53 protein-coding genes (2 of these 53 cut by a window edge) are annotated in these 56,680 nt (G+C 61.3%); 29 read left to right on the top strand and 24 right to left on the bottom strand.

Annotated features, from left to right (window positions below):
* Positions 1–1,175, top strand: the final stretch of a protein-coding gene (gene cydC, locus AACZ26_RS00545) for a thiol reductant ABC exporter subunit CydC (protein ID WP_339618336.1). Its footprint begins 2,182 nt before the window's first position; the window shows 1,175 of its 3,357 coding nt (coding positions 2,183–3,357); its start codon lies beyond the left edge, outside the window; its stop codon occupies positions 1,173–1,175.
* Positions 1,176–1,227: 52 nt separating this feature from the next.
* Positions 1,228–1,779 (top strand): hypothetical protein, encoded by a 552-nt coding sequence (locus AACZ26_RS00550; RefSeq protein ID WP_339618337.1) that lies wholly within the window; start codon positions 1,228–1,230, stop codon positions 1,777–1,779.
* On the opposite strand, the gene AACZ26_RS00555 is transcribed toward AACZ26_RS00550, so the two are convergent.
* Both AACZ26_RS00555 and AACZ26_RS00560 read right to left on the bottom strand, forming a co-directional pair.
* A complete protein-coding gene (locus AACZ26_RS00555; protein ID WP_339618339.1) occupies positions 1,776–2,087 on the bottom strand; it encodes a hypothetical protein in 312 nt (103 codons plus the stop codon). The genes AACZ26_RS00550 and AACZ26_RS00555 overlap by 4 nt on opposite strands.
* Positions 2,029–3,048 carry a hypothetical protein gene (locus AACZ26_RS00560; RefSeq protein WP_339618340.1) on the bottom strand — a complete coding sequence of 340 codons (1,020 nt, stop codon included), beginning with the start codon at positions 3,046–3,048 and terminating at the stop codon, positions 2,029–2,031. Before AACZ26_RS00560 ends, AACZ26_RS00555 begins: the two co-directional genes overlap by 59 nt.
* An 83-nt stretch (positions 3,049–3,131) precedes the next feature.
* Here AACZ26_RS00560 and AACZ26_RS00565 point away from each other — a divergent pair, with 83 nt between their 5' ends.
* Positions 3,132–3,290 carry a hypothetical protein gene (locus tag AACZ26_RS00565; protein WP_339618341.1) on the top strand — a complete coding sequence of 53 codons (159 nt, stop codon included), beginning with the start codon at positions 3,132–3,134 and terminating at the stop codon, positions 3,288–3,290.
* Here the strand turns inward: AACZ26_RS00565 and AACZ26_RS00570 are convergent.
* Positions 3,287–4,126: an acyl-CoA dehydrogenase family protein gene (locus AACZ26_RS00570; protein ID WP_339618342.1), complete on the bottom strand. Its 840-nt coding sequence runs from the start codon at positions 4,124–4,126 to the stop codon at positions 3,287–3,289. The genes AACZ26_RS00565 and AACZ26_RS00570 overlap by 4 nt on opposite strands.
* Before the next feature lie 107 nt (positions 4,127–4,233).
* Here AACZ26_RS00570 and AACZ26_RS00575 point away from each other — a divergent pair, with 107 nt between their 5' ends.
* Both AACZ26_RS00575 and AACZ26_RS00580 read left to right on the top strand, forming a co-directional pair.
* Positions 4,234–5,235, top strand: a complete 1,002-nt coding sequence (locus AACZ26_RS00575; RefSeq protein ID WP_339618344.1) for a hypothetical protein — start codon at positions 4,234–4,236, stop codon at positions 5,233–5,235.
* Positions 5,236–5,265: 30 nt separating this feature from the next.
* Entirely contained in the window at positions 5,266–5,457 is a 192-nt protein-coding gene (locus AACZ26_RS00580; protein ID WP_129072795.1) for a hypothetical protein, read from the top strand.
* Positions 5,458–5,721: 264 nt separating this feature from the next.
* Here AACZ26_RS00580 and AACZ26_RS00585 read toward each other — a convergent pair whose 3' ends face one another.
* The 7 genes from AACZ26_RS00585 to AACZ26_RS00615 all read right to left on the bottom strand — a co-directional run bounded on the left by AACZ26_RS00585 (position 5,722) and on the right by AACZ26_RS00615 (position 16,444).
* Positions 5,722–6,825 carry an acyl-CoA dehydrogenase family protein gene (locus tag AACZ26_RS00585; protein ID WP_339618345.1) on the bottom strand — a complete coding sequence of 368 codons (1,104 nt, stop codon included), beginning with the start codon at positions 6,823–6,825 and terminating at the stop codon, positions 5,722–5,724.
* A gap of 9 nt (positions 6,826–6,834) precedes the next feature.
* Positions 6,835–7,776 carry a nucleotidyl transferase AbiEii/AbiGii toxin family protein gene (locus AACZ26_RS00590; protein ID WP_339618346.1) on the bottom strand — a complete coding sequence of 314 codons (942 nt, stop codon included), beginning with the start codon at positions 7,774–7,776 and terminating at the stop codon, positions 6,835–6,837.
* On the bottom strand, positions 7,773–8,306 hold the full coding sequence (locus AACZ26_RS00595; RefSeq protein ID WP_339618347.1) for a type IV toxin-antitoxin system AbiEi family antitoxin domain-containing protein: 534 nt from the start codon (positions 8,304–8,306) through the stop codon (positions 7,773–7,775). The genes AACZ26_RS00590 and AACZ26_RS00595 overlap by 4 nt, the downstream gene beginning before the upstream one ends.
* Before the next feature lie 77 nt (positions 8,307–8,383).
* Complete coding sequence (locus tag AACZ26_RS00600) at positions 8,384–11,569, bottom strand: type I restriction endonuclease subunit R (RefSeq protein ID WP_339618348.1); 3,186 nt, start codon at positions 11,567–11,569, stop codon at positions 8,384–8,386.
* Positions 11,569–11,844 (bottom strand): hypothetical protein, encoded by a 276-nt coding sequence (locus tag AACZ26_RS00605; RefSeq protein WP_339618349.1) that lies wholly within the window; start codon positions 11,842–11,844, stop codon positions 11,569–11,571. Before AACZ26_RS00605 ends, AACZ26_RS00600 begins: the two co-directional genes overlap by 1 nt.
* 842 nt (positions 11,845–12,686) lie before the next feature.
* On the bottom strand, positions 12,687–14,309 hold the full coding sequence (locus AACZ26_RS00610; protein WP_339618350.1) for a class I SAM-dependent DNA methyltransferase: 1,623 nt from the start codon (positions 14,307–14,309) through the stop codon (positions 12,687–12,689).
* Positions 14,309–16,444 carry a hypothetical protein gene (locus AACZ26_RS00615; RefSeq protein ID WP_339618351.1) on the bottom strand — a complete coding sequence of 712 codons (2,136 nt, stop codon included), beginning with the start codon at positions 16,442–16,444 and terminating at the stop codon, positions 14,309–14,311. Before AACZ26_RS00615 ends, AACZ26_RS00610 begins: the two co-directional genes overlap by 1 nt.
* A gap of 163 nt (positions 16,445–16,607) precedes the next feature.
* Here AACZ26_RS00615 and AACZ26_RS00620 point away from each other — a divergent pair, with 163 nt between their 5' ends.
* The 4 genes from AACZ26_RS00620 (at position 16,608) to AACZ26_RS00635 (ending at position 19,177) form a co-directional block, all read left to right on the top strand.
* Positions 16,608–16,892, top strand: coding sequence for a DUF3892 domain-containing protein (locus tag AACZ26_RS00620; protein WP_339618352.1), 285 nt, complete (start codon positions 16,608–16,610; stop codon positions 16,890–16,892).
* Between the two features lie 24 nt (positions 16,893–16,916).
* Positions 16,917–17,441 (top strand): hypothetical protein, encoded by a 525-nt coding sequence (locus AACZ26_RS00625; RefSeq protein ID WP_339618353.1) that lies wholly within the window; start codon positions 16,917–16,919, stop codon positions 17,439–17,441.
* Between the two features lie 50 nt (positions 17,442–17,491).
* Positions 17,492–18,532, top strand: coding sequence for a TM2 domain-containing protein (locus AACZ26_RS00630; RefSeq protein ID WP_339618354.1), 1,041 nt, complete (start codon positions 17,492–17,494; stop codon positions 18,530–18,532).
* A 120-nt stretch (positions 18,533–18,652) separates the two neighbouring features.
* On the top strand, positions 18,653–19,177 hold the full coding sequence (locus AACZ26_RS00635; RefSeq protein ID WP_339618355.1) for a hypothetical protein: 525 nt from the start codon (positions 18,653–18,655) through the stop codon (positions 19,175–19,177).
* Between the two features lie 7 nt (positions 19,178–19,184).
* On the opposite strand, the gene AACZ26_RS00640 is transcribed toward AACZ26_RS00635, so the two are convergent.
* The 4 genes from AACZ26_RS00640 to AACZ26_RS00655 all read right to left on the bottom strand — a co-directional run bounded on the left by AACZ26_RS00640 (position 19,185) and on the right by AACZ26_RS00655 (position 26,447).
* Positions 19,185–19,574 (bottom strand): VOC family protein, encoded by a 390-nt coding sequence (locus AACZ26_RS00640; RefSeq protein WP_339618356.1) that lies wholly within the window; start codon positions 19,572–19,574, stop codon positions 19,185–19,187.
* A 149-nt stretch (positions 19,575–19,723) separates the two neighbouring features.
* Positions 19,724–23,011, bottom strand: coding sequence for a metallophosphoesterase (locus tag AACZ26_RS00645; RefSeq protein WP_339618357.1), 3,288 nt, complete (start codon positions 23,009–23,011; stop codon positions 19,724–19,726).
* A gap of 53 nt (positions 23,012–23,064) precedes the next feature.
* Positions 23,065–25,068, bottom strand: coding sequence for a fibronectin type III domain-containing protein (locus AACZ26_RS00650; protein WP_339618358.1), 2,004 nt, complete (start codon positions 25,066–25,068; stop codon positions 23,065–23,067).
* Between the two features lie 191 nt (positions 25,069–25,259).
* Positions 25,260–26,447, bottom strand: a complete 1,188-nt coding sequence (locus AACZ26_RS00655; protein WP_339618359.1) for a low temperature requirement protein A — start codon at positions 26,445–26,447, stop codon at positions 25,260–25,262.
* A gap of 93 nt (positions 26,448–26,540) precedes the next feature.
* Here AACZ26_RS00655 and AACZ26_RS00660 point away from each other — a divergent pair, with 93 nt between their 5' ends.
* Positions 26,541–26,981, top strand: coding sequence for a nitroreductase/quinone reductase family protein (locus AACZ26_RS00660; RefSeq protein WP_339618360.1), 441 nt, complete (start codon positions 26,541–26,543; stop codon positions 26,979–26,981).
* A 9-nt stretch (positions 26,982–26,990) separates the two neighbouring features.
* Here AACZ26_RS00660 and ddaH read toward each other — a convergent pair whose 3' ends face one another.
* Positions 26,991–27,827: a dimethylargininase gene (gene ddaH / locus AACZ26_RS00665; RefSeq protein ID WP_339618361.1), complete on the bottom strand. Its 837-nt coding sequence runs from the start codon at positions 27,825–27,827 to the stop codon at positions 26,991–26,993.
* 103 nt (positions 27,828–27,930) lie between these two features.
* Here ddaH and AACZ26_RS00670 point away from each other — a divergent pair, with 103 nt between their 5' ends.
* From AACZ26_RS00670 to AACZ26_RS00725, 12 genes are all read left to right on the top strand, one after another.
* Complete coding sequence (locus tag AACZ26_RS00670; RefSeq protein WP_100387666.1) at positions 27,931–28,368, top strand: Lrp/AsnC family transcriptional regulator; 438 nt, start codon at positions 27,931–27,933, stop codon at positions 28,366–28,368.
* Between the two features lie 153 nt (positions 28,369–28,521).
* Positions 28,522–29,811 (top strand): ABC transporter ATP-binding protein, encoded by a 1,290-nt coding sequence (locus AACZ26_RS00675; protein ID WP_339618363.1) that lies wholly within the window; start codon positions 28,522–28,524, stop codon positions 29,809–29,811.
* 12 nt (positions 29,812–29,823) lie between these two features.
* Positions 29,824–31,005, top strand: a complete 1,182-nt coding sequence (locus AACZ26_RS00680) for a spermidine/putrescine ABC transporter substrate-binding protein (protein ID WP_339618364.1) — start codon at positions 29,824–29,826, stop codon at positions 31,003–31,005.
* A gap of 26 nt (positions 31,006–31,031) precedes the next feature.
* A complete protein-coding gene (locus tag AACZ26_RS00685; protein WP_339618366.1) occupies positions 31,032–31,979 on the top strand; it encodes an ABC transporter permease in 948 nt (315 codons plus the stop codon).
* Positions 31,976–32,818, top strand: coding sequence for an ABC transporter permease (locus AACZ26_RS00690; RefSeq protein ID WP_339618367.1), 843 nt, complete (start codon positions 31,976–31,978; stop codon positions 32,816–32,818). Before AACZ26_RS00685 ends, AACZ26_RS00690 begins: the two co-directional genes overlap by 4 nt.
* 68 nt (positions 32,819–32,886) lie before the next feature.
* Positions 32,887–34,557 (top strand): amidohydrolase, encoded by a 1,671-nt coding sequence (locus tag AACZ26_RS00695; RefSeq protein ID WP_339618368.1) that lies wholly within the window; start codon positions 32,887–32,889, stop codon positions 34,555–34,557.
* Between the two features lie 34 nt (positions 34,558–34,591).
* The gene (locus tag AACZ26_RS00700; RefSeq protein WP_339618369.1) at positions 34,592–36,019 is read left to right on the top strand and encodes an FAD-dependent oxidoreductase; all 1,428 of its coding nucleotides are present in this window, start codon (positions 34,592–34,594) and stop codon (positions 36,017–36,019) included.
* Positions 36,020–36,097: 78 nt separating this feature from the next.
* Positions 36,098–36,736 carry a TetR/AcrR family transcriptional regulator gene (locus AACZ26_RS00705; protein ID WP_339618370.1) on the top strand — a complete coding sequence of 213 codons (639 nt, stop codon included), beginning with the start codon at positions 36,098–36,100 and terminating at the stop codon, positions 36,734–36,736.
* Positions 36,736–37,437, top strand: coding sequence for a hypothetical protein (locus AACZ26_RS00710; RefSeq protein WP_339618372.1), 702 nt, complete (start codon positions 36,736–36,738; stop codon positions 37,435–37,437). Before AACZ26_RS00705 ends, AACZ26_RS00710 begins: the two co-directional genes overlap by 1 nt.
* The gene (locus AACZ26_RS00715; protein WP_339618374.1) at positions 37,434–39,293 is read left to right on the top strand and encodes a YhgE/Pip domain-containing protein; all 1,860 of its coding nucleotides are present in this window, start codon (positions 37,434–37,436) and stop codon (positions 39,291–39,293) included. Before AACZ26_RS00710 ends, AACZ26_RS00715 begins: the two co-directional genes overlap by 4 nt.
* A 4-nt stretch (positions 39,294–39,297) precedes the next feature.
* Positions 39,298–39,654, top strand: a complete 357-nt coding sequence (locus AACZ26_RS00720; protein WP_339618375.1) for a cupin domain-containing protein — start codon at positions 39,298–39,300, stop codon at positions 39,652–39,654.
* A 45-nt stretch (positions 39,655–39,699) separates the two neighbouring features.
* Positions 39,700–40,062, top strand: coding sequence for a hypothetical protein (locus tag AACZ26_RS00725; RefSeq protein WP_339618376.1), 363 nt, complete (start codon positions 39,700–39,702; stop codon positions 40,060–40,062).
* Positions 40,063–40,083: 21 nt separating this feature from the next.
* Here AACZ26_RS00725 and AACZ26_RS00730 read toward each other — a convergent pair whose 3' ends face one another.
* Both AACZ26_RS00730 and AACZ26_RS00735 read right to left on the bottom strand, forming a co-directional pair.
* Positions 40,084–41,271 (bottom strand): MFS transporter, encoded by a 1,188-nt coding sequence (locus AACZ26_RS00730; RefSeq protein WP_339618378.1) that lies wholly within the window; start codon positions 41,269–41,271, stop codon positions 40,084–40,086.
* A 75-nt stretch (positions 41,272–41,346) separates the two neighbouring features.
* Positions 41,347–41,712 (bottom strand): cupin domain-containing protein, encoded by a 366-nt coding sequence (locus AACZ26_RS00735; protein ID WP_339618380.1) that lies wholly within the window; start codon positions 41,710–41,712, stop codon positions 41,347–41,349.
* A gap of 62 nt (positions 41,713–41,774) precedes the next feature.
* Between AACZ26_RS00735 and AACZ26_RS00740 the strand changes: the two genes are divergently transcribed.
* From AACZ26_RS00740 to AACZ26_RS00755, 4 genes are all read left to right on the top strand, one after another.
* The gene (locus AACZ26_RS00740) at positions 41,775–42,281 is read left to right on the top strand and encodes a GNAT family N-acetyltransferase (protein ID WP_339618381.1); all 507 of its coding nucleotides are present in this window, start codon (positions 41,775–41,777) and stop codon (positions 42,279–42,281) included.
* 112 nt (positions 42,282–42,393) lie between these two features.
* On the top strand, positions 42,394–43,305 hold the full coding sequence (locus tag AACZ26_RS00745) for an ATP-binding cassette domain-containing protein (protein ID WP_339618382.1): 912 nt from the start codon (positions 42,394–42,396) through the stop codon (positions 43,303–43,305).
* Entirely contained in the window at positions 43,302–44,186 is an 885-nt protein-coding gene (locus AACZ26_RS00750) for an ABC transporter permease subunit (RefSeq protein WP_339618383.1), read from the top strand. The genes AACZ26_RS00745 and AACZ26_RS00750 overlap by 4 nt, the downstream gene beginning before the upstream one ends.
* Positions 44,187–44,319: 133 nt before the next feature.
* The gene (locus AACZ26_RS00755) at positions 44,320–44,715 is read left to right on the top strand and encodes a GntR family transcriptional regulator (protein WP_339618384.1); all 396 of its coding nucleotides are present in this window, start codon (positions 44,320–44,322) and stop codon (positions 44,713–44,715) included.
* A 7-nt stretch (positions 44,716–44,722) separates the two neighbouring features.
* On the opposite strand, the gene AACZ26_RS00760 is transcribed toward AACZ26_RS00755, so the two are convergent.
* Together AACZ26_RS00760 and AACZ26_RS00765 are read right to left on the bottom strand one after the other, a co-directional pair.
* Positions 44,723–45,343 (bottom strand): response regulator transcription factor, encoded by a 621-nt coding sequence (locus tag AACZ26_RS00760; RefSeq protein ID WP_339618385.1) that lies wholly within the window; start codon positions 45,341–45,343, stop codon positions 44,723–44,725.
* Entirely contained in the window at positions 45,340–46,596 is a 1,257-nt protein-coding gene (locus AACZ26_RS00765; protein ID WP_339618386.1) for a sensor histidine kinase, read from the bottom strand. Before AACZ26_RS00765 ends, AACZ26_RS00760 begins: the two co-directional genes overlap by 4 nt.
* A 162-nt stretch (positions 46,597–46,758) precedes the next feature.
* Here AACZ26_RS00765 and AACZ26_RS00770 point away from each other — a divergent pair, with 162 nt between their 5' ends.
* Together AACZ26_RS00770 and AACZ26_RS00775 are read left to right on the top strand one after the other, a co-directional pair.
* Positions 46,759–47,832 (top strand): ABC transporter permease, encoded by a 1,074-nt coding sequence (locus tag AACZ26_RS00770; RefSeq protein ID WP_339618387.1) that lies wholly within the window; start codon positions 46,759–46,761, stop codon positions 47,830–47,832.
* A complete protein-coding gene (locus AACZ26_RS00775) occupies positions 47,829–48,527 on the top strand; it encodes an ABC transporter ATP-binding protein (protein WP_339618388.1) in 699 nt (232 codons plus the stop codon). Before AACZ26_RS00770 ends, AACZ26_RS00775 begins: the two co-directional genes overlap by 4 nt.
* Here the strand turns inward: AACZ26_RS00775 and AACZ26_RS00780 are convergent.
* The gene (locus AACZ26_RS00780) at positions 48,495–49,307 is read right to left on the bottom strand and encodes an aldo/keto reductase (protein WP_339618389.1); all 813 of its coding nucleotides are present in this window, start codon (positions 49,305–49,307) and stop codon (positions 48,495–48,497) included. The two genes, AACZ26_RS00775 and AACZ26_RS00780, sit on opposite strands and share 33 nt — an antisense overlap.
* An 88-nt stretch (positions 49,308–49,395) precedes the next feature.
* The gene (locus AACZ26_RS00785; protein ID WP_339618390.1) at positions 49,396–52,866 is read right to left on the bottom strand and encodes a bifunctional proline dehydrogenase/L-glutamate gamma-semialdehyde dehydrogenase; all 3,471 of its coding nucleotides are present in this window, start codon (positions 52,864–52,866) and stop codon (positions 49,396–49,398) included.
* A gap of 127 nt (positions 52,867–52,993) precedes the next feature.
* On the opposite strand from AACZ26_RS00785, the gene AACZ26_RS00790 reads away from it, so the two are divergent.
* Positions 52,994–53,887 (top strand): LysR family transcriptional regulator, encoded by an 894-nt coding sequence (locus AACZ26_RS00790; protein ID WP_339618392.1) that lies wholly within the window; start codon positions 52,994–52,996, stop codon positions 53,885–53,887.
* Positions 53,888–53,911: 24 nt separating this feature from the next.
* Here the strand turns inward: AACZ26_RS00790 and AACZ26_RS00795 are convergent, their stop codons facing one another.
* From AACZ26_RS00795 to AACZ26_RS00805, 3 genes are all read right to left on the bottom strand, one after another.
* A complete protein-coding gene (locus AACZ26_RS00795; protein ID WP_339620608.1) occupies positions 53,912–54,904 on the bottom strand; it encodes a LacI family DNA-binding transcriptional regulator in 993 nt (330 codons plus the stop codon).
* 67 nt (positions 54,905–54,971) lie between these two features.
* Entirely contained in the window at positions 54,972–56,396 is a 1,425-nt protein-coding gene (locus AACZ26_RS00800; RefSeq protein WP_339618394.1) for a family 1 glycosylhydrolase, read from the bottom strand.
* Positions 56,396–56,680, bottom strand: the 3' end of a protein-coding gene (locus AACZ26_RS00805) for a carbohydrate ABC transporter permease (protein ID WP_339618396.1). 627 nt of this gene lie beyond the right edge of the window; only the last 285 of its 912 coding nucleotides appear in the window; its start codon lies off the right edge, out of view; the stop codon is at positions 56,396–56,398. Before AACZ26_RS00805 ends, AACZ26_RS00800 begins: the two co-directional genes overlap by 1 nt.

Consider the following 56,680-nt stretch of genomic DNA (forward strand, 5'->3'; position numbering starts at 1 on the left):
GATCGGCCGCGCAAGGTATCGCCGAAGTGCAATCGCGAGTCGTTCGTGCCTTTGCGGCGCTCACCGGCGCGGCCACCGATCTGCGTGCCAACGGAGTCGGGGAACGGATGCTCGGCCGCCTCGATCGCATCGACGCTGAAGCCGGCGCACTCTCCCGCCGCAGCGCCCGCGCTCTCGGCATCGGCAACGCCGTCGTCGTACTCGCCTGCTCCGTGACCGCCGTAGCCATGTTGCCCATCGCGGCCCCGGCCGTTGTCGCTGGAACGCTCCCCATCGGCATCGTTGCCGTACTCGTGCTCATCCCCATCGGCCTCGTCGACTCGCTCATCGCTTTCGTCGACTCCGTGCAGCAGTGGCCAGCGCTCAGCGCCGCGCTCGCCAAAGTGCGCGGAGTGACGGCCGGCGCGGATGCGGCTGCCGCTGCGGATGGGGCTGCCGCGGCTGCCGACAGTCGTCGCGACGCCGGCGCAGGCGCCGCGAGCGCAGACCAACCACTGGGTGACGTGACCATTCTTGAACTGCGGGAGCTCGGCATCCGCTGGCCGTCGAGCCCGACGCTCGCGTTCTCGGGCGCGACCGCTCGGGTTGAGCGCGGCGAGTGGCTTGTGGTTGAGGGGCCATCGGGGGCGGGTAAGTCGACGCTGTTGGCCGCGCTGCTCGGCTATCTTCCGGCGGCTGCTGGCTCCTGGAGCCTCAATGGGGTGGATGCTCGCAAGCTGTCGCCTGAGCAATTGCGCGCGGCGGTCACATGGTGCCCGCAGGAGTCGCACCTCTTCGATTCGACGATTCGCGGCAATCTGCTGTTGGGTCGCGCCTACGATGATCAACCGTCCGAGCAGGAGCTCGTTGCCGTCATGCGCCAGGTCGGTCTTGGTCCGCTTTTCGATTCACTCGATCACGGTCTCGACACTCGTGTGGGTTCGGCGGGCGAAAGCCTCTCGGGCGGTGAGCGTCAGCGCCTCGCGGTTGCCCGCACTCTCCTCACCCGTGCGGATGTCGTACTGCTCGATGAGCCGACCGCCCACTTGGATGCCGCGAGCGCCGAGCACCTCATCACCGACCTGCGCACGGCTCTCGCCGACAAGGTCGTGGTGCTTGTCAGCCATCACGATGATGAGCGTCGCGACGACGACGTCAGCTTGCGGCTCGGGGCGCGCGAGGTTGCTGCGGTGTAACCTCGAGTGAGGACGAGTCACATTTCAAGGTGGCTCAAGGGGATGTGGACCAGTGACGACAGCAGCGCCAGAACAGCACATCGATACCGTTTCGGCCCCGGCGAGCATGCACCCGCGCCGAAACCTCAAGGACATCGCCGCCGTTCTCGGCTGCGTCGCGGTGGCATTGGCCCTGGGCACTGCGCTCGTGGTGCTGGGAAGTCCCTCTTACGGCTCGATTGGTTCAGAGCTGCTGCACGCTTTCGCCCGCGCAACCGCACTGGGCCTCCCGGTAGCAGCCCTGTTCGGCGTGCCAACGTGGTTGTGGCTGAGCGCACGAGTTCCCGCTCGAGCGCTCCCCATCGCACTATTCATCGCGCTGAGTCCACTCTTCGGAATCGTGCCCGGTCTCGCCGTCTTCGTGACGGGGCTCATCACCCACCTAGACACTCCCGTGTTCCTGGGCATGTTCATGATCGCGGCGGGAGCGTGGACCGCACCTATCGCGACCGCGCTCTACTACCTAGTTCTGGGTAAGCGACCGCGTATCGCGATCTCGCTCGGCGGTGTCGCTGTTGTTCTTGCGCTGTTGGGCTGGGTGAGCATCTCAGTCGCCGGCGGCTAGCTCCCGAAAAGGTCGCTCGCGACCGTTTTGTACACCGATTCCGGGTTCGAGGGGTGGTAGATGCCGGCGAGCACATCGCGTTGCAGGCGCGCGAGTTCGCTCGTGCTGCGGAAGGCTCCTCCCCCGGCTGAACGCATGACCTGGTCGACGACGTGGCGTGCGGTTTCGATGCTGTGCAGCTGGGGTTCGATCGCGTCGAGGGCGAGCGCGGCTCGACCTGAGAGAGCCCACGACTGTTCACGGCCTAAATCACCAATTGCACGCCTTAGCCGGATTGCCCTGCAAGATGGCAGGAATAATACCTGCACGCCAGTTGTCCCAACTTCGTCGATAACTCTCAAGATCAATATTAATCGTGCCGGGCAGCCCAGCGACGTGGCAGTCCCACTGCTGAGCCATAGTTTTGTATTGCATTGAGCTTGGGTGGTGTTCTCGAAGGTCGGCTAAGCCAGCTGAGTAAACGAAGCCTGGATTAATCGGCTGAGTCCATCGCGCTAACGCGGTTACAGTCAAGCGAACCTCCCACCCCCCATTACGCCAACGCTCCCACTTCACCTGTGAAATCATGCCTCGTGCGTACGCTGGGTCTGCCACTACCGGATAGACAACCCCAGGGCGGTCATGGTCCACGAATTGAGTCAAAGTCGAGCCGGAAACTTCGTACTGTGTAGGCACGTCCAGCCCGTTGGCATCTTTAGCCCATGCCGGAGCGAAACCACCAACGAGTTCACCCGCCGCGTCGAGCACGAATATTTGCCCGTTCAGTTCATAGATGCTGCCCCCATGAGGGAGGCCCAACTCGAAGTCGAACCTACTGGGCGCTGACGAGTTGTCGATGATGGTGCCGATCTGGACACTGCCATCAGAATTAACCGCAGAAATTGTGGTGACACCTTCATTGCTCGTATGGGCGATCGCGCCAGGGGCGAGCTCAACTGTTTCGACGGCAGTGAGTTCGGGGCGACCAATAGTGAGAATCTGATCTCGGTCACCGACGGAAATGGGCGCAACGATCGAGCTAGGAATAACGACGTCGGTGCCGTTCACCCTCGCTTCGATCGCATTGACTGCATCTACATCGGTTTCGACATTGGCGGCGTCTCCGACAAAGTCGGTGTCAACGAGAGAGTCGTGGTCTACTACCGCAGTAAGGATCGAACGAATACTTGCTTTCTCCGACAGCTCCGTTTGGGCGAGAGCTGGCGACGAGATGTTGAGAGCCATCAGGATCGAGGCTGCAAGGGCAAGGGACCGGGCTATGCGCATCACGACTCTTTCTTTATATGGGTTTTGCTCAGAATGTTATCGAGTCGAGAGAAGTTGTAGGTACTCTTTCCACAGGGAGGTCAGAAATGAAAAGAAAGAAGCGATCGATGATCGTGCTCGTGCTGATTCTGGTCGTGATAACTATCGCGGCATATCTAGCGATCACTTCGGGGATCTTCGCAGTCGTACTCGACCCCGACGACGAGACGCTGACGTCGACGCGCGAGAGTATTCTGCGCGCCTAGTTCCCGAACAGGTCGCTCGCGACGGTCTTGTACACCGATTCCGGGTTCGAGGGGTGGTAGATGCCGGCGAGCACATCGCGTTGCAGGCGCGCGAGTTCGCTCGTGCTGCGGAAGGCTCCTCCCCCGGCTGAACGCATGACCTGGTCGACGACGTGGCGTGCGGTTTCGATGCTGCGGTGCTTCACACCGGTCAGTTTGCGGAACCAGCCAGCCCCGTGATCCACGAGCCCATCAACGTCATCGACAATGCTGTGCAGCTGGGGTTCGATCGCATCGAGCGCGAGCGCGGCATCCGCCATGCGCCAGCGCAGATCCGGATGCTCGGAATACGCCTCTCCGCTGATCGCCGAGCTGCGCTGCTGCAGTGCTTCGACCCCGAGTTCGAGGGCGCGGTCGGCGAGGCCCGCATAGACGGAGGCGATGAGCGGCAAGAAGTTGGCGAACACCGCGAAGATGAACGGATCGGCGTTGGGCCCGACGGGCAGCACGCGGGCGACCCTGTTCGCGGGAACGAAGGCGCCATCCAACACTGTCGTGTGGCTTTGGGTGGCGCGCATGCCGAGGGTGTCCCAGTCGCCGAGCGAGCGCCAGCCGGGTTCATCGCGAGAGACGAAACCATGCACGAGGGTTTCGCTGCCATCGCCCTCGGTGTGCTTGCCGGGGAGAGCGAGGTGAAGATCTTGGTGCCCGTGAACGCGTAACCGCCCTCGACGGTTTCGGCGGTGGTGAGCGAGTCCCGCATGACGAGATCGTTGCCGGGTTCGCTCAGAGCCTCCGCGACGCCGGTCCATACGAGGTGCGCATTGCCACCATTCTTGGAGCGTTCTTCGGAACATGGATCAACCATAGACACCTTCTTCTACCCTTGTTATGCTGAATGAATATATATCAATTTTCTGTGTGTGGTTACCGAACTGCGCACAGAACGATCGAAGGAGAAATTGTGCGTTTTCTACCTAAGAGCGCCCTGAGCATGGCGGCGTCCATCGTTGTCGGCATCGCTGCTGTAGGCGTGGCTCCCGGCCCGGCTTTTGCGCAGGTCGTCAACGATCCGATAGCGGCAGTAAAGAATGTGGCGGAGCAAACTAGCGCGGCCGAAATGGATGTGCTGCGCGATGCCGTCACTTCCCCAATGGAGGCCACAGCGTCTGGGCAGAGGACAGCTCTCGCGCAGAATGGCGTCGCAATCACGTTGCCTGCGCTGAGCTCCGATAGCATCCGCTTGGGTGCGGAGGGAAATCCTCAAGTCGGCCTAACTCTCCCCTTTGCCTCCGAGAGTAGCGAGGCAACCGTTGACCCTTCAGGCGCTGTCTCATTCGACAACGAGAATGGTTCCCAAACCGTGGTGGTGGGGAAATCAGCGGGCGCGGTGCAGGTTGCAACAGTTATTTCTAATAAGAACGCACCTCAGCGGTACGAATACACTTTTGACGTCGAGGGCGAGGCGCAACTGATAGCCGACCCACAGACCGGTGCGGTGATAGTTACCGACCAATCTGGAGTTCCCATCGCGCAGGTAGCCGCGCCATGGGCCGTCGACGCTGAGGGGAGGGATGTGGCAACATCCTACGAAATCTCCGGGGGGACACTCACCCAGGTCGTTGATCTAGACGCCCAGCCTGTCACATACCCTGTCGTCGCGGACCCCCAAACGCTGTACTTCTGGTGGGGACAGGCCATGAAGTTTTCAAAGTCGGAGACCAAACAGGTTGCCAATGCAGCTAACGCTGGTTACGCGTCGCTACTAAGCGCATTCTGTGGCCTAATTGCTAGCGGGCCCGGTGCGGTGACCTGCGGCGTGGTCTCAGGTGCTCTAATCCTTGCCTTCGGGAACCAGTTCAAGTCCGCCGCAGCTGCTGGAAAGTGCATCCAAATCAACATGCCATACGCTGGTGTGGTTATCGGCGGGCCCCTAACATGGTCGCTGCACACAGTGACCTGCTAACAGTCCAATACACAAGAAAGTAGGCAAGAAATGCGCACTTGGTCTTATATCGTCGCAAGCTGGTTAGCCGGTGCGGTCGTACTCGGATTGGCTATTCATCTGCTCGGTGCGACCACATACATGGCGATCCTCACCGGTGTCGGCTTCTTCACCGTTGCGATGCTCGCTACCGCAATTCGTCGTCGGCGGTCGGCGGAACCTCGCCGCCACGGCGAAAACTAGCACCCGTTCAGGAACCTATATCTATCGGTGCCCGCAGCTTAGAGACCTTGTTCCGACCACAGATGCTGCGGGCATCGATTTCCACAATGCAGCCAACATCGTGGCCCCCACTTCGCAGGCGGATTCTCCGCGGCGATCTTTTGTGCAGAATGCATCGGCTTGTGCCATGCGCCTGCATACCTTTGGTCGAAGTTTCCCGCCACCACATCAGGCCATACTCGCCCGCGGTAAGTGAAGTTCTTGAACCATCAAACGCGTGCCCACCTAACTCCCGAACAGGTCGCTCGCGACCGTTTTGTACACCGATTCCGGGTTCGAGGGGTGGTAGATACCGGCGAGCACATCGCGTTGCAGGCGGGCGAGTTCGCTTGTGCTCCGGAAGGCTCCTCCCCCGGCTGAGCGCATGACTTGGTCGACGACGTGGCGTGCGGTTTCGGTGCTGCGTTGTTTGACGCCGGTCAGTTTGCGGAACCAGCCAGCCCCGTGATCCACGAGACCATCGACGTCATCGGCGATGCTGTGCAGTTGGGGTTCGATCGCATCGAGCGCGAGCGCGGCATCCGCCATGCGCCAGCGCAGGTCCGGATGCTCGGAGTACGCCTCACCGCTGATGGCCGAGCGGCGTTTCTGTAGTGTTTCGACACCGAGTTCGAGGGCACGGTCGGCAATTCCGGCATAGACGGAGGCGATGAGCGGCAGGAAGTTCGCGAATACGGCGAAGACGAAGGGGTCTGTGGTGTCCCCGACGGCTAGTTTCCGGGTGACTTTGTTGGCGGGCATGAACGCTTTGTCGAGCACGGTGGTGTGGCTTTGGGTGGCGCGCATGCCGAGGGTGTCCCAGTCGTTGAGGGAACGCCAGCCGGGGGTGTCGCGGGTGATGAAACCGTGGATGAGGGTTTCGGTGCCGTCGTCGGCCGTGTGTTTGCCGAAGAGGGCGAGCTGGGTCCATGCCGGTGACAGTGAGGTGAAAATTTTCGTACCAGTAAAGAGGTGCCCGCCTTCGACGGTTTCGACGGTGGTGAGGGAGTCCCCCATGACGAGGTCGTTGCCGGGTTCACTCAAGCCGAAGGCGAAAACTTCGCCGGCTTCGGCATCCGCCAACAACCAGTCGAGGCTCGAGTCGCCACGCTCGCGCAGAGCCCCCGCGACACCGATCCAGACGAGGTGCATGTTGATGGCGAGCGCCGTGGCCGGGGCGTACGCGGCAAGCAGGCGTTGGTCATCCGACAGCTCACGCAAACTGCGCGGCTTCAAGTACCCGACAGCACGCAGCTCTTGCAGGTCTTCGGTAAAGAAGATGTTCTCGCGATCGTAACGCTCGGCGCGCGACCGGATGCGATCAAGCAGTGCTGGGGTGAGTACCGTCATGGGTCAACGCTATCGCGCGGCGCTTCGCGCTATCTCTGCGACCCACTCGTTGAGCTCGCCCAGCGCTTCATCAAGGCCGATTTCGATCCCGGCTTGATCGGCAGGTTTTCGCCAGCCGTCAGCCCAACTTTGCCAGGCAGTTAGTTCCGGCGGCCAAGTTCGCGGCACCAGCCCTAGCTCTTCGGCTTCCAGTGCGCGCGCCCGAAACACGTCTTCTGCGGCTACCCTCACAGCGCCTAGCTCACTGCCCTCTGGGAAGAAAGCTCCGCGCAGCAACAGCAAATCTACGACGTCACGCACGCGGTCGTTAAAGAATGGTTTGCCGTCGCCTTCCGGAGCGGGGGCATCCGGGTCAGTGCAGGCATGAAGTTTTTGTGCAACCTGGTAGGCCATGGTGATTCCGGCGATTTCATCAGGCGCACCAAGCCCGAGCGCGCTCAGGTCAGGCGCAGCGAAGCGCTCATCCTCGTCGCCAATCCTTCCTTCGGAGAAAGACACCTCCACTTTGATTTTGCGAAAAACTTGACCGCGAATCTTGAGCTGAATGTATAAGCGCCGCGGCTTGTTGGTGGTACGGGCGTTCTCGACCACCTCAATCTCCGTTCGCGCTAGCTCGAACGGTTCCCATGGTTGCGCGAGCGCCGAATCCAGCGCAGTCTCAAAATCTGCAATGGCACCCCTGTAAACAGTGTCGACATCTCTTGTTGCTCGCGCCCCGACTTCCAAGCGATGCTCCAGGTACGCGCCGCCTTTGATCAGGAAGTCCGGGCGTCCGTCAGAGCCCAAGGCTCGTTGCAACGCTGCCATCACAATCACCGAACCGGTGAGCCAGCCAAGACGGTCAAAGGCTTGGTCCGTTTTCTTCGCGGCTGCGTTGAGAAAGGAATTGAGAGCTGTCGTGTTCTTGGGCGGAGCCTCCCGCGGCGGCAGACCGTCGAAAGCATGCGTCACAGGTTGCTCTCCAGCTCGCTCAGCTCCAGAGCAGTCAACTGCCCCCTCGCACGCGCGGCCCCAATCGCCTGATGCAGAAGATGTCTGGGCACTTTTGTAGCGATGCCTTGCTCGATCGCCGTGAGCACAGTGACTACTGGAATTCCTTCCCACCAGCTTCGCTCGCGGGGCGATATGTGATCGCTATGTAGCTGCACGCCAGAGATGTTCCTGCGGACGCGATGCTTTCCCACATTCACATGGATGATCTCTGGATTGATGTCGCAGAGGTCGTGCACGAGCAGCGCCGTGTCATGGGAAAGGATCGCGTCAGGTGCCCCGGTTGCCAGCACTGCGCGCATGTAATCGTCGCGCGCTGTTTGCGGTAGTTCTGGAAACCGGTAGAGGCCCTGAGAGATCCGTTCCAGCTTCTCTCTCGAAGCAAGCTTCGCTAGCTCCACCGCCGAATAGCCCAGGTCTCGTGCATCCCGAGTAGTGACGAATCCGTACTGGCTAGCGGCGATTGGCCACAGCTCTGTTCGCAATGTCATGATTCCTCCGTGCCAAAACTATACCTTTTTTGGTATAGTTTTGGCAATTTTTCGCGTAGCCTGCCCTTGGAGCAACCCTAGGCGCCCGCCTCACGCTCAACCGCATACCGCGGCGCCATTGATTCCATCTGCTCCATGACGAGCTTGATGGCGTCGGGCTGCTTGTCTGGCGGATAGTCATTGAGCACGAGCAACCGCTTGATGGATGAGCGGAGCTTGGCCCGCACATCGTCGCGTACGGTCCAGTCGGTGCGCACATCGCGGCGCATGACCTCGACGAGGCCGCGGGCGATGTCAGCGAGTTTGCCGTCGCCCTGCACTTCGACGGCCGATTCATTTTGCGAAACCGCATCGTAGAAGGCGAGCTCGTCCGACGACAGCGACGGAGTGAACGTTTCCCCACGTTTGCCTTCGTGAGCAACCTCCCGAGCCAGGGCCACGAGCTCAGCGATCACTTCAGCTGAGGTGAGTTGCTGGTTGGTGTACTTGTTCATCAGCTCGGTGATGCGTTCCGAAAAGGCACGCTGGCGGATGATGTTGTTGCGCGTGACGGCAGCCGATTCTTCCGTCAGCAGGGTGCGCAGCGCTTCGATCGCGAGTTGGGGGTTGCGGGCTTGCTGCGTCCGCTCGACGAACTCGGGGGTGAGGTCGCTGAGCGAAGGCTTGGGCATGCCTGCCGCACTGTAGATGTCGTAGACCTCACCGGCATCCGTCGCTTGGGCAATGAGGTTACCAAGGAGACGCTGGATGTCTTCGGGGATGGGTTCGCCACGAGACTTGCGGTCGAGGGCGTCGAACTTCGCCATCAGCACGCGCACTTCTTCGTAGAACGTGATCTCGGGGTGCAGTCCGACCAAGGTGGTGCGGCCGCTGGCGAGCGCCCAGGCGCGGCCGAGTTGTCCGGAGAAGCGGCGGTAGCGGGCGGCGAGTGTTTCTTCGCCGAGCGCGGCCTCGTTGCCGGGGGTCGCAGCATCCCGCAAATAGTTCGCGGCACCACTTGCGGCGTTCAGGTAGGCCTTGTTGCCGCCCTTGTCGAGAATGGCTTTCCAGTCGTAGCCGGCCAAGATTTCGCGGAGCTTGTCAACGAGGTCGAGGGCAACATCCACTGCTTCGTCGACGGAGCGCCCGATGGGTTTGTTCTCTTGGTCGCTGGTCGTGTACTCCTCGAGAGCTGCTTTGAGGTTGTCGACCAGGGGCGCGTAGGCGACGAGTAGGCCGTCTTCTTTTCCGCGGAAGGTGCGGTTGACGCGCGCAAGGGTCTGCATGAGTAGCGCGCCTTTGAGGGGGCGGTCGAGGTAGAGGGTGTGGAGGGGTGGCGCGTCAAAGCCGGTGAGCATCATGTTCTGCACGATCACGATTTCGAGTTCGTCATCCACATCTTTGAGGCGCGTTTTGATGGCGTCGTTTTGGGATGTACGGCGCACGTGTTCAACGATGGGCGACGGGTCAGATGGCGTACCCGAGTAGACGACTTTGATCTTGCCCGTGGTGAGGTCGTCGCTGTGCCAGTCGGGGCGTAGGGCGATGATTTGGTCGTAGAGGCGGGCGCAGATCTCGCGGGTGGCTCCGACGATGAGGGCTTTGCCGGGAGCTTCGATGTAGGGGCGCATGCGTGTGCTGCGTTCTTCCCAGTGTCGAACGATGTCTTCGGCGAGGGCTTCGAGCCGTTCGGGGGCTCCGTAGATGGCGTTGACGACGGCGACGGATGCTTCGATGCGGGCCCGTTCGGTGTCGTCGAGGGCGAGGGTGACGTCGTCTGCTGCAGCATCGAGGTCTTCTTGGGTGATGCCGTCGGCGAGTCCGACTTTGATGAGGCGGGGTTCGAAGTAGACGGGCACGGTGGCTTTGTCGTCGACGGCGCGGGTGAGGTCGTAGATGTCGATGTAGTCGCCGAAGACGTCGCGGGTGTTGCGGTCGTCGAAGGAGATGGGGGTGCCGGTGAAGGCGATGAGGGTGGCGTTGGGGAGGGCGTCGCGTAGGTGGCGGGCGTAGCCGTCGAGGTCGTCGTAGTGGCTGCGGTGGGCTTCGTCGACGATGACGATGACGTTGCGGCGGTCGGAGAGGAGGGGGTGTTCGGTTCCGGTGGCGCGTTCGGTGTCGGTGCGTCCGAATTTTTGGAGGGTGGTGAAGTAGATGCCGCCGGTGGTGCGGTTGCCAATTTCGTCGCGCAGTTGGGTGCGGCTTTTGATTTGTTGGGGCTTTTCGGCGAGCAGCATGCTCTGGTTGAACGTTTGGAAGAGTTGGCCGTCGAGTTCGGTGCGGTCGGTGATGACGACGATGGTGGGGTTTTTGAGTTTGGCGTGGCGGGAGACGAGGTTGGCGTAGAGCTCCATTTCCATGGATTTGCCGGAGCCTTGGGTGTGCCAGACGACGCCCGCTTTTCCGTTAGATTCGACGGCCAATACGGTGCTGCCGATTGCTTTGGAGACGGCAAAGTATTGGTGGGGTTTCGCGATGCGTTTGGTGAGGCCGTCGCTGTTCTCGTCGAAGGCTGTGTAATTGCGCAGGAGTTGCAGGAAGCGGTCTTGGTTGTAGAGCCCGTCGATGGCGTCTTCGAGGCTGGTGATGGTTTCACCGTCGATGGTGCGGTTGGGGTTGACGGGTTTGCCGTCGTCGTCGACGTTCCAGGGGGCGAAGTGGTTGAGGGGTGTGAAGGGGGTGCCGTATTTGGCGTCGATTCCGTCGCTGGCGAGGGTGAAGACGCAGTAGCGGAATGCGAGGCGAAATTCGCGGAGGTAGGTGTGCAGTTGGGCGTGGGCGGAGGCGACATCCGCCGTTTTGGTGCCGGCTTTTTTTAGCTCGATGATGCTGACGGGCATGCCGTTGCAGTAGAGCACGAGGTCGAAGCGTCGTTTGTAGTCGCCCTGAGTGAGGGTGACTTGGTTGACGGCGAGCCAGTCGTTCTGGTCGGGGTCGGCGGAGAGCAGGCTGATGGTGGGGTTGTGTTCGGTGCCGTCGGTGTTGATGTAACTGAGGCGGAATCCGTCGACAAGGTATTGGTGGATGCGAAGGTTTTCGGCGATCGCATCTTTCGACTTCGGCGACGCAATCTCGGCAACCGCTTGCGCAAGGTATTGGGCAGGCACGGTCGGGTTGAACTTCTGCAGTGCGGCAAGCAGGCGGGGGCGGATGAGGAGCTCATCCCAACTGTCACGCTCACCCGAGCCGGGTGCGATTTTTTCGCCCGCAAGAGGAAGCCACCCCAACTCCCCGAGCGCGTCAAGTGTGAGCTGTTCCCAGTCTGCTTCTGACATTCCGACCATCACCCGACCTCTTCGATCTGCTTCTCGGCATCCTTCACGCGGAGCCTGCCCGACATGAGTTCGGGGAGGAGTGTGTCGCGCAACCTCGCGAGTGTTCTGTTTTCTTCATCCAGCGAGTGAAGATTTTGACGTATGGGCGTAGCAAGATCTTCGAAAGCAACACGCTTTTGGGGCGGCAGTAGAGGAACTGGCGCGGCCTTGAACTGTTCAGCGCGCACCGCTGGGTATGCACTTCCCTCGGCAACGTTCTCAAGATGTGTCGTGAATCCGTGCAATCGCGTCACCTCATAGAGGTATGCAAAACCAACACCTCTCGGTGAAAGCACTGCCAACCCGGTTGAAGCTACTAGTTTCGAATCCTCTGAAAGGTTGAGGGAATGCGAGCGCCTGTTTGGCCTGACCGTCGACCAAAGCGTGTCACCCGGCCTTACGCGTCGCCGCGCTCGACTCGGGGCGTCTTCCCAAGGGGTCAATTCGGGAAACGAGTGCGCTCCCACCCCAACTGAGGCGATATCGATGTACCTCAAAAATTGGCCAGCGATTGGTTTTACGACTTGAGCGTTTACCTCAGCGATTGTCTCGAGGGGAGCAAAGTCGACGCCGCTTGCCAGCTCAAGCTGAAATCGCGCACTGAGATAGTCGTCGGCTATTTCTGAAAGTTGCATGTTAGCGGCGATCTTTTCGTCAAGAGCGCCCAATACCTGCGCGATCGCCCGGCGTTCCGGAATGCTTGGTGGCAAGAATTCAATCTGGTTGAGAATTGTTTGGTTCAGAAGTGGTTGACCAGAGCCCGAGCTTCGGCCATTCAGCCCCAAAGCCTGAAGGGCGTAGTACCAGTACCTCGGGTCATCATCTTGTTTTGGTTGGCACGCGATCGCATTGTCGGTTACCCAGCTGGGACCTGCCGAGTAGTGGAGACTCCCACAATAAGAACCAACTCGGCCGATAACTATTGTCGGTTCTTCGAAGTTCGCGGTGCTCGTCTTCCCGATTGCTCCATTCGAACCAAAGACGAACACCCCACCAGACTCTGATCTGGAAGGTGAGGTTTTTCCGTTTCGAAATCGAAGAAAGTCTCCGAGCGTGGCGTGGGGAGCATCAACTCCTGATCGCACGTTCACGAGATCCTCCCCAACTGTTCTTGGACTGCACTCGCTAAGGCACGGGAGTCCTCAAACTGGCTCAACAGCTGAGTTCGAAGCCGCTCAACTTTCAATAGAGCATCTTCGCCATCACTCTCTGAATCGGCCGCGCCAACGTATCGCCCCGGCGCAAGTGCGTAGTCCGTTGCTCTAATCTCGGACAGCGTCGCGGAGTAGCTGAACCCGGCCTCGTCCTCATACGTGAGTCCGGCATCCGTCGCCGACTTGGTGCCGCGCCAGGCTCGGAAAGTGTTCGCGATCTGGGCAATGTCGTCGTCGCTGAAGGCGCGCTCGGCACGGTCAACCATGTGGCCGAGATTGCGGGCATCAATGAACAACACCTGACCGGTGCGGTCGATGCTCCCGCCCGCTCCCGCGGTCTTGTCTTTCGCGAAGAACCACGTGCACACCGGAATGCCCGTGCTGCGGAACAACTGCGTCGGCAGAGCAACCATGCACGACACCAGATCGGCCTCGACGAGTTGCGCACGAATGTCGCCCTCGCCACCCGAGTTCGACGACATCGAACCATTCGCCATCACCACACCCGCACTGCCGCCCGGGGCGAGCTTCGAAATGATGTGCTGAATCCACGCATAGTTCGCGTTACCCGCCGGCGGAACACCATAACGCCAGCGCGGATCATCCTCACTGCGCGCCCAATCCTTGATATTGAATGGCGGATTCGCCATCACAAAATCGGCCTGCATCTCCGGATGCTGATCACGCGCAAACGTGTCACCCCACCGACTCGCCAAATTGCCATTCAGGCCATGAATAGCGAGGTTCATCTTCGCCAAACGCCACGTGCGCTCATTCAGCTCCTGGCCATAAACAGAGATGTCGCTTCCCTCTTTATTGTGCGACTCCAAAAACTTCTCCGCCTGCACAAACATGCCACCCGAACCACAACACGGGTCATACACGCGGCCATGCGTCGGCTCCAAAATTTCCACCAGAACCCGCACCACACCAGCCGGCGTATAAAACTCACCACCACGCTTACCTTCGGCAGCCGCGAATTTCTCCAGGAAGTACTCGTACACCTCACCCAAAAGGTCGCGGGCGCGAGTCGAACCCTGCCCGGTGAAACGAGCCGAGTTGAACAGGTCAACCAGTTCTCCCAAACGGCGCTGGTCGATGTTGTCGCGGTTGTAGAGACGCGGCAAGGTCGCGGCGAGCGCCGGGTTCGACGCCATAATCGCCTCCATCGCCTCATCGATCAACAGACCGATCGACTTCACCGGCTCGCCCGGAGCCGCGGCGATACCCTTCGCGTTCTCCGACAAGAAACCCCAACGAGCATTCTCGGGAACCCAGAACACCCCATGACCGGTGTACTCATCGACATCATCGATCAGTTGCGCGATCTGGTCTTCGCCGAGGCCATCAGCCTCAAGCTCCGTCGCGATCTGTGCACGACGCTCCTCGAACGCGTCCGAAACATACTTCAAGAACACCAACCCCAGGATGATGTCCTTATATTGCGAGGCATCCATCGAACCGCGCAGCTTGTCGGCTGCCTTCCAAAGCGTGTCTTTCAGCTCCTTCATGGTCGAGGGGGCTGTATCCGGTTTCGTTTTCGTGCGAGGGGGCATTAGTCAGATCCTTCCGATGGGGCAATTATGGCGGCATCACTGCCGGTAGTTGTGGTGTTCTGGGTAGTCAGGGTGCCGGCGACAACGCCACCAGCAATCGTTTCTTCGAGGGCGGTGAGCATGCGCATCCGTTCGGCCGCAGCCTCGCGCTCGGCAGCAACACTTCGTAGCGTCGCCGCCAGACCCGCACGCTCGGTGTGCACGACACGGCGCACCACCCAACGCTTCCAATCGCGAGACGACTGCTGCGGGATGTCCGTCGCCAGCAACTCGGCGACAAGACCCGCCGAGTCCGTCTCCTTGATGCGCAGAATGCGTGCTGGGTAGAGAACCACCGACGCACCCTCAACATCGACCAAGGCTTGGGGCTGTGTGCCCGCGCGGAACACGACGTCGCCGGGCAAGGTCAGGCCCGCGCTGGGGTAGGCATTCGCTAGCAAGAGGCGGTCGATGCGGCGAGCGCCGATAGCGTGAGCGCCGGCAATCTCTTCCGCGCCGATCACGGCAAAGCCGGTCTCACCGTTGATGTTCTCTGGGCTCACCCGCGCCCCAGAGATGCGGCGAACATGGCGGGCGGCGGCAAGTGCACCGAGGGAGGCGGGCGGCAGCACCAGGGGCGCATCGTTGACCTCCACCGCATCGAGACCGGCGGGAGCTGCGTCACCGAGAGTCGCCACAATCGAGTCGAGTCGAGCCGGGAAATCTGAGCCCGCACGCCGATCTCGCTCGGCGGCGACGGGGCGAGCCGAGGTCACGACATGTTTGGTATCGGAAACAAGAGAGCCGGTGCGCGTGAGAAGTTCGGCGGTACGCACCGGGCGCGTGAAACGGAATGCGTGAGCACGAATGGCAGAACCATCGCCCATCGCGGCCACCAGATCACTGACGAGATCTGCACGGGTCGTCGGGGTGAGAGTTTCATCACCCAAGTCGGCGACAAGGTTCCACTTCTCAGCGCGAGCCACACTCGCGTGCGCTGGACCGAACACCCACAACGCCAGCGCCTGGCGCGGACTACTTGTGACAAGCCCGCGCGGCAGGCGAACGATGGCACGGAGCGAACCTAAACGTAGAAGCTGCGAACGGAGAGCATCCGCATCAGCGGGGAGCCGACCATCCGTCAGCACAGAAGCCGGCGCCACGATGACTGCCCGCTGAGTGTCATCGAGCTGAAGAGCCACATTCTCAATGGCCGACAGGATCTGCACTGCAGACATGACCGGTGACTCCACAGTCGGGAATTGCGCCACATGAACGGCAGCGCTGCTCGCGGTGAACTCGCCTGTGCTCGACACTGTTAAAGGGGTGTGCGCGAAACGGTGAGCCATCAGCCGACGCCGAAGAAGTCGCGCCCCCGGTGCATTGGTATTCGCGGTGGACGCGACCGGGTCGGTGCCCTCTTCGAGTGAACGAAGCACCGCGATAAGGAGATCGCCGCAGACACCCGTGGGATCGACGAATGCGGGACGACCCTGGTCGGCATCCGGATTGTTGCGCTCGAGTTCGCCCGCGAGCTCACTCACCAAAGCAATCGCTTCGGGTTCGAGGGCGGTGCGCGTGAGGGCGCGGCGTCCGTCACGAAAACGTTCACCGAGAAGCGATTCGAACGCGACCGAGACGTCGTAGGCACCGTCTACCAGCACATCAACGAATCGCGCCATCGGAGCCAACTCGTCGCCAAGGGTCTCGACCTCGCTGAGAATGCTCACGTCATCCGGATCAACGCCGTCGGCCAGGTCGAGAAGCTCAGCCGCCGACAACACACCAATGGAGCGATCGGCGGCCGCCCGCAGCGCAACGAGAGCGGTGAGCGCGTGGAACGACTCGTCATCGCCTCGACTCGTCGCATCGAAACGAGCGAAAGCAGCGGCGTCAGCAACCACATCAGGGTTGTTGCCCCGGTTGGTCGCCTCAAGCCACGCCGCGACTTCGAGAGCGTCGAAGACGTCACGGCCGTGGTCCTGAGCGACGGACGCAGGGAACGGCAGGTCGGATGCCGCAGCACGAGTACGCCACATCGACACCACCGGGCGCTGCACCTGCGCCAGCCGGGCAATCCCCGAAAGGGAAATGAACAAGCGAGGTTCGGTGGCCTTCATCATTCCTCCTTCGGTTGAGGTGCACGTCTGTGACACATGATGAGCCTAGCTCGACCTTGCGACATCGGAGCGCTTTTGCTGATAACCCTGCTTATCAGCATGTTCGGCAAGCGGGGAGCGGATCAACGCCAACATTCAACGAGTCGAGGCAATCCCGCCCCGCCCCTCTAATTTCGCCACCGACTCCCGAGGAGTTTCCATGCTTTACATCCGCCAGGTACGCGTTGCCTCACCAGGCACCTCTAACCAGCACATCACCCACGTTCGGTACTCAAACTCACCGACCGGCCCACTCACCGCAGTAGCCCGGGATGTGGTGGCGAGCGTCATCGACACTGGCCACGACTTCTCTACCCACAACGACCTCACCGGCGCAGAAGCTCGCGTTGTTACGCGGGACGCCGGCGGAGGTCGCCGATACATCACCACGGAAGCCGACGGCAAAGAGACCAACAACCTGCTCGAACTACCGCGCTACGTCTAGGCCCTACCCACTAGGAGAAAACCCATGAGCATCGAATCGACGAACGCCCCGGCTGAAACATCGGGGAAAGCGACTACCGCCGACCAGCCACCCGCCACCCCCACATCCTCGAATCGGGCAGTAGCTTTCGGGGCCGTTGGCCTCGGAATCGGCCTCGTTCTCGGACTCGTCATCGGCCTCGCCGTAATTCCCGCCATTGGGAGCGCCATCGGGAGCGTCGCCGGCGGAGTCGTTGACGCTGCACAACCGAGTCCGATCATCGCCGCCACCGAAGCCTGCGAAGTGGAAGACAGCCAGTACATCGTCGTCGGCGACGAAGGCACAAGCGTGTCGATGGACAGCACCGGCGAAGAGTCAAAAGGCGCCCCCTACTCCGACATTCTCTGCGTGCTCGACGAGCTCGACACCCCCGACAGTGTGCTGAACCGCATCAACAGCACCCGGGCCCTCGACGGTCGACAGTCAGCCGAGTGGACGAACTTCTCCGCCTCCTGGGGTTACCACCCCAATAGCGGCGCCAACATCATCATCGACTTCACGCGCGACTAACCAGTCGCGCAACCACCCCTCACCATCCGCACCACCATCGAAGGAGCATCATGACCACTGACACACAGCACCCCGCTGCCGAAACCCCGCCACCCGCCCCCGTTGCCCCGGCCGTGCCGGACGCCGCAGCTGCCCCCGAATCCGAGAAGTCGTTTCTCGTCACTTTCGTTCTCTCGCTGCTGCTCGGCTTCATTGCGGTCGACCGCTTTTACCTCGGGAAGGTCGGCACCGGCATCCTGAAGCTCATCACCTTTGGTGGGTTCGGCATCTGGTACCTGATCGACCTCATCCTCGTGCTCACCGGAGCGCAGAAAGACAAGCAGGGCCTCGGTCTTGCCGGGTACGCGCAACAGAAAAAGGTCGCGTGGATCGTGATGGGTGCCATCATTGTGCTCTCACTCGTCAGCAGTGCGCTCAGCGGCGGCAGCGACGACGCTCCTGCCATCGATGCGCCGAGCACGAGCACCGAGCAATCAGCGGGCACCGAACCCGACGCTGAGCCTGCCGCCGAAGAACCTGTTGAGCAAACAAACACCGCTCAGAGCTGGGCGGATGACAGCTTCGGCACCTTCGACACCATCACCGAATCTGGTGCCGGCGACAACCTCGTCAGCCTGCCCGAAGGAGTCACCGCAGCGATGGTCACTGCAACGCACGACGGTGGCATGAACTTCATCGTCAATGCGCTCGACGCCAGCAACGAAGCCACGGGCGACCTGCTCGTCAACACCATCGGCTCCTACACGGGCACCACCGTCTACGGCTTCAACGCCCTCAGCGATGCCACCTCGTTGCAGATCACGGCCGATGGCAACTGGACACTCACCATCGCGCCGCTCTCGACCGCTCCCGCCCTCGCGGCATCCGGAACTGGAGACGGAGTCTTCCTGTTCGACGGTTCAGCCGGAAAGCTCACCGCCACCCACGACGGAACGATGAACTTCATCGTGCAGGAAGAAACCGACAAGGCCTTCTCGTTCGGGCTACTCATCAACGACATCGGCGCCTACTCCGGCACCGTGCCGCTCAGCTCAGGACCCTCCGTGATCAGCGTGCGGGCCGACGGCAGCTGGACGCTCGCGGCCGAGTAGAGCTCCACAACTAACGCCAGAGGGGTGGGGCCACACGGCCTCACCCTCGTCTGAATTTCGTTCGATGTCAGACCCCTGAGAAATAATCCATTTATCCGGCTCGCCCATGAAAGGAAAACAATGAATCTGCTTGGAGAAGTAGTTCGCGAACGCTGGAGAGCACTTGCCCCCACCAATTTCGCCACACTTGAGAACCAAGAAGAGTTCTTCTCCGAACTCGGTGCAGCGCTTCAGACAGAAGTGAAACAAGCCCTCAGCCAGTCAGTCGCTCTGGCCAGCCAGACAGGCGATGAAGCTGCTCGTGCCGGGCACTACGCCGCGCTACAGCGACAAGCCGAAGAAATTGCGCTGGATGGAGTTCCCTGGCCCGCAGACGAATTAGCCTCCACCCGAGAGGAATGGGATTCGACTAGCCCACACGATGCCCGTGTCGTGGGATGGGCTTGGGAAAATATGGGCGAGTCGGTCTTCCAAGACGAGCTCGAAGATCTCCACGCGAAGTGGCTGCTCCCGATCGAATTTCTCGAACGACTAGCGGCAGCCGCGAACCCCCAAGATTTTTGGGACGCCAACCAGCAGGTCGTCGAGGCCTGCCGTGCGGCTCGTTGGAAACGGGACATCGCCGCCGAGCGATCTGAAGGCTAAACCGAGGCTACGCCGCAATAACCGACAGCACGTTACCCGCAGGGTCCGTGAACCACGCAATCTCAGGGCCGTGCCCGCGCATGATGCCCTTGGCGTCGGTCGCCAACGCACCCATGAGACTCGAGTCGTCGTAAATCTTGGTGGTGACACCACGCTCGTTGAGCGCATCCACTGCAGCCTCAACATCGTCAACCGCAAAGTTCAGGATGGTGAAGCTTGCCGGTTCGTGCGTCTCTTTCGGGTAGATGGTCACGTCGGCGCCGCCGGGCAGCGTGATGCGCAACGTGCCCATCCCACCATCGGCTACAGCTAGCCCGAGGGTGTCGGAGTAGAACGCCCGGGCCGCGTCGAGGTTATTGACACTGAAACCGCAAAAGGCATGGGTGGGAGAAAACATGACGCTCCTTACTGGTGCATCGACGCTACGCCCTCTCGGCCCTGAACGCTAGAGAGCGAACGACAGCGCGATCGAAGGCTCCTCGACAAACGCAGAGAACTCCGGGGCAGACGGCCCTCGGCCGCACTACCCCGGAGTTCGGAGTCCTGCTATTTACTGCGCTGAAGCACAATCAGGCCTGTCGGGAATCGATCGCGAGCAGAAACATACACTGCCCCGCGAGACGAATCGACGGAAACCCCGTAGACCTTATTCCCATAATTAGTGCCCGGGAAATTGGCCACAGTACTCAAATCACCAGCGTTGAGCACGAGAACACCACTGTCTTCAAAGGTGTCACTCTCGTGGCCAAGATACAGCCGTTGCGCAATGGGATCGATCGCGAGTGAACGGAAATCAGGTGCCGTCGCAGCCATCGAGCGCAGCAGCGGATACCCTTCAGCGCTCGCGTCGTAGACACGCACGCCGTCCAGCCCAGTTCGCACATTGCTGCTGACGTACAACTGGCCCGTGGTGGCGTCGAATGCGATGCCATGAGACTGCCAATCAACCCCCACCGTTTCGACTGTTTCGATCTGTGCGCCCGAAACGGCATCCATCACCTGAAACCCAGAGCCACGAGTCGCCCCAAAGACCCTGCCACCGGCGAGGTCAACGTCGAGACCACGTACGTTGGCCGTGAAGGCGAACGGTCCACGCTTGATGGTGTCTGTAGCGATGTCGAGCACAAGCCACGACGCCCCATAGGCCACATACAGCTCGCCCTTAGCGGTATCGATTGCGATGTCGCGAACTCCCTGATCTTCAGCACCAGCGATAGCGTGAGTTGCCACGACAGTGTCCGAGACAGGATCGATTTCCAAGATCCGCGCCGGCCGCTGCTCATTACCCACGAACAAGTGACCTGTTGCCGGGTCAACTACAGAACCAACGGGTTTGACATCCAAATCCGCATCATCTGATTGGCTCGCTATCGCGGTCAGCGACGTCGGAGTGTATTCGCCACCGCTCGGCGGATCGGTCGGGTCCGTCGGATCCGTCGGATCAGTCGGATCGGTCGGATCAGTCGGATCAGTCGGGTCCGTGGGGTCGTACCCTTCAGGCCACGTTGCCCCGACACGGTGACTGATCGTCACAGCGACAGATACGAGCTCTGAACCCGGAGGGTTGAGGCGGTAGTCACGGTTGGAGACAAAGACTCTCTGGTGCTCCTCGTCAACCGAAATACCGTAGCCGTCCTTGCCAAACTGTGCGCCAGGGAAGTCCCCCAACATCACACCAGTTTTGGCATCGTGAACGCTGAAGCCTCCGCTCGTTTCTGTCGTGCCGGTGTACCCGACATACAACAGGCCGTGAGTGGAGTCGGCGTCAACCTGGCGCGGGCTTGGTCGTGTCGGGATCTCCCACACCGAAGCAAAGCCCTTGTCGACGTTGAATGTTTCAACATTCTTGACATTCGTGAGTTCCTCGAAATAGGCGGCTGTGACGAACCCGTTGGCCGGATCTGCAGCCACGTAGTACGCACCGAGTGTGCCGTTGATCACACCGAGCGACTCGCCGGTTTCAGCATCCATCACCTCGATTCCGCGCGATGGAACAGCACCGTAGACGTACCCACGCTCAGGGTCGACATCGAGCGAACGGTTCGATTCGATGAACGTGTATGGCCCACGAACGACCTCACCGAAGCTTCCCTCAGCGATGGAGACCACAACCCAGTTGCGGTTCTGCTGCCCCACATAGAGAAGTTCATTTTCGTCATCGATGCCGATATCCCGGATGTTCTCCGGCAACGTCATTTGGCGAAGAACCTCATCAGTGTTGGGATCAATCTCGAAGATCGTTCGGCCGTTCTGGTCACCCAAGAACAGCGTTTCGCGGTTCTGCGAGAATGCCGAACCCGCGGGAAGGGCCGCTTTCGATTTGTCAACAGACGAGAGGTTGCCTGCGACGGTGAAGTCAACGTCAGCTTGCGGGTCCGTGGGATCAGTGTCTGGATCAGGGTCAGGGTTGGGAGTGCAGCCCAAGCATGGCCCGGTATCACCGGGATCGATTACTTGAGGCTTCGCATCGTCGGTAACAGCTTTGCCGCTGTCGTTCTTGACGATTGTCACGCCGTCGTAGTACTCACCATCGGCAGTGCGGGCCTCGTAGCGCAACGAGTCACCGTCAACGTCGATGAGTTGATACAGCTGAATGCCCCCACCGAGCCTGCGCAAGTGAGCGTCGTTCTCGGTCCACAATCTCGGGCCAGTGTTGGAGTACATCTTCGACCCCACAACAGAAACCGCATACACCGGTCCGTCATAGTTGAGCTCACTATCCCAGCCGGAAGGATTGCCCTCCTCTGCGGCATTGGAGTTTCCTCGACCGTAGTTGTGATCGTGACCCTGAAGAACGAGATCCACGTTGTACGATTCGAAAATGGGAAGCCACGAGTCGCGGATTGCGCGGTTATTGCGCCCCTCATCCAGTGAGAAAACGGGGTGGTGGAAGTACACCACCGTCCACTTGTTCGGATTGTTCTTGAGCGTCTCTTCGAGCCACGCTGTCTGAACAGCCAGCGTTGCGGCATCCGAAAGATTGCTATTGAGCGAGATGAAACGAACCCCTTGGTAGTCCGTGAAATATACGGTGCCGTTCAGGAGCGCTTCCACCTCCTCGCTGCCGGTCGGCCCGTTCTGCGGATAGGCGAACTGCGCTGACCACTGGCGAGAGAGTTCTTCGCCCTCATACTCGTGGTTTCCTGCCGCGGCTAGAAAGTTTTGAGTACCGAACTGGTAACCAGCGGCATCAAACACTTCACCCCATTGAGAGTCGTCATTCGCATCGTCAATCAGGTCACCAGCCTGGAGCACAATTTTTGCATCGGGGCGATCGCGGAAGGCATTGCGAATCACGCGGGAGGCATCAGACTTGATCCCATTTTGCACGTCACCGAGGTAGATGAACGAGAAAGGATCTGCGACATCGGAGGCTGTAGTGAAGTGCTGCCACTCGCTGAAATTCGTGCCGTCACCCACCCGGTACATGTATTGGGTTGAAGGTGAGAGCCCAGTGAAGTTCACCGTGTGGAAGGCTTCGGAATACCCCTTGTCGGTCGGCACTACGGTGCGCTCTGTGGCGGGTACAACACTGTAGTCAGTTGGATACGGAGTCGCCGTTGCGATGCGAATCTGCCCTTGCGCCTGATCGGCAGTAACGGCTTCTGAGGTGCGCCACGATACCGCCTGCGAGTTGAAGAGATCGCCGGAGGGTGTGAGCACGACCCGATCCGGAACTCGGCTCGGACCGTACCTTTCCAGTGCGGATGCCGATGCAGCGTGAGCCGGGGCGGATGAGACTGCGGGCACAAACAGACCCGCAGCAATTGCCGCAGTCGCAACTACGGCAACGAGTCGTCGAGTTGGCTGCGATCGGGAGGGGCGTGACGTCATTCGCGGTGAACCTTTCACAGAGCTATGCCGGGAGGGAGAGAGTTGCCGAATATTCATGAGGAGGCTCCGTCTACGCGACGGCGCCGGCGAGAAAACACAACGCCAGCCACACCGAGCAAGAGCACTGCACCTCCGACCATGAGAGACGTAGAGAGGCCGCCCATTCCGGTGAATGCGAGGTTGCGCACCCCGGTGCTTTCTGAGCCTGCTGCAAGAATGCGGATCGGTGCTTCAGCGAGCGCTCCCGACTCCAGCCCACGAACGACGATTCGGTGGTTTCCTGCTGGAATCCCAGCGGGAATGCGGAGAGTGGAAGAAACGACGCCAGACGTATCTGCTTTCTTGTAGCCGAGAACAACGGGGTCAGAGTGGATGGAGATCTCGACATCTTCATTTGGCTTGAAACCAGCCACCTTGAGCGAAAACTCTCCACCGGCAGCAACACCGGTCACGGAAAGTTCAAGCTTTTCCGGGGTGTATTCGCCGGGTTCCGTCGGCGGGTCCGTGGGCGGATCAGTCGGTGTTGGGGTGGGGTCGGGAGTCGGATCCGGCGTGGGAGTCGGGGTCGGCGTCGGAGTCACATCACCGGGAACAGTGGGACTCGGAATCGACGGCGTACCGATGTCTCCACGAGTCGAACCAGGACCCGAAACTCGCGGTGTGAGATCGTCTGTCACGAGCTTCTCACCGGTGTCGCTCTTCGTAATGGTGAATCCGTCAAAGAGGTCACCGGTGACCGTGCGGCTCTCCACGTGCAACTCATCCTGCGAAACATCCACAATCTGGAACATCTGAGTGTCGCGGTTCATGCTGCGCATGTTCGCACCGTTGGAAATCCAGTTATTTGTAGCTGGGTCATCCGGAACATACATTTTGGGCCCCGCAACAGATACCAAATAGACAGGGCCTGTCTGGCTAGCATCCGCGGAGGCACCCTCCGGCAGATTTGTCTCGTTTGCGAAGAGGTTTCCGCGACCATAGGCATGGTCGTGCCCCTGAAGAACGAGGTCGACATTGTGCTTCTCAAATACCGGCAACCAGGCATCGCGCAACGTCTTGTTATCGCGCCCCGAGGTCACCGAGAAAACAGGCTGGTGGAAAGATACAACGCTCCACTTGTTGGGGTTTTCTTCCAGAACCTTGTCCAGCCACTCCGTTTGCACCGCAAGGTTGCTGCCACCGATCGTCGACGCATTCAGCGAGATGAATCGAACTCCTTGAAAGTCCGTGTAGTAGACGGTCTCGCTGAAGGCCTCCACTTGTGCCGGGGTTTCTGCGGGCCCGTTTTCCGGGTATGCAAACTGCGACTGCCAATACTTGCTGAGCTCCGGCCCCGGGTAATACTCATGGTTTCCCGGCGTTGCCATTACGTTCAGATAGGAGTTGGCAAATCCAGCAGCACCAAACCATTCTCCCCATTCGGCATCCGCAATATTGGTGTCGATAAGGTCACCGAGGTGCACGACAGCTTTGGCGTACGGTCGCGCCTCGTACGCTGCGCGGAAAGTGCGCGACGCGTAGGACTTCACATCGTTCTGTGCGTCTCCCTGCACGATGAATGAGAAGGGAACACCGGCGTCACCTGCTGACGCAAATTCAAACCACTCGCTCCAGGTTTCGCCGTCACCAACCCGGTAGAGGTATGAGGTGTTGGGGTCCAGTGCATCGAGCTCTGCCGTGTGCTGCTTGATCGAGTACCCGAGGTCGGTGACGAATTCAACCGTGCTTGTGGCAGAGATTGTGCGCCACGTCGCAATGGGCCCGTCGGTCATCTCAGCCAATTGCACTTGGGGAGAGACAACCGCTGTCGACGTTCGCCAGGACACGTTTTGTGTAGTGCTCGGTGTTTCGGTTGGAGTGAGAATCACCCGGTCAGGCTCCGCGGTCGGCGCGTGAACGAGCGCCGGGTTTACTGGAGGCGGCGCGAGCCCTCCGGCGGCGGCGGCAATTCCTCCGCCCACCGCCATCATTGCAATGGATGCCACGACTGCGCTGGCAACGAGAACATTGCGTTTCTTTGGCGCCATTCGGGCGCGCGAAAAAACATCAACTTTCATGATGTGAGATACCCCTACTTGTGGTTCTCCGCGTTCGGTCGCGGCGAGTTTTTAGCCGAAAGTGCCAGAGGGTTTCAGCACCTTCAGCAACCTATCGCGCAGCATTGGCCCGATTAACAGAATCAATATTCTGTTCATTTACTGGACGCCAAAGATAGACCACCTGATGTACGGTCTCAGACTGGCTCCCTCTATCCCTCCGCAGATTCAAGAGCATTGGCGTGCATCCGCCCGCTCAGCAGCGCAACGAATAACAGCACAACCGTCACCGCAGCGATCGCGACAGCGACCCCGATCGTTCCCAAAGAGCCGGCCGCGAACGGGAGCGCCAGGATTGCTACCGCAGCAATCACGGTGGCGGTTCGCGGAATCGAAACCCGTTCCACCATGGGTGCGTGCAAGATCCACAGCAGCAGAATCACCAGGGCGACCGGAAGCGCCAAGGAGTAGCCGACAACAAGCTCGCTCGACTCCAGATCACTCGTTACGGAGCGCACCGCTATCTCAATTCCGGCACCCACAGCGGCGAGTGCGGCATACAAGAAGTAGTGTCCGTAGTTCCAGAACAGGTAGCGGTCGCGCCGGTTCTCGAGACCCTCGGCTGCGGGTTCTGAGAAGTACAGCCACCACAGGGAGAAGAGCAGCACGAGGCCCGCAACAGAAGCGGTGACGAGCGAAGGCGAGAGCCCCTCTTGAAGCGCTTCTTGAACAGCAATCGTCGCGGCCAAGACACTCTCGCCCAAAACGAGAATCGTGAACTTTCCATAGCGTTCCGCGATGTGATGCGGATGCCACGAGAGCCGCTTCGCTCGGTCGGCCCAGAGCGGCACGGCGAGCTCCGCAACGACGAGAACGAGGAATGACGGCATCGCCAACTCGGCAGGCAGCAGCAACCGCAGCAGCCAGCCAACCTGCACCACCCCAATGCCGAGGGCGTAGCGCCCGGCGGTTGCCCGAGTATCGGGGTCGTCCTTGACGGCCCGCAAGAGGGTCGCAATCAGACCGAGGCGCAGGATCAGGTACCCGGCAGTCACGGCGGCAAAGTTGCCGTCGTCGAATGCCATTGGCACTCCTGCAGCCAGCACAAGGATGCCACCCATTTGCAGCATCGTGAAGAGGCGGTAGGGCACGTCATCCGTGTCGTACGCCGACGCCAACCAGGTGAACTGGTTCCACGCCCACCAGATGGTGAAGAACACCATCAAGAAGGGGCCGATCGCCTCAAAAGCGTGCCCCACTTCAATCGCATGGGCCAGTTGGGCGACGACAGAGGCAACCGCGACGACAAAGGTCAGGTCAAAGAGCAGCTCAAGCGGAGTCGTTTTGCGGTGCGGCTCATCAATATCTCGAGCAACCACCCGCGAGCGCAGTGCGTTCATGACATGACTTTACTCAGTGTGGCTGGCTAGCCATAGCTTCTCAGCGGTGCGCCAGATGTGCCCGCCATCACTCTGAAGCGCAAGAATAGAACCATGAGTACACGCGACCGCTTCAGTGACTTTGGCATGAAACTCATGAACGGCATACACCGCACGGTGCTCACACTCTCCGGCGGCCGGCTCGGCTGGACGCTGGGCAGCATGCCCGCGGTCGAGCTTCACACGACGGGCAGGGTGTCGGGCATCCGCCGTTCCACCCTATTGACGGCACCGGTGCACGGCGACGGACGCTGGGTCATCGTTGCCTCTAAGGGCGGCGACGACCGCGACCCGCTCTGGTATCGCAATCTTCAAGCGACCCCGGATGCCGAACTCACCATCCGCGGTCGAACCATCCCTGTGCACACTCACACCGCCAGCCCCGCCGAGAAAGCGGAACTCTGGCCGCGGATCGTGGCCGTCAACGCGCGCTATGCCGAGTATCAGACCAAGACCACGCGCGATATCCCCGTTGTTATTTGCGAGGAACGCTAACGCAGTTGTCTAGCGACGCAGCTCGAGGGTGCAGCACTTCACGCCGCCACCACCCAGCAGCAGCTCCGACAGGTCGACGCCGATGGGGTTGTAGCCGCGCTCGGTGAGCTGACGCTCGAAGTCTTTCGCGCGGGCGGCGATGACGACGTTGTAACCGTCGCTGTAGGAGTTGAGTCCGAGCACTGCCGCATCCTCTTCAGTGGCGAGGATAGCGTCGGGGTACAGTGCACGGAGTTTTTCGAGAGAGGGCTCGTCGAAGGCGCTCTCCAAGTAGGCGATGTTGGTGTCATCGAGCTTCGCGATGGCCGTATCGACGTGATAGAAGCTGGGGTTAATGAGGTTGAGGGAGACAACGTTGCGGCCCGAAAGCTCTGCAAGCTCCCGGTGGCTTTCGACTGATGTGCGGAAGCCCATGCCTGCAAGGATGTTGTCGCCGACAAGGAGGAAGTCGCCCTCACCCTCATTAACGTTCTCAGGAGAAGCGACCTCGAAGCCGTTGGCGCCGAACCAGTCCATGTAGGCGGGGCCTTCGGCTTTGCGCTCGTCGTAGGTGAAGAGGGCGCCATAGGCTTTGCCATCAATCACAAATCCGCCGTTGGCGGCGTAGACCATGTCGGGAAGACCCTGGATGGGGTCGATGAGCTCGACGGTGAAACCGAGGTCGATGTAGGTGTCGTAGAGGGTCTGCCACTGCTTCACAGCGAGGCTGGTGTCAGTGGGGTCGTTGGGGTTCATCCACGGGTTGATGCTGTACGAGACCGTAAAGAAGTCGGGACGGCACATCAGCACGGTCTTCGCGGTGGCCTGACGCACAGGCGTGGTCGATGAGGTGTCAGTGATCGTCATACCTCCAGTGTTCCACGCACCTATCCGCAATGTCTCCGCAATCTGCGCACTAATTACGCGCAGATGCTGGCCGGTGCACAACAATTCACCGTAGGCTGGAAAAATGGACAAGCTAGATGCGGGAATAATCGACATGCTCCGCCTCAACGCCCGCGCAGGCTATGGAGATATCGGCGAAGCCGTGGGCCTTTCTGCCTCCGCAGTTAAACGGCGCGTCGATCGCTTAGTCGCCAACGGCACTATTCGCGGGTTCACCGTTCAGGTCGACCCCGCTATCGACGGCATGGGCACTGAAGCGTATGTCGAACTCTTTTGTCGCGGCAACGTGGCTCCGCACGAACTGAAGCGCATTCTCAGTGCCATCCCCGAAGTGGTGGATGCCGGAACAGTCAGCGGGTCTGCCGACGCAGTCGTTCATATGCGCTCGCGCGACATCCACTCGCTTGAAGTCGCCCTCGAGCGACTGCGCACGGCAACCAACATCGACAACACTCGCAGCTCTATCGTGCTGTCGCGCTTGATTCACCGCCGCTACGAATAACGCCAGCAGCCCCTCGAGGCGACCCGTTGCGAGCATCCATATTTCGTGAGGTTTTAGGCAGTTCCTTTGCCATCTGACGACTGATTCCGTGCTGTAACACGAACTTAACCAACCAAATCGTTGCGCATCCTTACTATTTCCGATTGACTACAGGTGACTCGCGAATCAATTATCGCGAACTCGGAGGTACGCAATAACGTGACGGTTTCAGCGCAAAACACAACGCCCGCAGCATCGGCAGCCGAAAATGCGAGCGCAAATGCGGCAGCCACGAGCGAACCTGACGGTTCTGTTGTGCTCGAGGGCGTGACCAAAAAATTCGGTGGTGCTGTTGCCGTCGACAACATCAGCTTGCACGTGCGCCCCGGTGAGTTTCTCTCCCTGCTCGGCCCTTCCGGCTGCGGTAAGACGACAACACTGCGCATGCTGGCCGGTTTCGAAGAGCCCACCTCTGGCAGCATCCGCATCTCTGGTCAGGATGTTGTGGGAATCCCACCCCACAAGCGCAACGTCAACACCGTTTTTCAGGCCTACGCCCTGTTCCCCCACATGAGCGTGGCCGAGAACGTGGCTTATGGGCTTCGCCAGAAGGGCACTCCCAAGTCAGAAATTCGCGAACGCGTCACCGAGTCTCTCGACCTCGTTCAAATGCGTTCCTTCGCTGATCGCAAGCCCACTCAATTGTCGGGAGGCCAGCAGCAGCGCATTGCGCTCGCCCGGGCGCTCATCAATCGCCCCGCCGTTCTTCTGCTCGATGAGCCCCTCGGAGCCCTCGACCGCCAACTGCGTGAAGAGATGCAGATCGAGCTCAAGCTTCTGCAGTCCCGCCTCGGCATCACGTTCATCTTTGTCACGCACGATCAGGGTGAGGCGCTCTCGATGAGCGACCGCATTGCGATCATGCGCAAGGGTCGCATCGAGCAATTGGACGATGCCGACTCCATCTACGACTCCCCCGCGAGCGCCTACGTCGCTGGCTTCATCGGTCAGCAGAACTTCTTGCCGGGCATGATCACGAACGATCTGCAGGTCATGGAGTCTCCGTTCGGAGTGCTGCGTTCGACATCCACTCATCCCGAGCTTGAAGCGGGAGTGGATGCTCAGGCCGCGGTTCGCCCGGAGGCGGTGACCGTTTCCGCGATCACTGACACCGGCGCAGCCACCACCCCCACTGCAGACAACCGAATTTCGGGCAAAGTGCTCGGAGTTTCGCACCAGGGCGAGACGCTGCAGTTCTTGATCTCGATTGGTGATAGTCAGACCTTGATGTCACGTCTTCCCCGCCCGAGTGCACCGCGGCTCGCTGTTGGTGACGCCGTGATGTGCACGTGGGATGCAGCATCCGTGCACTTTTTCCCGAGTGAGCAAGCAACACAGGCTCAGGCCGATATCGCTCGCGCAGTTTCTCACCCCGCCCCACCGACCAGCTCGATCTCGCTTTAAGGGAGCATTCTGATGTCACACGAAAACCCGGTTCGCATTCTCGCTTCAACTTCAGCTACGAAGATCATGAAATCTGAGCTCAATCGGCGTCGGTTCTTGGCGCTATCGGGCACCGCTGCTGGCGCCGCTCTGCTCGCTGCGTGTTCGCCGCAGTCGGGCGCAGGTTCGTCTCCTCAGGCCACCGGTGGTGCTTTGGAGAGCGGTCTCTCGGTCTACAGCTGGGGTGACTACGACGATCCCGATTTGGTGACCGATTTCACTGCCGAACTCGGCCCGAATGTCACGTTTGACTCGTTCAACTCGAACGAAGAACTGATCTCGAAGCTTGTTGCTGCTCGAGGAACGAGCGGGTACGACATCGTCGTGCCGACGGGCCCGTTTATTCCTCAGATGATTGAGAACGGTCTGCTCAGCAAGTTGAACCTCGACCTCATTCCCAACATTTCGGATATGGATCCGGCATTCTTGGGTCGCGATTGGGATCCCAACAACGAGTACTCGATTTGCAAGGCGTGGGGCACGACCGGTTTTGTGTACGACAAGACCAAGATCAGCCGCGAACTGACCACGTGGGCTGACTTCATCGATGCTGCCCAGAACGAAGCCAGTGGCAAGGTGTCGGTTCTCGATGACCCAGCACCGCTGCTCGGCATTTACTACTGGGCCAACGGCATCGACTGGAACACGACCGACGAGGCTGACCTCGCTGCGGCCGAAGAGTTTCTCACCACCCAGCTCGCCCCGCACATTTCGGCGTTTGACTCGTATCCTGGCGGCGCAGCTATCCCCCAGGCACAACAAATTCTCATGCAGTCGTGGAACGGGGATGCCCGACTCGGCATCATGGAAAGCGACGAGCCGGACCGCTGGCAGTGGGTGCTCGGTTCGCCCGACACTGAACTCTGGATGGATAACTGGGCTATCGCTGCGGGTGCCCCCAACCCTGAAGCTGCTCACGCCTTCATCAACTACGTGCTCACTCCCGAAGCGGCCATCCGTGAGCTTGACTACATCGGCTACCACACGGGTGGCGCGGGCATCGAAGACGCAGCACGCGCTGCCGAGCTCGCGATGCTCGACCTCGTGTTCTTCAACGACGAACAGATCTCGACGATGCACACGCAGACCTTGAGCGAAGCCCAACAGCGCATTGTTGAAATCTGGGACAAGACCAAGGTTGCTGCGGGCGCCTAGCCTGCGCTGTTAGTCGAGAAGCCAGAATGACCACCCTCACCGAACGCCAGTCGGCGCCGTCAGATTCAGCGCGACGACGCCCCCGCTGGCTGAAGCTGCCCAGCTTCGCTCTCGCGATTCCCGCGTGGGCGTGGCTGTTCGCCTTCTTTGTTGCGCCTGTTGCACTCGTGGTGTGGTTCAGTTTCGGCTACAAACCAGGCATTTTTGGCACCCACGCTAATGACGTGCTGTCGTTCGACCGCTACGCCGAAGCGTTATCGCCCACCTTTTTTGCCACGTTCCAAAACACGCTGTGGGTGGGAGTGGTCGGCACGCTTATTTGCCTCGCCATCTCCATTCCCTTCGCGTATTGGCTCGCGTTCAAAGCTCCGGTCTCGCGCCGCGGCATCCTGCTCGCGATGGTCATGATTCCGTTCTGGACCAACTTTCTGGTGCGCACAATCGGTTGGCAGATCATTTTGGCGCCGAGCGGTGTGCTCTCGAATGCCTTGCAGTCGATCGGTGTTCTCGATCAACCCCTCGAGATTCTGTTCACTCGCACCGCGGTGCTGATCGGTGTTGTCTACAACTATCTCCCGCTCATGATCTTGCCCATGTTCGTGGCTTTTGACCGCGTGGCGCTGCCCATGCGGGAGGCGAGCAAAGATCTGGGTGCTGGCCGCTGGTCAACCCTGTTCAATGTAACGTTGCCGCTCGCGAAGCCCGGCATCGTTGTGGGCATCCTGCTCGTCTACATCCCCCTCATGGGCGACTACATCACGGCCACCGTGCTGGGTGGCGCCAAGGGAAACATGGCCGGCCAGATGGTTGCCAACCAGTTTCAGACCGCACAGAACTGGGCACTCGGTTCGGCGATGGCTGTTGTGCTGGTGCTGACGATTCTGACGACTGTCGCCATCGCCGCGCTCGTATCGTGGCTGGCGACGTGGCCCTTGCGCGCCAGTCAGCGCCTCGTGTTGGGAGACAAGTCATGAAGCGACTAGCCCTCACCGACATTTCACTCAAAGTATGGGCAGTAATCGTCTTTGCGTTCTTATTCGCGCCGATCGCTGTCATCATCATCTACTCGTTCAACGAGGGGCGCCTGCTCGTCGCGTGGAACGAGTTCGGTTTCGGCTCCTTCGGGGCCATTGTCACGAAGCCTGCGATTTCGGATGCCGTGCTGGTCTCCATTCAGACGGGCTTCATTGCCGCCATTATCGCGACCGCTCTCGGCACGACGGCGGGCGTTGCGCTTGCGCGTCGCGCCGGCAAATGGGCTGCGCCATTCTTGCTACTTCTCGTGCTCGTCACGGTTACTCCCGAGATTGTGGATGCCGTCTCGCTCTTGCCCTGGATGGTCTTTCTTGGCCAAGACCTGGGTCTCAGCATCTTCGACAACGGCATCGTTCGACTCGTGGTTGGCCACTCCCTCTTTTCCACCGCCGTCGTGGCGTATATCGTGCGCTCGCGCCTGGTCGGCATTGATGAGAGTCTGGAAGAGGCCGCCGCTGATCTCTATGCTCCGCCCTTCAAGCGCTTTACGCAGATCACCCTTCCTCTCGTGATGCCTGCTGTTCTCGCTGGGGGACTGCTCTCGTTTACTCTCAGCCTCGACAACACCATCGTTTCCGCATTCGTTCAGGTCTCTGGCACAACGCCCTGGCCCGTGTATGTACTCAGCGCTGTGCGCACCGGTTTGCGGCCCGAGATTGCAGCAGTGTCAACGATCATGTTGCTGCTCACGCTTGTTGCGCTCGGCCTCGTGGCCTACGTCTTGCGTCGCGCAGGCGACTCCGCCACCGACATCGCTAAGACCGTTGGCGGCGGCTAAACCGCCCGCAGCTCCGATCGACTCCCGCTAGCCTCCCTCGAACGAACGAACCAGAAAGCTCCTGAACTATGACGTTTGCTGACCTCGTCTTCACCGGCGGCGCTGTGTTCACCGCCACCGGAAGCGAACCAACCCACGGCAGTGTCGCCGTCACTGACGGTCGAATCGTTGCCGTCGGTAGCGATGCTTCCAGCGACGCCGCGGTGAACGAACTCGTCGGGCCAGACACCGAAGTGATCGACCTCGACGGCAAGCTGCTCATCCCCGGATTTCAGGATGCCCACGTGCACGCCGTGTGGGGCGGGCTCGACCTCATCCGCTGTGATCTCTCCGAAGACTCGACGCGCGATGAGTATGTGGCCCGGCTGTCGAACTATGCCGCGGCAAACCCTGAGCTCGAGTGGATATTGGGCGGTGGCTGGAACATGGCGGCCTTCCCCGGTGGCACGCCAACGGCATCCGACCTTGATCTGGCTGTTACTGACCGCCCCGCGTTCATCCCCAACCGCGACGGCCACGGCGCCTGGGTGAATTCTCGAGCACTCGAGCTTGCCGGCATCACCGCGGACACCCCCGATCCCGCCGACGGCCGTATCGAGCGCGACGCCGACGGCAACCCGACCGGCACCTTGCACGAAGGCGCCATGTCTCTCGTGAACACACTGCTGCCCGAAACATCGCCCGAAGATTATGCTCGCGCGCTGCTCATCGGCCAAAAGTATTTGCACTCCCTCGGAATCACCGCCTGGCAAGACGCCATTCTGGGTGGCTATGGAGATGCTGGCGACGCTACCCCCACCTACATGGCGGCAGCGCAGTCAGGGGAACTCACCGCGAGAGTCGTCGGAGCCCTGTGGTGGGATCGCACCCGCGGCCCGGAGCAGATCCCTGAACTCGTGATGCGCCGCGACAAGAACGCGGCCGGGCGCTTCGCCGCCACGAGCGTCAAAGTGATGCAAGACGGAGTCGCCGAGAACTTCACCGCCGCGATGTTGGAACCGTACCTCGACGGTTGCGGTCACCATACCGATAATTCGGGCATCTCTTTTGTCGATGCTGCGCAACTCATCTCGAACGTCACCGAACTGGATGCGCTCGGCTTCCAAGTGCACTTTCACGCGATCGGCGACCGTGCCGTGCGCGAGTGTCTCGACGCAGTGGAAGCAGCGCGAGCGATCAACGGCCCCAACGACAACCGTCACCACATTGCGCACCTGCAGGTCGTGCATCCGGATGACATTCACCGCTTCGCTGAGTTGGGTGTGACCGCCAACCTGCAGTCGTACTGGGCCGTTCTCGAGCCGCAAATGGTCGACCTCACTCTGCCCTTCTTGGGAGACCCCCGCAGCTCGTGGCAGTACCCGTGGGGAGACCTGCACCGAGCCGGAACCCATCTGGCGTCAGGAAGCGACTGGTCGGTGTCGACTCCTGACCCCATGGCCGCCATTCACGCCGCCGTCAACCGCATTGCCGCTCCCGGTCACGAAGAGGGCGAATACGACGCCTTCTTGCCGGAGCAAAGCCTCGACCTGCTCACCGCGATGACCGCCTACACAGCAGGTTCCGCCTTCACCAACCACCTGGATGAGACGGGCACCATCGAGGTCGGCAAGCTCGCCGACCTCGTCGTTCTCGATCGCAACCCCTTCGCAGGAGCAGCAGCCGACATCGGCCGCACCCGCACCGAGCAAACCTTCGTCGAAGGCGAGCGCGTGTACCGCGCGCCCGCCCAACCATAAAGCTCGCCACCCCGGCGAGAGAGGAAAGTGCCCCATGGGCAAAGTAGTGTTCGAAAGAAACGTTCCAGCGGCATCCGTGATCAGTCACTCCCTTGAGGGATCAATTCACAAGCCATTCTGGATCGACGACGTCACCGATGCTCACACCTTCAGTGCGCTACAAGGCGACGTGACCGCCGACCTCGCGATCGTCGGTGGTGGCTACCTCGGGCTGTGGACCGCAGTGCTCGCCAAACAGCGCAACCCCGATGCCCGCGTCGTGCTGCTTGAAGCCCGCGAACTCGGCTGGGCAGCATCCGGCCGCAACGGTGGATTCTGTGAAGCGAGCCTCACCCACGGTGAAGAGAACGGGCTCAGCCGTTGGCCGAAGGAGTACGAGCAACTCGATCGCCTCGGCCTGCAGAACCTCGATGAGATTGAGGCGACCGTCAAAACGCTGAACCTCGATTGTGACTTCGAGCGCACCGGCTCTCTCGATCTCGCTATCGAAGAGCACGAAATTGAGTGGCTAAAAGAAGCAGAGACCGACGACGACACCGTCTTCCTTGACGAAGCCGCCGTTCGCGCCGAAGTGAATTCGCCCACCTACCTCGCCGCCGTGTGGAACAAGCGCATCAACGCGATCATTCACCCCGCGAAACTTGTTCGGGAGTTGGCCCGGGTCGCGAGCGAACTCGGGGTCGAGATCTTTGAGCACTCGCCGGTGCGTGAGGTCGAGACATCCGGTGGCCCCACGGATGCCGCGATCGTGCACAGTCGCAATGGTCGCGTTCGGGCCGCCAGGGTTGCGCTCGCGACCAACGCCTTCCCGTCGTTGCTGAAGCGTACGCGCCTGCACACGATCCCCGTGTACGACTATGTGCTCATGACGGAGCCCTTGAGCCCCGCACAACTCGCCTCTATTGGCTGGTCGAACCGTCAGGGTCTTGCCGATATGGCGAACCAGTTTCACTACTACCGCCTCAGTGCCGACAACCGTATTCTCTTTGGGGGATATGACGCGATTTACCACTATGGCCGTAAGGTTCGCGAAGAGTACGAGAACCGGCCAGAGAGTTTTGAGCGGCTCGCGAGTCACTTCTTCACGACCTTCCCGCAGCTTGAGGGCCTGAAGTTCAGCCACCGTTGGGCGGGCGCTATTGATGCGTCGACCCAGTTCAGTGCGTTCTTCGGCACTGCGCGCAATGGTCGCGTCGCGTACTCGGCTGGCTTTACGGGATTGGGCGTTGGTGCTACTCGGTTCGCTGCGCAGGTCATGCTCGACAAGCTCGACGGCCTGACGACTGAACGCACTGAGTTGGAGATGGTGAAGAAGTTGCCGCTGCCATTCCCGCCCGAGCCGATTGCGTCGATGGGTATCCAGGCCACGCGATGGTCGCTGAATCGTGCGGATCACAATCAGGGTCGCCGCAATGTGATCCTCAAAACATTGGATGCTCTGGGGCTCGGTTTCGACTCCTAGCGAAGCGTTCGCGCAGCCTCACCTGACAGTCACCTGTAATAACTTGCACAGCACTGTGCAAGTTATTACAGTGGCGGAATGACCACTTCCGCTCCCCGTCGCCCGCGACAGGACGCAGTCGATAACCGCGCAGGCATCCTCACCGCTGCCACCGCCGCCATCGCCAACGACCCCCAAGCCTCGATCGATACGATCGCGCGCAACGCCGGGCTCTCCCGTCGTGCCCTCTACGGCCACTTCGCCGACCGCAACGCTCTCATTAGCGAAATCATCGACGTCGGCGCCGAACGCTTCAACCGGATCGCGCTCACCGTCACCGACACCGACGCCCCTCTCGCGCTCGCCCGACTCACCTCGCTGCTGTGGCAAGAAGCCGCCCACGTTCAAGTCGCGGCATCCATTGCTCTCGATGACGCCCATGTCGCGTCCACCGGCACAGCGCTCGCCCCACTCCGTGCCGCCGTCGCAGCAATACTGCAGCGCGGCCAGAATGCCGACACCCTTCGCACCGATGTGGATGTTGCGACCCTCGCTCGACTCGTTGAAGAGGCCGCGCGCGCAGCGATCACTCGCGTCGATGCGTCTTTGCCCGAAGCCCGGTCTCTCGCGGTGCGCACAACCCTCAGCATGGCTGGGCTGTCGTGGCGCGAGACCGTTGCTCTGCTTGAGGCGCATCCGGAGATTCTCGGCGCCCCTTCTAGCGGGGGCGAACACTGATGCGGGTTGACCTGAGTGGCGTGACGAAGGGTCACGACGCTGAAGACTTGCCCGCAACATCCGCGACCTTTATCAGCGGCAGCGCGAGCCTTGCCGTTGCCGAAACCGAACAGCGCCCGACCGTGCTTGGGCTTATTGCTTCCGGTCGCATGCGCCCCGATACTGGCACCGTTACTATCGACGGCCGAGCGGATGCCCGGGCTCTCCGTCACAGCATCGCCCTCGTTGATGCTCCCGGCGTTTCTGACCCGGATGCCGGAGTTCCGCTCGTCGGTGTCGTCGCCGAAGAGCTCATGTTCGCTGGCCGTCGCGCCGACCCACTCGCCGCCCGACGCTGGCTCGACGAGGTCGGATTTCGCTCTCTTGCCTCGACCGCGATCGCCGACATTGAGCCCACGACTCGATTGCGTGTGCTGTGCGAACTCGCGGCGCTGCGGCCCGATGTTGCCGGCCTTGTCGTGACCGCGCCCGATCGTCATGGCGGGCAGCCTCTCGATTGGTGGCAGCTCTGCGGTGAGTTTGCCGAACGAGGCTTTGCTGTGCTGGCGGTAGCCGGTCGCGCATCCGAATGGGCGATTACGCACGCCGCGGTGATTGAGCGCGCAGAAGCTGCCGAAGCATCGCTGCGCTACAGTCTCGGTGCTCTTGATGAACGTACCGCCGCCTGGGCTCAGAGCGGTGGAGGAGTAGACAACGCATGAAAGTTCCCGCAATGATCGCCGCTGAACTGCGGCGACTCACTTCTTCACGTATGGCGATGCTGGCTTTGCTCGCGCTCATGCTTGTGCCCGTGCTCTATGGCGGCGTCTACCTATGGGCCAATCAAGATCCCTACGGCAGCTTTGCTGAAGTGCCGGTTGGGCTCGTTGTCACCGACGATGGGGTTCCCGCCGACGGAGATACCGAAGCCGTGAACTACGGACAGCTAGTCGCGACCGACCTACTCGAGGGCAACGACTTTGAGTGGCACGTGCTCTCCCCCGGCGACGCCGAAACAGCTCTCGCCGAGGGCGAAGTCGACTTCACCGTCACGATCCCCCACGACTTCTCGGACGCCCTCAGCTCCATCGCCGGCACCGACCCCCACCAGGCCGAGATCGACCTCGAAACCAATGACGCCAACAACTACCTCGCGTCCACGATCGGCAAGCAAGCCGTCGAACAGATTCGGCGCTCGGTAGCGGAACTTGTGGGAGAAGAAGCAGCCGGCACTCTGCTGACCGCGATCTCTGACATCCGCTCGGAGCTTTCTGACGCCACCGATGGCGCCTCCCAGCTTCTCGACGGCTCCCGCGACGCCGTCACTGGTGCCGATAAATTGTCGGATGGCGCAAGCACTCTGGCCTCGGGAATGACCGAGCTCAGCAGCGCAACAACCCGTCTCGCGAGCGGAGCCGACCAGCTCTCCGCTGGCGCGGCACAGGTCGCCTCGGGCAACACCGTGCTTGCCGGTTACGCCGATCGCGCGGGCGCTGCCGCGCAAGACATTGCGGATGCTCTGCCTACCGCTCGCGCCGACCTCGTGACGGCACTCACCGACCAGGGCCTCGACGCCACCCAGATCGACGAAGTGCTCGCCGCGCTCGACCCGCTCAGCGATCGCATTGCGGCGGGCAACGGCACCGTGCAGTCCGCGGTGTCTCAAGTCGATCAACTCGCCGCTGGCGCACACACTCTCGCGAGTAGCGCAGCCGAGCTGGCATCGGGGGCGCAGCAGATTGCCACGGCGACCGGCTCCGCAACATCCGGAGCATCACAGCTCAGCGCTGGGGTGAACACCCTGGAGGGTGGTCTCGGCACTCTCGCCGACGGCACCGCCGAATTGCGCGATGGGCTCGCGAGCGGAGTGGAAGCGCTGCCCGATTCAAGCGCGGCTCTTCGCGATCAGCAGGCCACCGCTATCGCCGACCCTGTCGCTGTCGAAACAAGCGCCGTGACCACCGCCGGCAATTATGGTGCCGGGCTCGCCCCGTTCTTCACCGCACTGGCCGGGTGGATCGGAATCTACGCGCTCTTCCTCATCGTGAAACCCGTCTCGAAGCGTGCCGTGACCGCCCTTCGATCACCGATCCGAGTCACGCTCGCCGGCTGGCTCACCCCCGCCATGTTGGGCGCGCTTCAAATGGTGGCACTGTTCGGGGTGCTCGCGATTGCGCTCGGCTTCAGCTTCACCCACCCCGTCGGCACGCTCGGGGTGATGGTCGCCGCAAGCTTCACCTATGCCGCAATCATTCTCGCGCTCAACATTTGGTTTGGTTCTGTGGGGCAATTCTTGGGACTCGTGCTCATGGTGCTGCAACTCGTCACCGCGGGCGGCACCTTCCCGTGGCAAACCTTGCCAGCACCGCTGGCCGTGCTTCACCACATTCTGCCGATGGGATACGTCGTGGATGCCATGCGCCAGCTCATGTACGGCGGCGACCTTGCCCGAGTCGGAACCGACGCTCTCGTGCTCGGCGCGTGGCTAGGAGGTGCCTTCATTCTGGCTGCGATCGGAGTGACACGGATGACCCACCGCCGCACCCTGCGCGATCTGCAGCCCAGTCTCATAGGCTGAGCCCATGACCGAACCCGCACCGCTCTTCACCCCCGGCATGCCCTATGCGGCGAGCGCAGTACCCGTTCCGCATGACGTACTTGAGCCTGACGCGGTGGTGGAAGGCACTCCCACCGCGGGGTACGCCGTGCTCGACACCCTCGGCGACACCGAAATCGGCGTCTGGGAGATGACCGTCGGCACCGCAACAGACACCGAAGCCGATGAAGTGTTTGTTGTCATAAGCGGGCGTGCCAGCATCCATTTCGCGGCGGATGATCGCACGATCGCTGTGGGGCCCGGCGATGTTGTGCGGCTCACCGAGGGCATGCAGACCACCTGGACGGTCACCGAAACGCTGCGCAAGATCTACATCAGCTAGCTCGCTTGAGCGGCCGGTGCCGCTCGCGTCGCGTACCGTAGAACCATGATTACGAAACGGGAAGCTGCGCTTCGCCTCGACATCCCTCTGGAGATGGCTACGAGGCACGGCATTCCGTCGCGCATGTCGGATGCCGAGTTCGAAGAACTAGAAGCCAACCCGCCAGCATGGTTGGTTCAGTCGCGCGCCAACCGCACCGGCAAACGCCCCGTGTGGATGCAGTTGACCTGCACTGTCTGCGGTTTCACCGAGGCTGCCCGGCCGAAGAAGTGGTGGCCTGCGTTCACTTATCTGACGTGCGACTGGCACTCTCCGACCGAGCTTCCTGAACCGGCCGAGGGCGTTTATCGTTCGGAGATTGACGGCATCGGCAGTCGCTTCGTGGGCATCGTCGACGAGAAGGTTTAGCCCGCTCGAGCGGGCCGACGGCTAGCGGTTGCGCAACGGTTTCGCCGCACCGGCCAGCACGAGTGCCACCAGAATCGGCGCACCAATGGCGAGGAGTGCGAATCTGATTCCAACGGCGTCGCCGAGGAACCCCAGCAGTGGCGGCCCGGCAAGGAATGCGACGTAGCCGATAGTAGCGACGACAGACACTCTGGCCGCAGCATGCTTGGGGTCGTCAGCGGCTGCCGACATCCCCATCGGGAAAGCGAGCGCGGCTCCGACTCCCCAGAGTGCTACCCCGATCAGGGCGAGCCATAGCGTGGGCGCACACACGAAAATACTAAGACCGATTGCGGCAGCGGCCATGCTGCCCCGCAAGACCGGCACACGACCGAAAGCGTCAATCGCCCGGCCGCCAAAAAAGCGCATGCCGGTCATCGCCAAGACGAAGGTTGCGAACATGAATGCGCCGTTGGCTTCGGTCACCTCGAGTCCGTCTACAGCTGCCTTGGCGATCCAGTCGTTTCCGGCGCCCTCTGTGAGGGTAGCGCCAAGCACCACGACACCAATCAGCAGGGTGCGACGGTCGTTCCAGGCGCTGCGCGCCTTCGGCGGGGCCTCATCTTCCTTGGGCTGCGATGACTCCGGGATGCGCGGCACAAAGTATCGCGGAAGCCATTGCGTCGCCACCGCTACAACGACGGCGATGACGAAGAGATGCGCCGGCAGCCCAACGCCGAGATTGGCAAGGCCGGCTCCAATGATCGCGCCGAGAAACGCTCCCCCGCTGAAGGCAGCATGCAATTGCGGCATGATGGTGCGCCCCAGCTTGTGCTCGACGTCGGCGCCCTCAATATTGATGGCGACATCCCAGAGCCCAATTCCGATGCCGAATACGAAAAGTGACACGGCGGTGCCGAAAGTGGTGGCGGCGGAAAGCGAGAGCGCGATTCCCACACCGGCGAGGGCTGCGAGCAGACCCGCGACTCGCACCGTGTTGGCGGCGCCGATTCGTTCGGTGATGTAGCCCGCAGTCGGGAGCGCGATGAGAGAACCCAGCGCGAGGCACAACAGCAATCCGCCCATCTGGCCCGGCGTGAGGTTGAGAGTCTCGGTGACTGCGGGGATGCGGGCCGCCCAGCTGGCAAACACCAAGCCATTGATTCCAAAGACGACGAAAGTCGCAATAGCGGCCGCGCGAAGGCGAGCTGGAGTGGCAGTGGCGGTCATGGGATCAATACTCCCAGCAAACCGTGCGTTCAGATTACGGTGACTGCATCGGGGAAATGTCGAGCGTGGAGGCAGCTAGCTCAGTTCGCGCAGAGGCGAGGTGCGGTCACCCCCGGCATCACCCGTGTTCACGGTTCCGCCGAGTTCGATGATGACCGCGGATACCTCGTGCTCCGCCTTGGGGCAATGCTCAACGCCCTGGGGGATCACAAATAGTTCGTTGGGGCCGAGCACAACGTCACGATCCCGTAGTTGGATCGTGAGCTCTCCCTCCACCACCAAGAACAGCTCATCTGTTTCGGGGTGGCTGTGCCACACAAACTCGCCCTGCAGCTTCACGATTTTCACATCGTGATCGTTGACGCTGGCGACACGATGCGGCTGCCAGTGCTCAGTGATGGTGGCGAGTGCGGCGGTGAGACTGGAGGCGGTGGCTGACATAGGCCAACACTACGGCCTGCCCAGTCGCAATCTTCCATCGCAGCCGCGACACAATAGAGCCGATGCCCACCACAGTCGCCCTTCCTGCTATCCACGTTCGCGCCTATCGGCCAGCGGACGCCGCCGAAACCCTCGCCGTGTTCGTGGCCGCGATCACGGTCACCGCGTCCGCTGACTACTCGCCTGAGCAGATCAGGGCGTGGGCTCGCGCCGACGAGCGCGATGTCTCGGTCTGGCATCAGGCGATGACCGCCCGCAACAGCATTGTGGCTGTCGTTGGTGGTGAGATCGCAGGCTTTTCGGATGTTGACGCGAACGGCTACATCGACATGATGTTCGTCTCGCCGCAGTATGCTCGCCGCGGAGTGGCATCCGCACTCCTCACGCACAACGAAAACGTTGCCCGCACGAGCGCGACCGAGCGATTGACGGCAAATGTCAGCCTCACCGCTCGCCCATTCTTCGAAGCTCACGGATTCTCGGTTGAAGCGGAACAGTACCCCGTCATGAAGGGTGTGCAGTTGACGAACTACCGCATGGGCAAGTCTCTTGCGATTGCTCCACAGTGAAGAGCCAGCACGCAACAACACTCATCCGCTAGTTCCCGAGGACTACCCCCAAACGCACAACATCATCCTTGAGGGGGACGCGACCCACCACTGCAGCTTCTAGACTCTAAATATGATTGAAATTCAAGGATTAACGAAGAGGTACGGCGCCAAAACCGCCGTGGATAACATCACTGCGACAATCCGTCCCGGTCTCGTCACCGGCTTTCTGGGCCCGAACGGTGCCGGCAAGTCAACGACCATGCGCACCATCGTCGGCCTTGACCGCCCCGATTCTGGATCGGTGACCGTCAACGGCAAGAAGTATGCCAAGCACGGCAACCCGATGCACGAAGTGGGGGCTCTGCTCGACGCTAAAGCAATTCACACCGGGCGCACTGCCTACAACCACCTTCTCGCGATGGCTGCAACCCACGGCATCGGCAAAGCACGCGTCAACGAAGTGATCGCGATGACCGGCCTCGAGTCGGTCGCGAAGAAGCGCGTCGGAGGATTCTCGCTCGGCATGGGGCAGCGCCTCGGAATTGCTGCCGCCCTCCTCGGTGACCCGCAAACCCTCATTCTTGATGAGCCGGTCAACGGCCTCGACCCTGAGGGCGTGATGTGGGTGCGCAAGCTCACCCGACAGCTCGCCTCAGAGGGTCGCACGATCTTCCTCTCCTCCCATCTCATGAGCGAGATGGCTCAAACCGCAGACCACCTCATCGTGCTCGGGCGTGGCCGCATCATCGCGGATGCCCCCGTGAGCGAAATTCTGGCGATCGCTTCAGGAACCGCCGTGCGAGTTCGCACCCCGCAGGCTGCTGAACTCGCCAATCGACTTTCGCGCAGCGATGTCACGATCACCGCCGTCGAAGGCGACCTTCTCAATGTTGCCGGGCTGGCATCCGCTGAAATCGGTACCGCCGCCGCACAGGCAGGAATCGTGCTTCACGAACTCACTCCACTCTCCGCCTCGCTCGAGGATGCCTACCTAGAGCTCACGCAAGACGACGTCGAATACCACTCGGAGGTTTCCCGATGACAAACACCACCCTTGAGGCTTCCCGCACGTCAGCGCGTCACGACTCAACACATTTGAACTTCGCCCGCGTCGTACGCTCCGAATGGATCAAGCTGCGCACCCTGCGTTCAACCCAGTGGTCGTTTGTGATCTTCGTACTGCTCACCGTCGGTTTTGGCTTGCTCATGTCGGCAACCCTCGACCCGATGGCAGAGCAAGCCGTGGATGCAGAATCACAGAAGTCCTTCACCGTCATGGTCGCGACGCTCGGTGTGAACTTCACCCAACTCGTTGCTGCTGTGCTCGGAGTGCTCATCATCAGTGGCGAGTACACGACCGGCATGATCCGTTCCACCTTCACCGCCGTGCCACGACGCTTGCCCGCGCTGTTTGCGAAGGCCCTGGTTCTGGCCGTCGCCACGTTCATCGTGAGCCTCGTCTCAATCGTCGCAACAGCACTCGTCACCATGCCCATACTCGCGAGCAAAGGCATCGAAGGACAGCTTCTGGATGGTGAAGTTGTACGCGCCCTCCTCGGCGGTGCCGGCTATCTGACACTCATCGCCCTGCTGGCGTTCACGTTCGGTGCGATCCTGCGGAACAGTGCCGGCGGGCTTGCCACTGTTCTTGGACTGCTTCTTGTGGTTCCGACAGTGCTCTCGATCCTCTCCAGCATCACTCAGACGATCTGGATTCAGAACCTCTCCGTACTGCTGCCCTCGTCTGCGGGAAGCCAAATGTACGCCGTGGGTAGCAATCCTTTGGGAGGAGGCGCCCCCATCGACTCCGGTGCTCAAGCAGTCTGGACGCTCGATGCCACCCAGGGCTTCCTCGTACTGCTGGCATGGGTTGTTGTGCTCTTGATCGCTGCCGCGGCACTCGTCAAGCGTCGCGACGCCTAACGAGTCTTCGCAACGCGTCATTCGCGCCCACCTTCTTCGACCGCTTTCCGCCACCCGGCGAGCGGAGCCGAAGAAGGTGGGCGCTGTCGCTACCGCTTCTCAGTCAGCACAAGCCCGTATGAGAGAATCAACCATGGCTGAATCATGGCGACGCACCCCGACCGAAAGTCCTGTTACTTTCGAGATCGACACCACGGCATCCGTTCCGCCATTCGAACAAATCAAAGCCCAAGCGATAGCCCAAATCGCCAGCGGTGAGCTTCTTGCGGGCACCAAACTTGCCACCGTGCGCCAGCTTGCCAGTGATCTCGGCATTGCACCGAATACCGTCGCGCGTGCCTACCGCGAGCTCGAAGCCGACGGCTTTCTACTCTCGCGCGGCCGCAACGGCACCGTAGTGAAAGCTCAGCCCGGCGACGCAGCAGCCCTTCTCCAGCTTGACGCGAAAGCGTACGCCGACCGCGCAGCAGAGCTCGGCATTAGCGACGATGAAGCACTCCGCTTCATCGGCATCGCGCTCAGGAAGTAGCAGCGACCTACCGCAGAACCCCCAGCTCGCGCGCTTTCGATACTGCAGCAGTACGAGACGAAACATTCAGTTTCGAGAATATGTGCACGAGATGCGACTTCACCGTCGTCTGCGACACAAACATTTCGCCCGCAATCGCCGCATTCGACATGCCCGCGGCAACGCGCTCCAGCACCTCAATCTCGCGCTTGCTCAGACTGACTTGGGGAGCCCGCATCCGATCCAACAAGCGTCCGGCGATCACGGGAGCCAAGGCGCTCTCCCCCGCTGCCGCTGCCCGCACAGCCGCAATCAACTCGTGCGGTGGGGCATCCTTCAACAAGTAGCCACTCGCACCGGCCTCCACAGCACCCAAAATGTCACCGTCGGTGTCGTAATTGGTGAGCACCAAAACGTAAGGTGCGGCATCCAGAGCACGGATGCGGCGCGTCACATCTGCCCCCGACTCGCGTTCCCCGAACTGCAAATCCATGAGCACGACACTCGGATTCACCGACTGCACCAGAGCGAAGGCGTCATCCGGAGTCGCCGCCTCACCAACCACCGTCAGATCGTCCTCGTGTTCCAGAAGTGCCCGGAGCCCAGCACGGACCACCGGATGATCGTCCGCAATCGCCACCCGGATCATGGGCGCCCCTCCGTTGTCGACGTGTCTAGGTTGTTTTCCGCGAGCGCAGCAGTCACGGCGCTCTCTACGGTGAGATCGACGATGACCGTTGTGCCAGCACCGGGCTGCGACTCAACTGTCAGTGTGCCATCCAACTGCTCGACGCGCTCCCGCGTGGCGGTCAACCCGAATGAATCCGAGAACCCATGCGCCGAGGCATCCTCGACCACAGCCGGATCGAAACCGCGACCGTTATCGGCAATCGCCAACCGCACGTGCGAACGATCCCGCTCAATCGAGATGGTCGCCTGCGTCGCCTCGGAATGTTGCACAACGTTCGCCATCGCCCCTTGCGCGATGCGCAACAAGGCCGTTTGCACGGGCATCGGTAGGTCGATGGCGTCCGCTACCCGCACCCGCACGTTGCGTTCTGGCGACTGCCACTGAGTGTCTGCGAGACGCCGCAACGCCGCGCCAATCCCCTGTTCCACGAGCGCAGCCGGAGCAAGCTCGCGGATGAAATTGCGAGTGTCGGCCAAGTTAGTGGCGGCAGTTTCTCGGGCAAGACGCACGTGCTCGAGGCCCGCGGCATCCGGGTCAGCACGCTCCGCAGCATGCAGCAATAGTTGGATGCTCGAGAGCGCCTGCGCGACAGTGTCATGAATCTCCCGTGCCAGCCGCGCGCGCTCCGCAAGCACCCCGGATTCGCGTTCGGTTCGCGCCAGCTGGTCGCGCGTCTCAAGGAGTTGCTTCACGAGAAGTTCTCGCTCCGCCGCCTCGGCTGCCAGAGACTTATAGCCAAGACCGATCACGATCGCGACGCCCGCCCCGACGAGGGGGCCGACGATTCCACCGATGCTCCAACCACTGTGGAGCCCTAAGGCGACGATCGCGAGCGCCGTCGAACCGAGCACGGCGAAGGTACGCCACCCGCGCGGCAATAGGTGGAGGTACAAGAAGAACAGCGGGAAGACCAGGTAGGCGGCATCCTGACTCAGCCACACGAGGCTGCACCACTCGAGCGTCAACACGAGAGCCCACAGGTACGTCGATGTCGATCGCGCGTTGGCTCCGGTTGCCGTTGCCCGTCGTGCGAGAGCTCCGCCGAAACCGTACGTCGCGAGCAATAGCGCCGCGAGAGAAATCACGACAACGGTGTGCGGGTTTCCGTCGAGGAGGGCGCGCACAACTACAAGGGCAACGAGCGCAACGAAGAGCGCGTGCAGGCTCGTGCGCAGACCCACAAAGACAGGGGTCAACGCGGTGTGGCTCATTATTCGACCCTACTGCCGGACGCGGTGCAACCTATCCACCGAAAGGATGATTGTGGACTCCGCCCTTAGCGTGCCGAAGTGCGCTCTCTTGGGCGATGCACTCGCACGCGCTCAAGCGGATGCTGGTTACTGTCGCATTCGTCGACGCCGAAAGGACTCCCCATGTTTGTTGCCTGGCGCGATCTGCGCTTCGCCCGCGGACGATTCGTGCTCATTGGTACCGTCGTCGCACTCATCACCCTGCTTGTTGGATTTCTGAGTGGCCTCACTGGTGGGCTTGCCTCCCAGAATGTCTCTGGAGTGCTTTCTCTCCCCGCCGACCAACTCGTCTTCGGCACCCCCAGCAGCAAGGGGTCAGATGAGGCGAGCTTCTCTGACTCTGCCATCACCGAGAAGCAGGCAGTCACCTGGGCTGCCGCCGAGGGTGTCGAGTCCGCGGATCCGATCGGTGTCTCCCAAACGAAGGCTGAGTCATCTGAATCCAGCGCTGCCGTTGCCCTCTTCGGCGTTGTCGCTGGCTTCGATGACACGGCTCCGAGCGGTGATGGCAAGGTCGGTGTCTCTGAAGATGCCGCCGCCGTTCTCGACGTGACAGCCGGTGACACCATCACGGTAGCCGGCACCGACTACACGGTCGAGAAGGTCAGTGGCAACTGGTGGTACAGCCACACACCGGTCGTGCAAATGACACTCGATGATTGGCAGGGTTACTCGGCGACGACGGGAGATCCTGACGCCTACGCCACCGCCATTGCGGTCACGGGCGACGCGGACTGGGCTGCGATTAATAGTGACGCAGGTACCATCAGCAATTCGGTGCTCTCCTCCCTCACTGCTGTCAGCTCATTCCGTTCGGAGATCGGTTCTCTGTTGATGATGGTTGCGATGCTCTTCGGCATCTCAGCCCTCGTGATCGGAGCGTTCTTCACGGTGTGGACGATGCAGCGCAAGGGCGACATTGCGATGCTGAAAGCTCTCGGAGCATCCACTGCTTCCCTCGTGCGAGATGCGCTTGGCCAGGCACTGATCGTGCTTCTGCTCGGAGTCGGGATAGGCATCGGCATCACCGCACTGCTCGGCGCCCTGCTGGGCAACGCGCTGCCGTTCATCCTGAACCCCTTCACAACGGTGTTACCCGGGGTCGTCATGATTGTGCTCGGTCTCGCCGGCGCAGTCTTCGCTCTTCGTTCCGTCACCACCGCCGACCCCCTCACTGCCCTAGGGAGCACCCGATGATTACGCTCGACAACATCACTCTCACCTTCCCCGACGGCGATGGCCGCGTCACGGCGGTCGATCGCGTCACCCTCAGTGCTCGCCCCGGCACCGTGACGGGCATTACCGGTCCGAGTGGTTCGGGCAAGTCGAGCTTGCTCGCGGTTGCCGCCACCCTCATCCGCCCCGACTCGGGCCGCGTCCTGATTGATGATGTGGATGCCGCCCAACTGTCGGCGACGGAAGCGACAGTGTTGCGCCGCGACTGCATCGGTATCGTGTTCCAGCAGTCCAACTTGCTACCCTCATTGACCGCCGTCGAGCAGCTTGCCGTCATGAACGAGCTCGGTGCCCCGCACAGCCGAGGCAAGCGTTCGGCGGTCGCCGACCACGCTCGTGAGCTGCTGGATGCCGTGGGCTTGGCCGACCAGATGAAGAAGCGGCCGCATCAACTGTCTGGCGGTCAACGCCAACGCATCAACATCGCGCGGGCTCTCATGAACGACCCGAAAGTTCTTCTCGTGGATGAGCCGACGAGCGCTCTCGATCAAGAGCGCGGTGCGAGCATCATCGATCTCATCCTGCGCCTCACCGACGAGCGCAACACTTCAACGTTGCTCGTCACCCACGACCTTGTTCATCTCCCCCGCATGCACGGGGTCGTGAACATGGTGGATGGCGCGCTAGTGTCCGATCTCGTCGGAGTCAGCACCTGAGCCCGGCATGTCGATCGCCGCGATGGCTTCGAGGTCGCGCGAGTCGAGTTCGAAGTCGAAGATCGCAATGTTGTCGGCCAGCCTGTCGGGGTTGGCCGACTTCGGGATCGCCACGAGACCGTTCTGCAGGTGCCAGCGCAGTGCGATTTGAGCCGCCGAGCGCTCGTGCTTTTCTGCAATTTCGAGCAGCACCGGCTGGTCGAGCACTCCCTTGATGGGGCTCCACGCTTCCGTCACGATTCCGCGGGAGTCGTGATACGCCCGGTCTGTAAGGCGAGCGTTGGTTGGTGAGAGGTCAACCTGGTTGACGGCCGGAACGGTGGCCCCGGCATCCAGCAGCACGTCAAGGTGCGCCGGCTTGAAGTTGGAGACACCGATGGAGCGAGCAAAGCCGTCGGCGTGAAGCTTCTCGAACGTGCGCCAGGTCGACAGGAACTCACCACGGTCGGGCAGCGGCCAGTGGATCAGCAGCAGGTCGACGTATTCGAGATCGAGCCGTTCAAGACTGCCGCGCAAACCTTCGATCGCGCGGTCTTCGCCCTGAAATTCGCCGTCCAACTTGGTGGTCACAAAGAGTTCGTCGCGATCAATGCCGCTACGACGGATGCCCTCGCCCACGCCCGCTTCGTTGCCGTATTTCACGGCCGTGTCGATGTGGCGGTAGCCGAGCTCGATCGCGGTAGGAACAACGACGGCGACTTCAGCGTCGCTGAGTGGCCACGTGCCGAGACCGAGCTGGGGAATGCTGTGGCCGTCGTTGAGTGAGATCGAGGGAATCATTCTCTTAGGCTAAACGACGGATACGACACTGCGCGGGGACTCGCTGTAGCGAATACCCGCGCAGGGTCATGCAGCGCAGTGCAGTGTCTTAGACCTCGAGCGCGGCCATGGCCAGGTCGGGGTTTCCAAAACGGTGAGCCGTGATCGAAAGCGACTGTTCTTGCACAAAGATCAGCAGCTCAACGCGACCCGACGTAGTGACTTCTCCCGACCACACAGCGACGTCGGGGTTTCCCTTGACCGCTTCAGCGAGATCGACAGCGGATCCGCCGATGAGGCGCACCCGGCTGGTCTTCAACTCGCCATTGGCCGCACGCGCATTCCAGCGAGCGTCCGACTCGGTAACGACTTCAGCGACCGAGACTCCCGTGTGGGCAGACTCAAACGATTCGGTGAGCAGCGACGGCAAGGGGATGGCGGAGCTGATGTGAATGGTCGCGCCAATACGTGCGGCTCCAGCGATCATCCGCACAAGGTGGCCCATCGGTTCGCCCTCGGAGAGGCGAACGGTGACGGGAACCGGGCGATAGCGGAAGACGTTGCGTTCAACGCCGAGGTCTGACACGTCACGGCTGACGCCGAATTCTGTCTCCCACGCGCGCTGGTCGCTTTCGGCGGCACGACGTACCCGGTCGAACTCGTCGAACTCCATGCCCGACTGCGCCTTCTTGATAACCGCGGATACCTGGTCGCTGAGACCGCGAACCTGGATGTCACGAGCGGCGGGCTGTTCGACGGCCTTCCACTGTCCGAGCGTCATCAGGTAGTTGGGCCCGCCAGCCTTGGCGTGGCAGCCAACGGCTGAACGCTTCCAACCACCGAAGGGCTGGCGGCGAACAATGGCGCCCGTGATTCCGCGGTTGACATAGGCGTTGCCTGCTTGAACTTCTTCGAGCCAACGCGCGACCTCGGTGGGATCAAGCGAGTGGATGCCCGCAGTCAGGCCGTAGTCGACGGCATTCTGCATCTCGATTGCTTCGGTGAGGTTCTTGGCGCGCATGATGCCGAGCACGGGACCGAAGTATTCGGTCATGTGGAACTCGCTGCCGGAAACAACACCAGTGCGAACGCCAGGGGTCCACTGCTTGCCTTCGTCATCAAGCTGACGGGGCTTCACGAGCCAGCTCTCACCGGCAGCGAGAGTGGTGAGGGCACCGAGTAGTTTGCCCTGAGCGGGCTCAACAATCGGGCCCATCGTCGTGAGCGGGTCCTGCGGGAGGCCAACGCGCAGCGTGCGTACCGAGTCCACAAGCTGGCGCTCGAAGCGCTCGCTCGTTCCGACCGATCCGACAAGGATCACGAGTGAGGCAGCCGAGCACTTCTGGCCGGCGTGCCCAAAGGCGCTCTTGGTGACGTCAGCAACGGCGAGGTCGAGGTCTGCGCTCGGCGTCACGATGATCGCGTTCTTGCCACTGGTCTCCGCGAGAATCGGAAGATCATTGCGCCACTCGCGGAACATTGCGGCGGTCTCCCACGCACCGGTCAAAATGACGCGGTCAACCGCGGGGTCGGAAATCATGACGCGACCGAGTTCGCGATCCTTCAGATCAACAAACGAGAGCACGTCGCGGGGCACTCCGGCTTCCCAGAGCGCTTCAATCATTACGGCCGCGCTGCGCTGCGAGAGCTTCGCGGGCTTGATGATGACACCGCTGCCTGCAGCGAGAGCCGACAGCACGCTTCCGGCAGGAATGGCGACCGGGAAGTTCCATGGCGGGGTAACGACGATAAGCCCCGATGGAACGAAGGTGGCGTCTTCGATCTTTTCAAGGTCGAGGGAGCGCTCTGCGTAGTAGTGCGCAAAGTCGATCGCTTCACTTACTTCAACGTCGCCCTCGGCGATGGTCTTTCCTGCCTCGTTGGCCATGACCTCGATGAGGCGGGCACGGGAGTTCTCGATGGCGTCACCGGCACGGTGCAAGATTGCGGCGCGCTCAGCGGCGGGCAGCGCGCCCCAGCGGCGCCCTGCAGCCGTGGTCGATTCGAGGATGCTCTTCATCTGTTCGGTCGTGCTGACAGCACTAGCGGTGACGGTGTCGACACCGAGCTGCGAGTCTCCGCTGCGTGCCAAGATAGCGCGACCCCAGGTGCGGTTTTCGCCGATGGCCGGGTCAGTATCCGGAACGTTATTGAAGGGGCGGTCGCCAATGATCGCAGCAGGCGTCGAGCGGTCCTGAACGCGGTTGGTGGTCTGAGCCGGCACGTCGAGGTTCGCGAGCGAAGCCAAGAAACGGTCTTGCTCACGCACGAAGATGTGTTCGTTGCTGGAGAGTTCGAACAACCCAGACATGAAGTTCTCGGTGCTGGCATTCTCTTCGAGGCGACGCACGAGATAGCTGATGGCCGAGTCGAACTCGGTCGGCTGAACGACGGGTGTGTACAGCAGCAGGCTGCCGACATCCTTTCTGACCGCTTCGGCCTGGCCAGTAGCCATTCCGAGCAGCATTTCGAACTCAATACCCTCGGTGACGCCGCGCTCTTGAGCGAGGTGCCACGCGAAAGCGATATCGAACAGGTTGTGCCCGGCAACACCAATGCGAACAGCATCGATGTGCTCGGGGGTGAATGCCCAGTCGAGCACGCGCTTGTAGTGAGTGTCGCTATCTTGCTTGGTTCCCCAGGTAGCCATTGGCCAGTGGTGGGTGACGGCGTCGACGTTCTCCATCGCGAGGTTGGCGCCCTTAACGACGCGCACCTTGATGCCGGCGCCGCCGCGAGCGCGACGCGCCATCGACCAGCGGGTCAGTTCCTGCAGCGCGGTGAGGGCATCCGGCAGGTAGGCCTGAAGCACGATGCCTGCTTCGAGCTCGAGCAGTTCTGGCTGGTCGAGGAGCTTCTCAAAGACCGCGATCGTGAGGTCGAGGTCTTTGAACTCTTCCATGTCGAGGTTGATGAACTTCTTCTTCGGCGAGCGCAGTGCGAGCAGGTAGAGGGGGGTGAGGCGGTCGACAACACGGTCAACGGTCTCATCGAAGGCCCACATGGAAAGCTGCGAGACGACAGACGACACCTTGATGGAGACGTAGTCGACGTCATCCCGGTTAAGGAGCGCGCGGGTGCCGGCGAGGCGGTTATCGGCTTCGTCATCACCAAGCACTGCTTCACCGAGCAGGTTGAGGTTCAGGTTGACGCCTTCTCGGCGCAAGTGCGTGAGGGCCTTGTCGAGCTTCGCGGGAGTCGCGTCGATGATGAGGTGGCCGACCATCTGGCGCAGCACGCGGCGAGCAATCGGAACGATGATCCATGGCAGCAGCGGAGCGAAACCGCCGCCAACCAGGATGGCGAAGCGGAGGTACCACGGCAGGAAGGCCGGGATGATGTGGGTGAGGCGCTCGAGATTGCGACCGGCAACCCGCACATCTTCGGGGCGCACAACGGTGTCAATGAAGCCGAGGGTGAACTCAAGACCGTTCGGATCCTTCAGCACGCCGGCCAGGCGAGTGGCACTCGCGTCGGCCGGATACTCTTCACTTTCGGCCAGCCACCGGCGCACGGTAGTGATCGTCTGATCCGCGAGGTGCTGCTGTGAAGCACTGAGGTTGTCGGCAGTCTTTGACATGCTCACGAGAATAGGCCTCCGAACGGGGGTTGGGCTGGAACTCTCAGTGTGCGGCCAGAAAGGCCTTTAGCAAAAGCGACGGATTTCGCACGGTATCACTTAGAATTAGTTAACTATTGGAGGAGAAATGCTCGACGTTCGCCGACTGCGACTTTTGCGAGAACTCAAGCTGCGCGGCACCATCGCCGCAGTCGCTAACGCGCTGAGCTACACACCCTCCGCAGTCTCTCAACAACTGGCCCTCTTAGAAGAGGAAGCACGGGTTCCGCTGCTCGTTAAAGCGGGTCGCCGCGTGCAACTCACGCCCGAAGCCGAACTCCTTGTCGAACACACCGTCGCCCTGCTCGAACGCCTCGAACTCATGGAAGCGGAGATCCACTCCTCCCTCACCGAAGTGCGCGGCACCGTGCGCCTCGCCGTCTTCCAATCCGCAGCCCTCGGCATCATCCCTCAAGCGCTCAGCGTCATTGCCAGAGACCACCCCCAACTGCGCATCGAGATGACCCAACGAGAGCCTGAGAGCGCCCTCTTCGAAACGTGGACCCGCGAGTTCGACCTCGTGATCGCCGAACAGTATCCGGGGCATGCCGCGCCCCGACATCCCGACCTCGACATGATCCCGCTCTACGCCGACCAACTCTCCCTCGCCGTGCCTGCCGACAGCGGAATAATGAACCTCGCCGACGCCGCCTCGAGCTCCTGGGTTATGGAACCGCGCGGCACCGCCTCCCGCCACTGGGCAGAACAGCAGTGTCGGCGAGCGGGCATCGAACCCGATGTACGCTTCGAAACCGCCGACTTGCAGGCGCACATCCGACTCGTTGAATCTGGCCACGCGACCGCCATCTTGCCCGGCCTCGTGTGGGGCAGCCGCACCCCCACCGTCGAACTGCGCCCCATGCCCGGACTGCCACGCCGCACCGTGTTTACCTCGGTGCGCGAGTCGAGCGTCAGTCGACCGTCGATCGTCGCCTGCCGCGAGGTGCTCGAACAGGTCGTGCAGTCGTTCGCCCCGGAGTAGAGAGGAACGCAAAAGGCGGTGAAGCTACGCCGAATCGCGGATGACGAGCTCGGTATTCAACGTCGTGACGGCGTCGACGGGGCGATTTTCAATCAGCCCCACAATCTTTTCGGCCATGCGCCGGCCCATCTCGACGGAGGGCTGCCGCACGGTGGTCAGCGGCGGAGTCGCGGTGCTCCCATAGTTATCGTCATCGAAGCCGACCACCGCGATGTCGGCAGGCACCGACAATCCTGCTTCACGGATGGCCGAATAGGCGCCGATTGCCATCTGGTCGTTGGCGGCAAAAACCCCATCAAATGGTTCGCCGCGGGCGAGCAAGCGGCGCATCGCTTCGGCACCCGACGGCGGAGAGAAGTCGCCGACTTCAACGAGATCGCTCGACAACCCATGCTTAGCGAGTGTCTTGTGGAAGGCCGACAGGCGGTCAACACCGGGAGGCATGTCTTGCGGGCCTGCGATCGTCGCGAGTCGAGTGTGCCCGGAGCTCACCAAGTGCTCGACAGCTGAACAGGCTCCGGCAAAGTTGTCGACGTCGACGTAATAGTTCTCGCCGTCAACCTCGCCGAGGGGTCGCCCACCGAAGACAACCGGAAGGCTCCGGCTCAACTCAGCGTACGAATGGTCGCCCGTGTGGTGCGAGACCACGAGAGCGCCATCCACGTTGCCGCCCAAAAGGTAGCGGCGGGTCTTATGTGAGGCCGAACCGGATTCGATGATCATGTTGAGCGTGTAGTCGGTGTCTTCGAGGTACAACGCAACGCCCTGAACAACGGCAGCAAAGAAGGGGTCGTCGAACACTTTGGCTGCCGATTCCGGCACGACCATCGCGATTGCCTGCGTGCGACGACTCACGAGCGAACGGGCAGCGCGATTGGGCACGTAGTTGAGGTGCTCGATTGCCGCCTGGACGACGGCAGCAACATCCGGACTCACCTTGGGCGAACCATTGACCACGCGCGACACGGTGGCGCGGGAAACGCCCGCTTCTGCCGCCACCATCTCTAGTGTCGGCATCACCCCGCTGCGCACATTGCCTGCCACGAGCCCGCTCTCTGCCTAGTCGTTTCTCTAAGAGTAACGATCAGACCGCGGCTTTCGTTGCCGCGATGAGTGCCGCGTACTCTTTAGCGCTCTGTTTCGGGATGCGTTCTTGAGTGTCGTAGTCGACGTACACGATGCCGAAGCGCTTGTTGTAGCCCCACGCCCACTCGAAGTTATCGAGGAGCGACCACACGAAGTAGCCGCGCACATCAGCACCGTCGGCGATGGCATCCGCCACGGCCTGAATGTGCTGAGCGATGTAGCTCGCGCGCTGCGGGTCATCGATGGCATCGCCCTCGCGAGTGTCGTCGTAGGAGGCACCGTTTTCGGTGACGTAGAGCGGCGGCAATGTGGGGTATTCCTTGCCCAATCGCACAAGGAGGTGGCGCAAACCGCTCGGGTTCACTTCCCAATCCATGGCGGTGCGGGGCAGGTCGCGGGGTGGCATCGTCACGAACTCGCTGCCGACGAATGGCGAACGACCGGGCTTAGTGGTGGGTCGAAGCCCGGGCGTCGCGTCGCGGGGAGCGGGATGACCGCTCACGTTGTCATCGTGGTAATGGTTCACGCCCAAGAAGTCGATCGGTGCCGAGATGATCTCGAGGTCGCCCTCTTGCACGTACTGCTCGAAGTTGTACTCGCGCAGATCATCGATCACGTCGGTCGGGTACGCGCCAAGCACGAGGGGCTCAAGGAACATGCGGTTCCACAGGCCATCGATGCGGCGGGCTGCATCACGATCGATCGGGTCACTGGGGTCGTTGGGCACCGCGTTGGTGAGGTTCAGCGTGATACCCAGCTCGATTTCTCGGCTCCGTGCGGTAGCAAGTTCACGCAGTCGGTTCGCTGCCAAACCGTGCGCGAGGTGCTGGTGGTGAAGTGCCGCGAGACCAAGGTTCGGGTCGGTGAGTCCAGGCGCGTGCTCCCCCGCGACATAGCCAATCAGCGATGAGCAGAGTGGCTCGTTGAAGGTGGTCCAGTGGCTGACGCGATCACCGAGCACGGTGTACACGGCCTCGGCGTACTCAGCGAAACGGTACGCGGTGTCGCGGTTGGCCCATCCGCCCTTCTCTTGAAGAGCCTGAGGCAGATCCCAGTGGTAAAGAGTGAGCCAGGGAAGGATGTTTGCTTCCAGCAGCGAGTCAACGAGACGACTATAGAAGTCGAGCCCTTCCGCATTCGGAGTGCGGTCGCCCGGTACAACGCGAGCCCAGCTCGTGGAGAACCGGTAGGAATCGAGACCGAGCTCTTTCATGAGCTGCACGTCGTCATTCATGCGGTGGTAGTGGTCAACCGCAACTTCAGGGGTATCGCCGTTGGCGACCGCGAGAGGCTGGCGGGGGTAGTGATCCCAGATCGAATCTTCTTTGCCGCCCTCGTGGGCAGCTCCCTCGATTTGGGCGGCCGCGGTTGCAGACCCCCACAGAAAGCCCTGCGGCCAGGTCGTGGTGTTGAGAGTGTTCATTAGCCCTTTACTGCTCCTGCCATGATGCCCGAGACGAGTTGCCGTCCGGCGAGTACGAAGACGATCAGTAGCGGCAACGTTGCCAATACTGCGCCCGAAAGAACGACTGAGTAGTCGACGTACTTTGCGCTCTGCAATTGACTGAGTGCCACTTGCAGGGTGGGGTTTTGCGGGGCAACAAGCAGCGGCCACAGGTAGTCGGTCCACGCCGTCATGAAAGTGAAGAGCCCGAGGATGGCCATCGCGGGCCGGGCTGCAGGGATGCCGACATTCCAGAAGGTGCG

The sequence above is a fragment of the uncultured Salinibacterium sp. genome, from assembly GCF_963974405.1.
In the GTDB taxonomy this organism is placed as follows: domain Bacteria; phylum Actinomycetota; class Actinomycetes; order Actinomycetales; family Microbacteriaceae; genus Rhodoglobus.

What these genes read in the sequence shown, in the direction of transcription:
- AACZ26_RS00755 (WP_339618384.1), top strand. Translation starts at nt 44,320, where the DNA reads ATGGCTGAATCATGGCGACGCACCCCGACCGAAAGTCCTGTTACTTTC.
- AACZ26_RS00640 (WP_339618356.1), bottom strand. Translation starts at nt 19,574, where the DNA reads ATGTTTTCTCCCACCCATGCCTTTTGCGGTTTCAGTGTCAATAACCTC.
- AACZ26_RS00765 (WP_339618386.1), bottom strand. Translation starts at nt 46,596, where the DNA reads ATGAGCCACACCGCGTTGACCCCTGTCTTTGTGGGTCTGCGCACGAGC.
- AACZ26_RS00645 (WP_339618357.1), bottom strand. Translation starts at nt 23,011, where the DNA reads ATGACGTCACGCCCCTCCCGATCGCAGCCAACTCGACGACTCGTTGCC.
- AACZ26_RS00770 (WP_339618387.1), top strand. Translation starts at nt 46,759, where the DNA reads ATGTTTGTTGCCTGGCGCGATCTGCGCTTCGCCCGCGGACGATTCGTG.
- AACZ26_RS00570 (WP_339618342.1), bottom strand. Translation starts at nt 4,126, where the DNA reads ATGTTCCGAAGAACGCTCCAAGAATGGTGGCAATGCGCACCTCGTATG.
- AACZ26_RS00635 (WP_339618355.1), top strand. Translation starts at nt 18,653, where the DNA reads ATGAATCTGCTTGGAGAAGTAGTTCGCGAACGCTGGAGAGCACTTGCC.
- AACZ26_RS00595 (WP_339618347.1), bottom strand. Translation starts at nt 8,306, where the DNA reads ATGACATTGCGAACAGAGCTGTGGCCAATCGCCGCTAGCCAGTACGGA.
- AACZ26_RS00735 (WP_339618380.1), bottom strand. Translation starts at nt 41,712, where the DNA reads ATGTCAGCCACCGCCTCCAGTCTCACCGCCGCACTCGCCACCATCACT.
- AACZ26_RS00600 (WP_339618348.1), bottom strand. Translation starts at nt 11,569, where the DNA reads ATGGTCGGAATGTCAGAAGCAGACTGGGAACAGCTCACACTTGACGCG.
- AACZ26_RS00680 (WP_339618364.1), top strand. Translation starts at nt 29,824, where the DNA reads ATGTCACACGAAAACCCGGTTCGCATTCTCGCTTCAACTTCAGCTACG.
- AACZ26_RS00655 (WP_339618359.1), bottom strand. Translation starts at nt 26,447, where the DNA reads ATGAACGCACTGCGCTCGCGGGTGGTTGCTCGAGATATTGATGAGCCG.
- AACZ26_RS00800 (WP_339618394.1), bottom strand. Translation starts at nt 56,396, where the DNA reads ATGAACACTCTCAACACCACGACCTGGCCGCAGGGCTTTCTGTGGGGG.
- AACZ26_RS00775 (WP_339618388.1), top strand. Translation starts at nt 47,829, where the DNA reads ATGATTACGCTCGACAACATCACTCTCACCTTCCCCGACGGCGATGGC.
- AACZ26_RS00730 (WP_339618378.1), bottom strand. Translation starts at nt 41,271, where the DNA reads ATGACCGCCACTGCCACTCCAGCTCGCCTTCGCGCGGCCGCTATTGCG.
- AACZ26_RS00620 (WP_339618352.1), top strand. Translation starts at nt 16,608, where the DNA reads ATGCTTTACATCCGCCAGGTACGCGTTGCCTCACCAGGCACCTCTAAC.
- AACZ26_RS00790 (WP_339618392.1), top strand. Translation starts at nt 52,994, where the DNA reads ATGCTCGACGTTCGCCGACTGCGACTTTTGCGAGAACTCAAGCTGCGC.
- AACZ26_RS00720 (WP_339618375.1), top strand. Translation starts at nt 39,298, where the DNA reads ATGACCGAACCCGCACCGCTCTTCACCCCCGGCATGCCCTATGCGGCG.
- AACZ26_RS00695 (WP_339618368.1), top strand. Translation starts at nt 32,887, where the DNA reads ATGACGTTTGCTGACCTCGTCTTCACCGGCGGCGCTGTGTTCACCGCC.
- AACZ26_RS00740 (WP_339618381.1), top strand. Translation starts at nt 41,775, where the DNA reads ATGCCCACCACAGTCGCCCTTCCTGCTATCCACGTTCGCGCCTATCGG.
- AACZ26_RS00610 (WP_339618350.1), bottom strand. Translation starts at nt 14,309, where the DNA reads ATGCCCCCTCGCACGAAAACGAAACCGGATACAGCCCCCTCGACCATG.
- AACZ26_RS00660 (WP_339618360.1), top strand. Translation starts at nt 26,541, where the DNA reads ATGAGTACACGCGACCGCTTCAGTGACTTTGGCATGAAACTCATGAAC.
- AACZ26_RS00630 (WP_339618354.1), top strand. Translation starts at nt 17,492, where the DNA reads ATGACCACTGACACACAGCACCCCGCTGCCGAAACCCCGCCACCCGCC.
- AACZ26_RS00580 (WP_129072795.1), top strand. Translation starts at nt 5,266, where the DNA reads ATGCGCACTTGGTCTTATATCGTCGCAAGCTGGTTAGCCGGTGCGGTC.
- AACZ26_RS00745 (WP_339618382.1), top strand. Translation starts at nt 42,394, where the DNA reads ATGATTGAAATTCAAGGATTAACGAAGAGGTACGGCGCCAAAACCGCC.
- AACZ26_RS00690 (WP_339618367.1), top strand. Translation starts at nt 31,976, where the DNA reads ATGAAGCGACTAGCCCTCACCGACATTTCACTCAAAGTATGGGCAGTA.
- AACZ26_RS00780 (WP_339618389.1), bottom strand. Translation starts at nt 49,307, where the DNA reads ATGATTCCCTCGATCTCACTCAACGACGGCCACAGCATTCCCCAGCTC.
- AACZ26_RS00760 (WP_339618385.1), bottom strand. Translation starts at nt 45,343, where the DNA reads ATGATCCGGGTGGCGATTGCGGACGATCATCCGGTGGTCCGTGCTGGG.
- AACZ26_RS00750 (WP_339618383.1), top strand. Translation starts at nt 43,302, where the DNA reads ATGACAAACACCACCCTTGAGGCTTCCCGCACGTCAGCGCGTCACGAC.
- AACZ26_RS00625 (WP_339618353.1), top strand. Translation starts at nt 16,917, where the DNA reads ATGAGCATCGAATCGACGAACGCCCCGGCTGAAACATCGGGGAAAGCG.
- AACZ26_RS00670 (WP_100387666.1), top strand. Translation starts at nt 27,931, where the DNA reads ATGGACAAGCTAGATGCGGGAATAATCGACATGCTCCGCCTCAACGCC.
- AACZ26_RS00700 (WP_339618369.1), top strand. Translation starts at nt 34,592, where the DNA reads ATGGGCAAAGTAGTGTTCGAAAGAAACGTTCCAGCGGCATCCGTGATC.
- AACZ26_RS00585 (WP_339618345.1), bottom strand. Translation starts at nt 6,825, where the DNA reads ATGACGGTACTCACCCCAGCACTGCTTGATCGCATCCGGTCGCGCGCC.
- AACZ26_RS00715 (WP_339618374.1), top strand. Translation starts at nt 37,434, where the DNA reads ATGAAAGTTCCCGCAATGATCGCCGCTGAACTGCGGCGACTCACTTCT.
- AACZ26_RS00705 (WP_339618370.1), top strand. Translation starts at nt 36,098, where the DNA reads ATGACCACTTCCGCTCCCCGTCGCCCGCGACAGGACGCAGTCGATAAC.
- AACZ26_RS00795 (WP_339620608.1), bottom strand. Translation starts at nt 54,904, where the DNA reads ATGCCGACACTAGAGATGGTGGCGGCAGAAGCGGGCGTTTCCCGCGCC.
- AACZ26_RS00785 (WP_339618390.1), bottom strand. Translation starts at nt 52,866, where the DNA reads ATGTCAAAGACTGCCGACAACCTCAGTGCTTCACAGCAGCACCTCGCG.
- AACZ26_RS00565 (WP_339618341.1), top strand. Translation starts at nt 3,132, where the DNA reads ATGAAAAGAAAGAAGCGATCGATGATCGTGCTCGTGCTGATTCTGGTC.
- AACZ26_RS00650 (WP_339618358.1), bottom strand. Translation starts at nt 25,068, where the DNA reads ATGAAAGTTGATGTTTTTTCGCGCGCCCGAATGGCGCCAAAGAAACGC.
- ddaH (WP_339618361.1), bottom strand. Translation starts at nt 27,827, where the DNA reads ATGACGATCACTGACACCTCATCGACCACGCCTGTGCGTCAGGCCACC.
- AACZ26_RS00685 (WP_339618366.1), top strand. Translation starts at nt 31,032, where the DNA reads ATGACCACCCTCACCGAACGCCAGTCGGCGCCGTCAGATTCAGCGCGA.
- AACZ26_RS00710 (WP_339618372.1), top strand. Translation starts at nt 36,736, where the DNA reads ATGCGGGTTGACCTGAGTGGCGTGACGAAGGGTCACGACGCTGAAGAC.
- AACZ26_RS00725 (WP_339618376.1), top strand. Translation starts at nt 39,700, where the DNA reads ATGATTACGAAACGGGAAGCTGCGCTTCGCCTCGACATCCCTCTGGAG.